Annotated in this window: 48 protein-coding genes, 1 other RNA gene and 1 pseudogene (2 of these 50 cut by a window edge); 30 read left to right on the top strand and 20 right to left on the bottom strand. The window is 45.1% G+C overall.

The genetic code is table 11. The features are described from left to right. The 7 genes from MASE_RS14075 to MASE_RS14045 form a co-directional block, all read left to right on the top strand. Window positions 1-211: the end of a CheR family methyltransferase gene (locus MASE_RS14075; protein WP_014950415.1), read on the top strand. Its footprint begins 644 nt before the window's first position; 211 of the gene's 855 nt are visible here — the last part of the coding sequence; its start codon lies beyond the left edge, outside the window; it ends in the stop codon at window positions 209-211. A gap of 1 nt (window position 212) precedes the next feature. After that, window positions 213-590, top strand: a complete 378-nt coding sequence (locus tag MASE_RS14070) for a response regulator (protein WP_014950414.1) — start codon at window positions 213-215, stop codon at window positions 588-590. Continuing rightward, a complete protein-coding gene (locus MASE_RS14065) occupies window positions 583-3,213 on the top strand; it encodes a chemotaxis protein CheA (RefSeq protein WP_014950413.1) in 2,631 nt (876 codons plus the stop codon). Before MASE_RS14070 ends, MASE_RS14065 begins: the two co-directional genes overlap by 8 nt. After that, window positions 3,204-3,461, top strand: a complete 258-nt coding sequence (locus MASE_RS14060) for a hypothetical protein (RefSeq protein WP_014950412.1) — start codon at window positions 3,204-3,206, stop codon at window positions 3,459-3,461. Before MASE_RS14065 ends, MASE_RS14060 begins: the two co-directional genes overlap by 10 nt. Then, window positions 3,458-3,994, top strand: coding sequence for a ParA family protein (locus MASE_RS14055; protein ID WP_014950411.1), 537 nt, complete (start codon window positions 3,458-3,460; stop codon window positions 3,992-3,994). The genes MASE_RS14060 and MASE_RS14055 overlap by 4 nt, the downstream gene beginning before the upstream one ends. Before the next feature lie 213 nt (window positions 3,995-4,207). Continuing rightward, window positions 4,208-4,576 carry a response regulator gene (locus MASE_RS14050; RefSeq protein ID WP_014950410.1) on the top strand — a complete coding sequence of 123 codons (369 nt, stop codon included), beginning with the start codon at window positions 4,208-4,210 and terminating at the stop codon, window positions 4,574-4,576. Between the two features lie 9 nt (window positions 4,577-4,585). Beyond that, a complete protein-coding gene (locus MASE_RS14045) occupies window positions 4,586-5,875 on the top strand; it encodes a methyl-accepting chemotaxis protein (protein WP_014950409.1) in 1,290 nt (429 codons plus the stop codon). A gap of 87 nt (window positions 5,876-5,962) precedes the next feature. Here MASE_RS14045 and MASE_RS14040 read toward each other — a convergent pair whose 3' ends face one another. From MASE_RS14040 to MASE_RS14000, 9 genes are all read right to left on the bottom strand, one after another. Beyond that, window positions 5,963-6,835 (bottom strand): aspartoacylase, encoded by an 873-nt coding sequence (locus tag MASE_RS14040; protein ID WP_014950408.1) that lies wholly within the window; start codon window positions 6,833-6,835, stop codon window positions 5,963-5,965. Between the two features lie 220 nt (window positions 6,836-7,055). Next, a complete protein-coding gene (gene yacG, locus MASE_RS14035) occupies window positions 7,056-7,283 on the bottom strand; it encodes a DNA gyrase inhibitor YacG (RefSeq protein ID WP_014950407.1) in 228 nt (75 codons plus the stop codon). Between the two features lie 133 nt (window positions 7,284-7,416). After that, window positions 7,417-8,169 carry a cell division protein ZapD gene (gene zapD, locus MASE_RS14030; protein ID WP_014950406.1) on the bottom strand — a complete coding sequence of 251 codons (753 nt, stop codon included), beginning with the start codon at window positions 8,167-8,169 and terminating at the stop codon, window positions 7,417-7,419. A gap of 243 nt (window positions 8,170-8,412) precedes the next feature. Further along, the gene (gene coaE / locus MASE_RS14025; RefSeq protein ID WP_014950405.1) at window positions 8,413-9,024 is read right to left on the bottom strand and encodes a dephospho-CoA kinase; all 612 of its coding nucleotides are present in this window, start codon (window positions 9,022-9,024) and stop codon (window positions 8,413-8,415) included. Between the two features lie 18 nt (window positions 9,025-9,042). Beyond that, a complete protein-coding gene (locus MASE_RS14020) occupies window positions 9,043-9,936 on the bottom strand; it encodes a prepilin peptidase (protein ID WP_014950404.1) in 894 nt (297 codons plus the stop codon). Between the two features lie 52 nt (window positions 9,937-9,988). Continuing rightward, entirely contained in the window at window positions 9,989-11,197 is a 1,209-nt protein-coding gene (locus MASE_RS14015; RefSeq protein WP_014950403.1) for a type II secretion system F family protein, read from the bottom strand. Window positions 11,198-11,267: 70 nt separating this feature from the next. Beyond that, window positions 11,268-11,705, bottom strand: a complete 438-nt coding sequence (locus MASE_RS14010) for a pilin (RefSeq protein WP_014950402.1) — start codon at window positions 11,703-11,705, stop codon at window positions 11,268-11,270. 569 nt (window positions 11,706-12,274) lie between these two features. After that, the gene (gene nadC, locus MASE_RS14005; RefSeq protein ID WP_014950401.1) at window positions 12,275-13,129 is read right to left on the bottom strand and encodes a carboxylating nicotinate-nucleotide diphosphorylase; all 855 of its coding nucleotides are present in this window, start codon (window positions 13,127-13,129) and stop codon (window positions 12,275-12,277) included. A gap of 32 nt (window positions 13,130-13,161) precedes the next feature. Further along, the gene (locus tag MASE_RS14000) at window positions 13,162-13,680 is read right to left on the bottom strand and encodes a retropepsin-like aspartic protease family protein (protein ID WP_014950400.1); all 519 of its coding nucleotides are present in this window, start codon (window positions 13,678-13,680) and stop codon (window positions 13,162-13,164) included. 183 nt (window positions 13,681-13,863) lie between these two features. On the opposite strand from MASE_RS14000, the gene ampD reads away from it, so the two are divergent. The 6 genes from ampD to lpdA all read left to right on the top strand — a co-directional run bounded on the left by ampD (window position 13,864) and on the right by lpdA (window position 22,974). Next, a complete protein-coding gene (gene ampD / locus MASE_RS13995; RefSeq protein WP_014950399.1) occupies window positions 13,864-14,403 on the top strand; it encodes a 1,6-anhydro-N-acetylmuramyl-L-alanine amidase AmpD in 540 nt (179 codons plus the stop codon). 42 nt (window positions 14,404-14,445) lie between these two features. Then, window positions 14,446-15,348, top strand: coding sequence for a beta-lactamase regulator AmpE (gene ampE, locus MASE_RS13990; protein ID WP_014950398.1), 903 nt, complete (start codon window positions 14,446-14,448; stop codon window positions 15,346-15,348). A 365-nt stretch (window positions 15,349-15,713) separates the two neighbouring features. Then, window positions 15,714-16,460: a pyruvate dehydrogenase complex transcriptional repressor PdhR gene (pdhR, locus tag MASE_RS13985; RefSeq protein ID WP_014950397.1), complete on the top strand. Its 747-nt coding sequence runs from the start codon at window positions 15,714-15,716 to the stop codon at window positions 16,458-16,460. 211 nt (window positions 16,461-16,671) lie between these two features. Continuing rightward, a complete protein-coding gene (gene aceE, locus MASE_RS13980) occupies window positions 16,672-19,347 on the top strand; it encodes a pyruvate dehydrogenase (acetyl-transferring), homodimeric type (protein ID WP_014950396.1) in 2,676 nt (891 codons plus the stop codon). 21 nt (window positions 19,348-19,368) lie between these two features. Further along, the gene (gene aceF / locus MASE_RS13975) at window positions 19,369-21,420 is read left to right on the top strand and encodes a pyruvate dehydrogenase complex dihydrolipoyllysine-residue acetyltransferase (protein ID WP_014950395.1); all 2,052 of its coding nucleotides are present in this window, start codon (window positions 19,369-19,371) and stop codon (window positions 21,418-21,420) included. Window positions 21,421-21,552: 132 nt separating this feature from the next. Further along, window positions 21,553-22,974, top strand: coding sequence for a dihydrolipoyl dehydrogenase (lpdA, locus tag MASE_RS13970; RefSeq protein ID WP_014950394.1), 1,422 nt, complete (start codon window positions 21,553-21,555; stop codon window positions 22,972-22,974). A 156-nt stretch (window positions 22,975-23,130) separates the two neighbouring features. Here the strand turns inward: lpdA and MASE_RS13965 are convergent, their stop codons facing one another. After that, window positions 23,131-24,213, bottom strand: a complete 1,083-nt coding sequence (locus tag MASE_RS13965; protein ID WP_014950393.1) for a LysR family transcriptional regulator — start codon at window positions 24,211-24,213, stop codon at window positions 23,131-23,133. Window positions 24,214-24,617: 404 nt separating this feature from the next. Here MASE_RS13965 and MASE_RS13960 point away from each other — a divergent pair, with 404 nt between their 5' ends. The 7 genes and pseudogenes from MASE_RS13960 (at window position 24,618) to MASE_RS13930 (ending at window position 33,226) form a co-directional block, all read left to right on the top strand. Then, window positions 24,618-25,895 (top strand): efflux RND transporter periplasmic adaptor subunit, encoded by a 1,278-nt coding sequence (locus MASE_RS13960; protein WP_014950392.1) that lies wholly within the window; start codon window positions 24,618-24,620, stop codon window positions 25,893-25,895. Continuing rightward, window positions 25,895-29,016 (top strand): annotated as a pseudogene (locus MASE_RS13955) (efflux RND transporter permease subunit). The gene MASE_RS13960 and the pseudogene MASE_RS13955 overlap by 1 nt, the downstream one beginning before the upstream one ends. 163 nt (window positions 29,017-29,179) lie before the next feature. Further along, window positions 29,180-29,890, top strand: a complete 711-nt coding sequence (locus tag MASE_RS13950; protein WP_014950391.1) for an SIMPL domain-containing protein — start codon at window positions 29,180-29,182, stop codon at window positions 29,888-29,890. A gap of 271 nt (window positions 29,891-30,161) precedes the next feature. Continuing rightward, the gene (locus MASE_RS13945; RefSeq protein ID WP_041693829.1) at window positions 30,162-30,452 is read left to right on the top strand and encodes a DUF1289 domain-containing protein; all 291 of its coding nucleotides are present in this window, start codon (window positions 30,162-30,164) and stop codon (window positions 30,450-30,452) included. A 40-nt stretch (window positions 30,453-30,492) separates the two neighbouring features. Continuing rightward, entirely contained in the window at window positions 30,493-31,317 is an 825-nt protein-coding gene (locus tag MASE_RS13940) for an HDOD domain-containing protein (RefSeq protein WP_014950389.1), read from the top strand. A gap of 133 nt (window positions 31,318-31,450) precedes the next feature. Next, complete coding sequence (locus MASE_RS13935) at window positions 31,451-32,254, top strand: DUF481 domain-containing protein (RefSeq protein ID WP_014950388.1); 804 nt, start codon at window positions 31,451-31,453, stop codon at window positions 32,252-32,254. Window positions 32,255-32,467: 213 nt separating this feature from the next. Further along, on the top strand, window positions 32,468-33,226 hold the full coding sequence (locus MASE_RS13930; RefSeq protein WP_014950387.1) for a DUF481 domain-containing protein: 759 nt from the start codon (window positions 32,468-32,470) through the stop codon (window positions 33,224-33,226). Window positions 33,227-33,352: 126 nt separating this feature from the next. Here the strand turns inward: MASE_RS13930 and serA are convergent, their stop codons facing one another. The 7 genes from serA to ssrS form a co-directional block, all read right to left on the bottom strand. Further along, window positions 33,353-34,582 (bottom strand): phosphoglycerate dehydrogenase, encoded by a 1,230-nt coding sequence (serA, locus tag MASE_RS13925; protein WP_014950386.1) that lies wholly within the window; start codon window positions 34,580-34,582, stop codon window positions 33,353-33,355. A gap of 347 nt (window positions 34,583-34,929) precedes the next feature. After that, window positions 34,930-35,586: a ribose-5-phosphate isomerase RpiA gene (gene rpiA / locus MASE_RS13920; protein WP_014950385.1), complete on the bottom strand. Its 657-nt coding sequence runs from the start codon at window positions 35,584-35,586 to the stop codon at window positions 34,930-34,932. Window positions 35,587-35,676: 90 nt separating this feature from the next. After that, the gene (locus MASE_RS13915; protein WP_232362770.1) at window positions 35,677-36,450 is read right to left on the bottom strand and encodes a 5-formyltetrahydrofolate cyclo-ligase; all 774 of its coding nucleotides are present in this window, start codon (window positions 36,448-36,450) and stop codon (window positions 35,677-35,679) included. A gap of 162 nt (window positions 36,451-36,612) precedes the next feature. Further along, entirely contained in the window at window positions 36,613-38,241 is a 1,629-nt protein-coding gene (locus MASE_RS20440; protein WP_014950382.1) for a hybrid sensor histidine kinase/response regulator, read from the bottom strand. A gap of 66 nt (window positions 38,242-38,307) precedes the next feature. Beyond that, window positions 38,308-39,249, bottom strand: a complete 942-nt coding sequence (locus MASE_RS13900) for a nucleoside hydrolase (protein WP_014950381.1) — start codon at window positions 39,247-39,249, stop codon at window positions 38,308-38,310. 22 nt (window positions 39,250-39,271) lie between these two features. Further along, entirely contained in the window at window positions 39,272-40,168 is an 897-nt protein-coding gene (locus tag MASE_RS13895; RefSeq protein WP_014950380.1) for a ribokinase, read from the bottom strand. Between the two features lie 21 nt (window positions 40,169-40,189). Next, window positions 40,190-40,372, bottom strand: a non-coding RNA gene (gene ssrS, locus MASE_RS19945) — 6S RNA. A gap of 594 nt (window positions 40,373-40,966) precedes the next feature. On the opposite strand from ssrS, the gene MASE_RS13885 reads away from it, so the two are divergent. From MASE_RS13885 to MASE_RS13850, 8 genes are all read left to right on the top strand, one after another. Then, on the top strand, window positions 40,967-41,533 hold the full coding sequence (locus MASE_RS13885) for a UPF0149 family protein (protein ID WP_039228193.1): 567 nt from the start codon (window positions 40,967-40,969) through the stop codon (window positions 41,531-41,533). A 75-nt stretch (window positions 41,534-41,608) separates the two neighbouring features. Further along, window positions 41,609-42,928 (top strand): Xaa-Pro aminopeptidase, encoded by a 1,320-nt coding sequence (pepP, locus tag MASE_RS13880; protein ID WP_014950377.1) that lies wholly within the window; start codon window positions 41,609-41,611, stop codon window positions 42,926-42,928. Between the two features lie 180 nt (window positions 42,929-43,108). Further along, window positions 43,109-44,455: an FAD-dependent monooxygenase gene (locus MASE_RS13875; RefSeq protein ID WP_014950376.1), complete on the top strand. Its 1,347-nt coding sequence runs from the start codon at window positions 43,109-43,111 to the stop codon at window positions 44,453-44,455. Next, complete coding sequence (locus MASE_RS13870; RefSeq protein WP_014950375.1) at window positions 44,442-45,614, top strand: FAD-dependent 2-octaprenylphenol hydroxylase; 1,173 nt, start codon at window positions 44,442-44,444, stop codon at window positions 45,612-45,614. The genes MASE_RS13875 and MASE_RS13870 overlap by 14 nt, the downstream gene beginning before the upstream one ends. Before the next feature lie 485 nt (window positions 45,615-46,099). Next, a complete protein-coding gene (locus tag MASE_RS13865) occupies window positions 46,100-47,644 on the top strand; it encodes a M28 family metallopeptidase (protein WP_014950374.1) in 1,545 nt (514 codons plus the stop codon). Window positions 47,645-47,691: 47 nt separating this feature from the next. Further along, the gene (locus MASE_RS13860; protein WP_014950373.1) at window positions 47,692-48,567 is read left to right on the top strand and encodes a DMT family transporter; all 876 of its coding nucleotides are present in this window, start codon (window positions 47,692-47,694) and stop codon (window positions 48,565-48,567) included. A gap of 111 nt (window positions 48,568-48,678) precedes the next feature. Beyond that, complete coding sequence (locus MASE_RS13855; RefSeq protein WP_014950372.1) at window positions 48,679-49,968, top strand: M24 family metallopeptidase; 1,290 nt, start codon at window positions 48,679-48,681, stop codon at window positions 49,966-49,968. 84 nt (window positions 49,969-50,052) lie between these two features. After that, entirely contained in the window at window positions 50,053-50,985 is a 933-nt protein-coding gene (locus MASE_RS13850) for a DHH family phosphoesterase (protein ID WP_014950371.1), read from the top strand. A 53-nt stretch (window positions 50,986-51,038) separates the two neighbouring features. Here the strand turns inward: MASE_RS13850 and MASE_RS13845 are convergent, their stop codons facing one another. The 3 genes from MASE_RS13845 to MASE_RS13835 all read right to left on the bottom strand — a co-directional run bounded on the left by MASE_RS13845 (window position 51,039) and on the right by MASE_RS13835 (window position 54,533). After that, complete coding sequence (locus tag MASE_RS13845) at window positions 51,039-51,887, bottom strand: LysR family transcriptional regulator (RefSeq protein ID WP_014950370.1); 849 nt, start codon at window positions 51,885-51,887, stop codon at window positions 51,039-51,041. Between the two features lie 100 nt (window positions 51,888-51,987). After that, window positions 51,988-53,508: a tryptophan halogenase family protein gene (locus MASE_RS13840; protein ID WP_014950369.1), complete on the bottom strand. Its 1,521-nt coding sequence runs from the start codon at window positions 53,506-53,508 to the stop codon at window positions 51,988-51,990. Continuing rightward, window positions 53,508-54,533, bottom strand: coding sequence for a LacI family DNA-binding transcriptional regulator (locus MASE_RS13835; protein ID WP_014977199.1), 1,026 nt, complete (start codon window positions 54,531-54,533; stop codon window positions 53,508-53,510). The genes MASE_RS13840 and MASE_RS13835 overlap by 1 nt, the downstream gene beginning before the upstream one ends. Before the next feature lie 219 nt (window positions 54,534-54,752). Between MASE_RS13835 and MASE_RS13830 the strand changes: the two genes are divergently transcribed. Continuing rightward, window positions 54,753-57,479 (top strand): TonB-dependent receptor, encoded by a 2,727-nt coding sequence (locus MASE_RS13830; protein WP_014950367.1) that lies wholly within the window; start codon window positions 54,753-54,755, stop codon window positions 57,477-57,479. 110 nt (window positions 57,480-57,589) lie between these two features. Next, window positions 57,590-57,671: the start of a family 20 glycosylhydrolase gene (locus MASE_RS13825; RefSeq protein ID WP_014950366.1), read on the top strand. 2,471 nt of this gene lie beyond the right edge of the window; the window shows 82 of its 2,553 coding nt (coding positions 1-82); the start codon lies at window positions 57,590-57,592; its stop codon lies off the right edge, out of view.

Below are 57,671 nucleotides of genomic sequence, written 5' to 3'. Positions count from 1 at the left end.
TTTTGACCTTATTTTTTGTCGCAACCTGCTTATTTATTTTGATGATGAATCTCGAAAAAAAGCGGCGCACGTGCTTTACGACGCCATGAAGCCTGGCGGCTATATCTTTTTGGGACACAGCGAATCTATGAGCCGTATTTCGTCTATGTTTAAAGTACGCAAATTCGGTGATGTGATTGCTTACCAGAAGCCACTTGCAGGAGGGGCATAACATGAAAACAGTAATGATTGTTGATGATGCCTCTACGGTAAGAATGTTCCACAAAATGCTGGTGACTTCGCCTGACAGAATTATCGAAGAGGCGGAGAATGGTGTAGAAGCGCTTGAGAAAGCTATAGGTACAAACGTGGACTTGTTCCTTGTTGATGTGAACATGCCAAAGATGGACGGTTATAGGCTATGTAAGGAAATACGGCTCAATGAGGCACTACGTGCTGTCCCCATTATCATGATAAGCACCGAGTCGGCTAATCAAGATGCCGAACGAGCCTATCAATGTGGAGCAAACTATTACATGACGAAGCCTGTGGATGCAGACACGTTGAAGTCAGTAGTAAGTGCAGTGATTGGGGGGGAAGCCAATGAGTGAATTACTTGATGTGTTTATTGGCGAGTCCCGCGAGAATTTAGAGTCGGCGAGCCAAGAGCTTTTAGAAATTCAGTCGTCGGGCCCAGCTTCTGAGCGTGTGGACAAAATTTTTCGCGACCTGCACACCATTAAAGGTTCTTCTGATTTATTTGATATTAAACCTTTAACTCGCTTGGCTCACGCAGCAGAAGATTTGCTTGATAGTGTAAGGTCTAACGAGGTCACCTACAGCGATGATATAGGCGATTTGTTGCTTGAAGCCTTAGACCAAATTTCAATATGGTTCGACGAGCTCGAAGTAGGTTCTCAGAATGTAGAGCAATGGAAACCAATATCGACACAGCTTAGTGCTCAATTAAGACACTTTATCGACCCGACAGCTTCGAGTGAAGTCGATGAAAGCAGCGCCACGGTTAACAACGAAAGCCCAATAGCTGACCCGCAAACGCTAAGCGAAGAGCACATAGCACTGATCGTCAATTTTGGTAGAAACGCTGACTTAGACCTACTTTGTAAAGCGACTGGCCCAGACTGCTATTTCATTCAGTACACGCCCGACGAAGGCTGCTTCTTTCGCGGAGAAGACCCAATAAATGTCACCGTAGCCTTACCTGGAATAAAGGCGTTTAATATTGAAATGCCCGAATTAGGCGAAGATGCAGATATCTATAACTGTTTCACTTCAATCAAAGCGCTTGGCGTTGCCGGCGAAGATGAAATTAAACAGCATATGGCGTATTACGAGGGGCAGTACTCTTGCGTTAGTTTTTCCACTCAAGCCTTAAAAGCTGCATGCACCGGTAAAATTCAAAAGTGCGTCGAGACTATCGACGACGAAACCTTAAACAGTGCCCTGAATGACACAGATATAGAGCAAGTGCATGCTAGCGCTGGACTACTGCTTGCCTCACTGAACTTTGACGACAGCGAAGATGGTAGCGCTAATAGGGCTGTGCTGAGCCTGCTATCTTCAATCGACGATTTGAGTTTTCTTAATAACGAAATCCGAGAGGATGGATGTTCAGGTAAAGACACTAATATGAATACGTCTCCTGAAGTCGGTAATAGTTCGGCAAACGAAGCAGGCGACTCAAAGAGAGAAGCGTCTAAGCCAAAAAACCTAGCATTGCATGAACGAGCAATGCTGACACAACAGCTCGCACTACTTAATTCGGATAACTATAAATCTGAGTTCATGTTTCCTTCTATCGCAGGGCTGGTGGGTAATATTCTGGGCGCTGAGTTTGAAAATGAGGACGCGCTGGCGGTTGCCATTAGTAACGCGTTAGATGAGGAAACAATTCAAGCGCAAGCAAATGACGATCAAGCACAACAGACGTCGAATGACGCGACAGCTGAGACTACACAGCCAGCTAATACACAGCCAGCTAAGGCACTAGAAACGACAGAAGACACAGCTGCTCCTGTAAAAGCTGAACGCCAAGCGGTGAAAATGCTCAAGGTCGATCAGTCAAAAATAGATTACTTAATGGACATTGTTGGCGAGCTAACCGTTGCCAAAAATTCTCTGCCTTATCTTGCAAAGCAGGCAGAAGAAGAGGGAGGCAGTAGAAAGCTCAGTAAGCAAATCAAAGCCCATTTTTCCATTGTTAACCGATTAACAGAATCGCTCCAAAGTGCAGTGCTTCAGATTCGTATGGTGCCTGTTTCCCACGTATTTCAACGCTACCCTCGCTTAGTGCGGGATTTAGCCAGAAAGCTCGATAAAAAAATCGAGTTGTGTATGCAGGGAGAAGATACCGAGTTTGACAAAAATTTAATTGAGTCCTTATCTGAACCGCTTATTCACTTGCTAAGAAATAGCATAGATCACGGCATAGAGTCTCCTGCAGAGCGGCTTGCAGCAGGAAAACCTGAAGTAGGTCGCATCGACCTCATCGCAACGCCGCTTGATGATAGTGTAATCATAGAGATTCGCGATGATGGTAAAGGCATTGACCCTCAAAAAATTAAGCTTTTGGCATTTCAAAAAGGGGTTATCAGCGAAACGCAGCTTGAAAACTTGGATGATAATGAAGCGCTACAGTTAATCTTTGCCGCTGGTTTTTCAACGTCTGAGCAAGTGTCAGATTTATCTGGGCGCGGCGTTGGAATGGATGCGGTAAAAACGATGGTTAGTCAGGCCGGCGGCACAATCGAAATGCAAAGCGAAGTGGGAGTAGGAAGTACTTTCAAACTATTGCTGCCCCAAACTATGTCAGTGAACCGAGTAATGATGTTCGAAGTGAACGACCAAATGTTTGGTGTTGGAATGGATGCCGTCGTTGAGACTGTCAAAGTGCCTACTGCCGATATCCAGCGTATTCGCAACGAACACGTACTGGTTATCCGCGAAAAGCTCATACCTCTTTGTGACTTGCGTGAAGCGTTAGGTTTCGAAGCAGCCGAAGAAAGGGAAGAGCATTCAATTCTTGTGGTATCAACGCCTCAGGGAGAGTTTGGATTAATCATTGATAAATTTCACGAAGGGATTGACGTTATTCAAAAACCGCTTGAAGGCGTGTTGGCCGGATACGCTCACTTCTCGGGAACGGCGCTGCTTGGCGACGGGCGTGTGTTATTGATTATCAACGTTCAAGAGGTATTAGCAAAATGCCTATAACTTACAAAAAGAAAGTCGCGGTCATGACCGGGCACTGTGAAATAGAAGAAGCTGAAGCGCTCTTTGCTTGGTTGAATGAAGAGACTTCCCGACAAGTTAATTTAAAAGCCTTAGGTAGCGCACATACCGCTGTGTATCAGGTATTGCTAGCGAAAAAGCCAAAAGTGAGCGTGTGGCCTGAAGCTGATGCACTATATTGGCTGACTGAAATGATGCAAAACAAGCAGAGTAAAGTGTGGTTCGAATGAGAGTGATCACGGTAGCTAATCGCAAAGGCGGTACGGCGAAAACCACTACGGTGGTAAATCTTGCTTATGGCTTCGCACAAGCGAATAAACGGGTCATTGTGTTGGATCTTGATAATCAAGGCCATGTTATGCATGGCTTAAAAGCACTAGGGTGCGTTCAACAAAGCGATATAACTGAACTGCCTCTCAACACCTTCTTTACCTCTATTGTGAAGTGCGCTGACAACATATATGCCACCGATGTTGATACTTGTAATGCGAATACAAATGAAGAAATCACGCTAGATGTATTGCGTAACTGGTGCGACTCGGAAGCGGTAACGAAACATTTCGATATTGTTCTTATTGATACGCCGCCAACATTGAGCCCGCAGCTTATGGCTGCGCTATCGGCAGCGACCGACATTATTATTCCAGCAACACCCCTTCCACTGGCAAGTGACGGTGTTCAGAAACTGCTCAATGCCTGCAGAAATGCAATGGCAGAGCGAAAGTTTAGAGCAACCAAACCACTATTTTACCTGTCATGGTAGAACAAAATCTAAAGCTGCACAGACAGGAGTTAAGTAACTGGTACGGGCGCTATGGACGAAGCAAAGTGCTTAATCCCATTAGAAAGAGCATCAAACTCGCCGAGGCATTTGCAGAGAATAAGCCTGTATTTGCCTATGCTCCTAACAGTCGTGGCGCACATGACTATACTGAATTATGTAAACAATTAATTGGCTAACACGAGAGGTAATGCAATGAGCGCAATACACTTAGTAGATGACTCGGCCACCATGTTAATGAGCATGGAAATGTTATTAAAACGAGCGGGCTATACGGTCACAAAATCAGAGAGTGCGGAAGCGGCTATGACAGCCCTTGAATCAATCAGTCCTAAACTAATTATCACAGACTTAAACATGCCAGGTATGAACGGCATAGAGCTTATTAAAACGTTGAAACAGCAGTCTAAGTTCAGGTTCACCCCTATGTTGATGTTAACCACTGAATCTCAACAGAGTCGTCGCGAAGAAGCGAAAGCGGCGGGCGCGACAGGTTGGCTTGTTAAGCCTGTTGAGCCAGAGCAGTTATTAGGTGTAGTAAAGCAGTTGGTGCCAACTGCATAAGGTTAGATTATGAAAGTACTTGAAAAAACAAAGCAGTATTATGAGTTGGTACTCGCTGAGAAGTTTAAAGTGCTTAAGGATAAGACGAACAAAGTTCAGGACTCACTTTTACTTTGGAGCGGTTTGGTTGGTGTGTCTATATTGAGCATGGCAATTTCGTTGAATATATCGCCACAGCTATTAAATGGGCAAGCAGGTACCGTTGCCACAATACTGGGTTTCTTGAGTTTTATTACATGGTATTCGCATAGGCAAACAAGCGTATTCAAAGCCAGTCTTAATAAACAGGAGAGTTACTTACAAGAAACTTCTGATCAACTCAACGAAACACATGCTCAAGTCAGTGAATATGTAGCCATCCTCAAAGGCCAAATGGACGGCATAAGCGCCATCACAGAAGATGCATCGATGGAATTGATGAAGGCGCTGTACGAAATTGAAAGTAGCATTCAAGACAGTATAGATAACGTTGAGTTAGGGCAAAAGAACGCGCTTAGCTGCAAAGAAAAAAGCGCCGATGAGTTTGAGCTAGCTGCAAAGCGCTTATCGAGTATTAAAGCCATGATAAGCACCCAGCGGGAACAGCAAATCGCAGATACAGAAGCGATTCAAGGGGTAATGCGTGAAGTTGAGAACCTCAAAGAACTCACCGAACTGGTTAAAAATATTGCTTCACAAACCAACTTATTAGCGCTAAATGCGGCTATCGAAGCAGCTAGAGCCGGAGAATACGGAAGGGGCTTTGCGGTAGTGGCAGAGCAAGTACGTATATTGTCTTCCCAGTCTTCAGAAGCGGCTGAAAAAATAGAATCAGGTATAAAGTCCGCTCTTGATGCCGCGCATCATCAGGGAGAGAAAATGCTTAATTCAACGCGTGCTAACGACACGCGTGAACTATTAACGGGGTTTTCTGAATCGTTAGAAAACATTACGAGCCACTATCGGGTGTTAGAAGAACTTAATCCCAAAATGCTGGCATGTTTTTCACAAAGCGCGACGGAAGTGGCGTCTAAAGTGAGTGGTGCAATAGCCAAGATTCAATTCCAAGATATTATTCGCCAGCGCACCGAACACGTGAAGTTAGAGCAAGATGCCATTGTTAGCTTGTTCGGACAATTCTCGTCTTACATCAATAATCGCGAACATTTTGACGAGTCTTTTAATTTAAGCACGAAAGAAATGTTTGAAAAATACGTTATGGAAGATCAGCGTAAAATCCATTTTGACATCAATGAATCTTCACCAGAAGAGAAAAATGAGTTTGAAGAGGCGCGAGAGCCAAAAATAGAACTCTTTTAGCTGAGGGCCCATCAGGGCCCAATAGCCTTTCTGACTGTGCTTTTGTTATTCTCTTGCTGGTAAGTCAAATAACAAGATAACTTACGCTTAAAGCATTATTCGTTCAGCGGTGGCAAATGCCACATCCAGTTTGAAATAAGCGGCTTCATTAATAAAGTGCGGGTAGGTTTCAGTTTCGTTTTCCCACACGATATCTTTGCCGTCAAACGTCCGAAATACCGGTGCCCCAGGTATGAGAGGTTTGAAATCGTTATCTTGCAGTGAATGATGGATCATGGCGGTACGTTTTCCATTAGCATCTAACGGAAAAGACACATTATCGCCTAAACGAAAAGCTTCACAGGCAGGCAAAGCGTCAGTATTAATTTGCCCTTTATTATACGCGGCACAAAAATCCAATATTGCTTCAGCCATGGTTTGTGTTAGAAGGTAAACATCTTCTCTTAACACGCCCTGTGGCTGCCCACCCACTTCTATCATTACACCTTTCTTACCAGTGGTGCACAGGTAACCATGTTCAAGGTAGGGCTTTTCGTCTTCTACCAAAATGTTGGCTTCTGGCATTTGTTGCTTTACGTATCGCGCCAGCTGAATATGAAATTCATCCGCTTCCAAAATGATAAGCGTAGCACCCATTTCGCTGGTGGTGTTGTGAATATCAATCACAAAATCTGTGTTCGAATCACCCTTAGGCCCTAACTGTTGGTTAAGAGCCTTAGCAAGCTCAGCTTCTTTCGCAGAATTGTTATTCGATAAACGTTCAAAGGTAAACTGACGGTTTAAGTCTTCGTCTACGAAACGAACGTTTGCCGCAATGGCCGCTTCATTGGCGATGCTTAACGAAACATCTAGCTCATTAAATCGCGAAGGTAGCCCAAACTGTTGCCAGTTTCGAATAAGCTGAATACCACTGGTTTCATTTCCATGAGTACCACCAACAAGCGCGATAGAATTAAACATTCATGTTCCTTTTTGTATAGGTTGAGGATGAGGAAAGCTGCGCAGCGAGCTATTGATTAATATTGTGACGAATTAATACGTTCGATTGCTGAGCATCTACCTACGGCTTGGAGACCAAGTAAACCGATACTACACCACTGCGCTTTGTACGAGAATACGTCTTAGTGGAATTTACCTAAATACTGATGTTTGCCAAATTGTGTGGGAATGACATCGCGTATTAGTGCTTAAAGAAGTCATCTGATTGCTGTGCTAGCATCGCCTCTATCTCTTCAACATCGATATGCTTGGGCGTTGCGTCTTCTGCAGGCTTGCCGGCTATTTTTCTGTCTTCAGCGGCCCATTCACCTAAATCGATAAGTTGGCATTTTTTACTGCAAAAAGGGCGATATTCGCTTGTTGGTGCCCAAACAACCTGCTTGGCACAAATAGGACATTTCACTTCCATTATTTACTCCAGTGAAATACGTCTAAACGGCGAAGTTTGCGATTTGCTATCACTACCGCAGACGGGAAATAATAAATTAAAGACTCGGGCCTGCTGATCTTTGCGGTACATCAAACATCAACAGGTCTTAAGTTTAACAGGCAGCTAAACGAAACTGAATACTGCTTTCCACTGCGCCAGATTGGCCCTCTTGAGGAGAAAATAGCATGAAGCGGAGTGCGTAACGGTATTTATTGCCGCTAAGCGTAGGGTAATACCCTTCATCAACGCTACATTTAACGCGAATTAACTCGTTTTTATCTTCTGCAGCACCTTGGTAAAAACCGTTGTCAGCAACCACATTGACAAATTGACCTCGTTCGCGAATGAACGACAGGCTAACAGCAATAGCATCATCGAGTAAGGCTAACGTTTCAAGCCATTGCGCTATTTCAGCGAGGCGTTGTTCAAGGGGTTGTTGTAACCAAAAATGAAGATTGGGCAAATCGAAGCTACACGCGCCACCTGGAATGGCAAAGCGCTGCCTGATTGCGCTTAGCAGTTTATCTTCTTTCAAAGCACTACTAAAACGGCGGTCTGTTTTTAGCTTTTGTTTTAGGGTAAGCACGGTTTTTAGCGCTTGTTCTAAGGCGGTGCTGTCAATTTTCGGGTGCTTAGACCAATAAACCAAGTTCTTTTCATGGGCTTCGAGGTCTTTGGTAAGATCGGAGCGAAGATCCAGTCTTTCAATAAGATCAAGTAATTCGAAAAGCTGTTCAAAGAACACCAGCTGCAGATGAGTATGTTCTGATTTAGCCATAATTTTAAGTTGCCCAAGCAGCTGCTCAACACGTAAATAGTTACGTACTTTTTCCTTTAGTGGAAATTCGAAAACAGCGTGACCCATGGAACCCCTTAAAACACATAGACTTAGAGAAATGTCGCTAAAAATTTAGCTGAACAGTGAAAGGCAACAAGCCTAAAGCATCAAAGCGTTTAAGCCAAGTATACTTGTTCGCCAAATCTTTACTTTGACGTTAATTGGTCAAAAAAGTTTCAAAAATCAATCCGTAAGGCTATAACGCCCTGCTTTTAGGTGGTGAATTTAGTTATAAGGGATGTGTTTTTGCGTTAACTTCGTCTATCAACTTCACGCTTTAGATAGCAAAAGTAAGTGTTCATGCAAGGCCGAAACTTGCGAAAAGAGGGCGTTTAGGCTGGTGCTATTGTCTAGTACATGGTCTGCAGCGCTCAGCCGTTCTTTACGGCTAGCTTGTGACGCCATAATACTTTTTATCGTTGCTTCAGAGCTACCATCTCGCTTTAAGGCGCGTTCAAGCTGAAGCGCTTCAGGACAGTCAACCACTACTACGTAGTTACACATTTCAGTAAGCTTGTTTTCAACCAATAGTGGAACAGATAAGATGCAATAGGGAGAAGTCGATTCTATGATTAGCTGTTGCATGCGAGAACGAATAAGCGGGTGGAGAAGGCCGTTCAGCCAGATTTTTTCATCTGGGTTAGCAAAAACCTTCTCTCGAAGTGCGGCGCGATCAAGGCTACCGTCTTCAAGCAAAATATGCTCGCCAAAATGCTCAGCTATTTGAAGTAACCCTTGTGAGCCCACGGCAACCACATCCCTTGCGACCTCATCGGCATCCACGATGTCTATGCCTAACGACGCAAAAATATCAGTGGCAGCAGATTTACCGCTACCTATGCCGCCAGTAAGGCCTACTACAAAGGGAGTCTGCTTATTCATAATGCCGGCACCTTCTAACTAAAGTACGTAATCAAGATAGGTGGTAATAATGGCATCTTTAAAAAGCAGTGTCAGCCAACCCGCCACTGCGAGATAGGGACCAAAAGGAATTGCCAACGACTTACCTTTGTTTTGAATCACCATTATGAGTATGCCTGCAATTGCACCAACAAACGAAGAGAGCAAAATAATAATGGGCAAACCTTGCCAGCCCGTATAAGCGCCAAGTGCGGCGAGCAGCTTGAAATCGCCATAGCCCATGCCTTCTTTGCCAGTGGCAAGTTTAAATAGCCAATAAACAGACCATAAACTTAAATAACCCGCCGCTGCGCCAACAATAGCGTCGGTGGTGCCTACAAAAATGTGTTGCGTGCTCAACAATAACCCTAACCACAGTAGAGGCAGTGTTAACTGGTCAGGTAATAGCATCTTATCTAAGTCAATAAACAGCAGAGCAACGAGTATGTATGTAAACAATACGGCCCATAGGGCTTGCGATGTGACACCAAATTGATAGGCCGCAAACGTACAGGCTAAAGCAGTAAACAATTCAACCAGCGGGTAACGAACTGATATTCCAACTTTGCATTTAGCGCATTTACCTTTAAGGAACAGGTAGCTAATAACAGGAATATTTTCCCATGCGCGAATTTTGTGGCCGCAGCTAGGGCATGTGCTGTCTGGTTTTACAAGGTTGAATACTTCCTCTGACGCTGTTGAGTTTTTATCGTTAGGTGTCGGCTCACCCGCGCTAAAATAGCTTTGGTACTCTTGCTGCCAGCTGCGTTCCATCATAATAGGCAAGCGGTAAATCACCACGTTCAAGAAACTGCCAACCATTAAACTTACAAAAAAGACTAGGGAATAGAATACAGCAGGGTAAAGCTGACTAAGCGTAATTATCGCGTCCATGGTATGTGGTTCTTATGATTGTTGATTTTCGTTCTTTTAATGCTGAGCCACGTTATACCACGTTACCCATCTGGAATATAGGGAGGTACATAGCCACAATCAAGCCGCCGATTACCACGCCAAGTACGGCCATGATCATAGGTTCAAGTAGGCTGGTTAAACCGTCTACCATATCATCGACTTCAGCTTCATATATGGTGGCAATTTTGCTGAGCATTTCATCAACCGCGCCCGACTCCTCACCAATGGCAATCATCTGCGTCACCATGTCAGGGAATACTTGTGTAGCGCGCATTGCAACATGCATTGGCATACCGCCCGCCACTTCTTTACGCATGTATAAAATGGCCTCGCGGTATACTGCGTTGCCCGAAGCTCCGGCAGCGGATTCTAGTGCGCCAATAAGCGGCACACCTGCTGCGAAGGTCGTGGCTAGGGTTCGGGTAAAGCGCGCAATGCTGGCTTTTTTTAATATTTCGCCAATGACGGGAATTTTTAAAATGTTGCGGTCCACCGTGTCACGTAGCTTCTGGCTTCGCTTGTAGGTGCGCATAAACATAAACCCAGCACCGCCAATACCTATGGCGATAAAAATACCGTAGTCTTGGACGAACCGTGAAATAGCCAATACGAACTGGGTGAAGGCAGGGAGTTCTGCGCCAAAGCTGCTGAAAATCTCTTCAAACTGCGGCACAACAAATATAAGAAGGATAGTCGTAACAATAAAAGCAACAACCAAAACTGCAATGGGGTAAAACATTGCTTTTTTGATTTTTGATTTTAGTGCTTCGGCCTTTTCTTTATAGGTCGCAATGCGGTCATAAATGGTTTCAAGTGCGCCCGACTGCTCACCGGTATAAACCAAGTCGCAATATAAATCGTCAAAATAAAGAGGGTGTTTTCTGAGCGCCGATGACAATGGATTACCCGCTTTTACCTCATCGGTTATTTCGCCAAGAAGTTTGCGCATTGAAGAATTGGCGTGACCTTGGGAAATCATTTCTAACGATTGGATAAGGGTAACACCGGCGGCGAGCATGGTGGCGATTTGACGTGATATGACAGAGATGTCTGCAGCAGTAATTTTCGGGCTTCCGCCAAAAAGGGGTTTAGCTAACTTTTTAACTTTGTTTGCTGAGATTCCTTGGCGCCGAAGTAGATTTTTCGCTTCTGACAAAGAGGCTGCGGAGATCTCACCTTTGCGAGATTGACCATGTCGATCTTTCCCTTGCCAAATGAAAGTTACGGGAGCTCGTGCCAAGATTGAACCTCGCTAGTATAAATAAAGAAAAAGGCTCACAACGTGAACCTTTTTTGTAAGTTGACTATGATTAGCAAAGAGTTGCAGGGTCGCAAACTGTTGTCCATGTAACGCGTCGTGTAGCGACATCTACAGCTGGAGTCATTTCATAAGTACCCGCACCAGTGATAGAAGAATCAGTTGGCTTAGTCGCCGTGATAACGCCGTCTACAACCGCTAATCCAACTACGCCAGTATCAGCGGTTACTACATCCGCAATACCTTTTGCGTTGCTGTCACAGGCATCTAAAATTTCTGTAGCGGTTGTTCCTGACTCAGTTTGCGCACAAACTTCAACTGCAGATTTAGCTGCCGCTGTAGCGTTTACAACCTCTGTAAAGCGAGCTTTCTCTGTGTAGTTTTGGTAAGCAGGAAGTGCGATTGCTGCAAGGATACCGATGATTGCAACAACAATCATTAGTTCGATTAGGGTGAAACCTTTTTGGTTTTTAGTATTCATGTTCATCATGGTTTTTCTCCGGGACGTGTATAACACGTAAAGTTTAAATCTAATTCAAATTGACGTTTATACCCGAGTCGTCCATTTAACGCCCCTGGTACTTGATACTCAGTATAGAATTTTATTTGTTACTGACAAGTATAGGCAAATATACCTATGTCTAGCTTTTTCAGTATGACACGGTTCGCCGCGCCTTGGCAGGCTTTATCACTTGAACTTTCGTATAAAAGTTAATGACTTAAGTGCGTATGCCTATCTATACACAAAAAGCATTATCGAGAAATGACTGAACAGAATGACGAGTAATCGTATTGTAAATTATACATCTACTCGGTGATTTAAAATCACTGTGCAACCTCAATCATTAAGGTCTCAGTAATTAAAGCCACAGTATAGGGAAGTGATAATTGCGATAACGTAAATTTCACTGAAACACTGTAGCTTTATAATAAAACACGTGCAACAAAGAAGCCGCGTTATAAAGGTGGAAGTACAAGGGGATAAGCAACACATTCGCTTACCTAATGTTAAATCCACCTTTACAGCTTTTAATTTGGCTCTTTATCTTTCTTGCTCTGCTATGACAAATTAATGCGCAGCGACAAATCAATGGCCTGAACGTGTTTGGTTAAAGCTCCAGATGAAATGTAATCTACGCCTAGCTTAGCGAGAGAAGCCAGTCGTTCATCAGTAATGTTTCCTGATACTTCCAGTTTACATTGACCTTTATTGAGCGCTACTGCCTGTTGGATCTGTTCGTTAGAAAAATTATCCAGCATGACAATGTCGGCACCTGCACCAAGGGCTTGTTCAAGCTCGGTTAAGTTCTCTACCTCTACTTCAACGGGCTTGCCCGGCATCATTGTTTTCGCTCGGCTTACGGCTTTTTCGATGTTTCCGCAAGAAAATATGTGGTTTTCCTTAATTAAGAATGCATCGAACAAACCCACACGATGGTTTTGACCCCCACCACAACGCACCGCGTATTTCTGTGCGTGCCGCAAACCTGGCAACGTTTTGCGGGTATCGAGAATTTTAGTGTTGGAGCCATCTAAATACTTAGCGTAAAAGGCAGTAACAGTGGCGGTTGCCGACAGGGTTTGTAGGAAGTTAAGCGCCGTACGTTCTGCCGTCAATATCGCGCGAGCAGAGCCTTCCAAACTAACCAGTACGGTGTTGGCATCAACTTTGTCACCATCTTTTACATGCCACGTTAGCGACACCGACTCGTCGATTAGTGCAAATGCTTGGTTTGCCCATGCGATTCCACAAACCACGCAAGGCTCTCGCGTAATAATAGTGGCTTTTGCATTAACGCTTTCATCTATCAGGTTCGCCGTAATGTCGTTTGCAGCATTTAATTCGCCGCCAAGATCTTCAATAAGCGCGTTCGATACTTGCTCTCGAATCGCTTGCATGTCTGGTGATGTCATCTTCATCGCTATGATCTATGCTATCTGTGTATTTAAAGGGTACGCAATATTAACCATTCTCCGCGCTGAGTAAACTCTAATTGGCGAAGAACACTCATTCCCAGCAATATATGGTCATCTTGCATACCGGGGTTTAAGTTTGCTTTTACATCGCGCACCACAATTTCACCAATGCGCAAAGTTTCAATGGTCGATTCGGCAACTCTTACAACGCCGTTAGCTGTGCTGGCCAACCCTTCTCGACCCGCTTTGAGTTGAAGCTTGTTAGCCAAATGAGCGGGAACGGCCACGTCAGTGGCACCCGTATCAACAAGAAATACGACTTCCTCACCATTAATATAACCTGTTGTCACATAGTGACCTTGGCGATTTTGCTTAAGTCGGACTTCGGTTTGTGAACCAATACGCTCTGATGTTGGTTCGCTATTTGGGTTAATTTGTTTTTCTAAAAGATCTGAGAAAACAAAAACCAGTAGACCAAAACCGCAAATCCAAGCAAGCGCAACCATCCATTTACCCGTTGACGCTGTCGGGTCTTGTTGTTCATTCATGCTTCTACCTTTCTTATAATAGTGGTGCACCGCTTTTCGTATTGCTAAATACTCGGCGTAATCTCTTAAGCAAAGGACTAACGTGCTGATTAGCTTATTAGAATGCAATGTATAGCCCTATACACTTATATCCATATACAATGTAGGCTATTACCCAGAAAATCAATTATCGAAGCAAATACTATGGTGCTTTACAACGAAGCAAAGTACACAGCAAGTCCGCATTATGATGCCCGTCCTGACAGCACAGACGTTAGTCTGTTAGTGATACACAATATTTCACTACCTCCTTCACAGTTTGGTACGCCGGGCATTCGCCAATTGTTTACCGGAACCATCAATCCTGATGAACATCCTTTCTATAGAGAAATTGCTGGGTTACGGGTCTCTGCTCATTGTGTAATTTATCGAACGGGTGAAATAGAGCAATTTGTGCCCTTTGAACAGCGGGCATGGCACGCGGGCCTGTCTTCATTTCAAGGCCGCAGCCGCTGTAACGACTATGCTATAGGTATTGAACTTGAAGGTACTGATACGTTGTTTTACACCGATGCACAGTACCAAGCCCTTGGCGAACTCACTGATTTTATTACGAGATACTATCCTCGGATCACTTTAGGGCGTATCGTAGGCCATAATGATATAGCACCAGGGCGAAAAACTGACCCTGGTGCAGCTTTCGATTGGGCAAGATATAGAATGCGCGTTGCTGGGTTTAAATAATTTAACTAATCCGCACTGCAGAAAAAAGGAAACTCAATACCTATGATGTTAATGAGCTTGCTATTAGTTCTCAGCCTCGAGCGGTTGATAACAAAAACACCTAATTGGCATATTGAAAAGTATGCCGCTCAATATCGTGCTTTTCTTCAAGATAAAGGGTTGATTAAGTTTCAAGAAGGAAATGAAGATGAGGAGGGAAGTAAAAAGGTCTCATCCACAGCACTTTATTTCTATCTTTTACTTCCCGCAGTAGTGCTGGGAGCAATTGAATACTGGGTACTTGGTGCATTTCTTACGTTTATTGAGCAAAGCATAATTTTGTTCATCTGTATTGGCTGCCCTGCATTGCGAGCCGTCTACAAGAGTTTTTTGAATGCTGCTGATCGAGGTGACCTTCAGGCGTGCAGTATGTACACCGACCAATTAGGGCATTGTGCAAGTCAATCAGACAGTGACGGAAGTGCGGGTACAGAAGGCAAAACTTTTGGCCAACACCTTACCTGGCTTAACTATCAACACTATGCCGCTGTGATGCTGTGGTTTATTGCTTTTGGTGCACCTGGTGCGCTGTTTTATAGCTTGAGTCGAAGCACAACCGAGGCATTGTGTGATGCAAATCACCCTTTAAAAGCCGCTGCGGGAAGATTGATGTTTGCGCTCGATTATATTCCTGTTCGCGTTACCGCTTTTGGCATGTTGATGATGGGACATTTCTCACGAGCGTTGCCTGAGTGGATTAAGTATGCACTTCAGTTCGATGTACCTGCATACGATGTGCTTACACAAATTTCTTCGAAAGCTGAGATTCTAACGCCTGATGAACAGCAGTTGCAGGCTGAAAATGCAGCAATAGAACCGAAGGTGCTTGTAAAGTTAGCAAAACGTAATGTTATTTTTCTTCTTGTAATAACATCAGCGCTCACGCTTGTAGGCAGTCTTGCATAGTCATTATTTTTAACATTTACTAGCCTACTTGGCTTAGAAGGGCGTTTGGTCTATTTATTAATTGTATGTAGATCAGGCGCTTTGCCCCTATTACTGCATTCTCCCTTCCTCATCAGACCAGTTTGCGGTTACTGATTTTTCTTAACAAATTCAACAATAAAGCTTAACACCCAGCAAAAGGTAAATGCTTTGCTATGCTTGTGAGTATTTACCTCGAAATCGATCTGCCTTAAACTAGATAGGTAAAATGGTATTACCAATTGTGTTTGTGATTAAATATTCCACGATTATTTTTTACATTCACCGCTCTTATAACGTCGCTATTGTTATAGAGCAGGGTTTAAATAAAAGGATACGTAGCGCGCATGCGGCAGCAGCGAAAAAAACTCTCTGATGTGATTACCGAGCAACTCGAGTCAATGATACTCGACGGTACGTTATTGGCTGGTCAGAAATTACCGCCAGAGAGAGAGCTTGCGCTTGAATTTGATGTATCGCGACCTTCGCTTAGGGAAGCCATTGGTAATTTACAGGCACGTGGGTTGGTAGAACGTAAGCAAGGCGGCGGTACGTTTGTTAACCGCAACCTTAACTCAGCCATGACAGACCCCCTAATGGACTTAGTTAGCCAGCGTCCTGAAACTCAATTTGATTTGCTTGAATTTCGTCATGCGCTTGAAGGGATGGCGGCGTACTATGCAGCACTTCGTGGTCAACCTGAAGATTACAACGCATTGAAGCAAGCATTGAACGACGTACCTACGCCTAAAGCTCACGAAAGCAAGCGTGCCCAAGCTGAGGCGCTAGGACAGTTTTATATCATTATGGCAAGAGCATCACACAATATGGTGTTGTTGCACGTAATGAGCACCATGCAAAGCATGCTGGTGGACAATATTGAACGAAACTTTGACATGCTGGCAGCGCACCCTGAAGCGGTGGAAGACATTGCTAAGCAGCGTCGTGAAATTGTAGAAGCCATTGCTTCTCGCGACCCTGAAGCTGCGCGTCAGGCATGTAATACGCATTTGGCGTTTATTGAAAAAACGCTATTAACCATTAATCAACGCGATACCCGCGTACAGCGCGCATTGCGACGATTAGAGATTTAGTTACTAGTCTGACCTTTTATAAGATAAGAGCTAGATAGCTATTCATTCGCAGAGGCCGGTCAGGTTTTTCCTGTGCCACTGCAAAAGCAGGTGAGCCAGATTGGGTCACTGTGAGTACAACGTAATTTAGTTTTCCTTCTTTTAGCGCCTTTAAGAGTAGAGGCAATGCTAAGGGAGGATTTTCTATATAAGCAAAAAATAGGATGGCACCATGTCTGATATGATGCACCAAGATGTAGATCCTCAAGAAACTAAAGAGTGGATTGATGCGCTTGAGTCGGTTTTAGAAGAGGAAGGCGTAGAACGCGCCCACTATTTACTCGAAAAACTTATTGATAAAGCACGTCGCAGCGGAGCGCATCTACCGTATGACGCAACTACTGCCTACATCAATACTATCCCAGCAGCGCAAGAGCCAAAAATGCCTGGCGACTTGACCATCGAAGCGCGCATCCGTGCGGCGATTCGTTGGAACGCATTGATGATTGTATTGCGTGCATCTAAAAAAGACCTAGAGCTTGGTGGCCACATTGGTAGCTTCGCATCATCGGCTATGCTTTACGATGTTGGCTTTAACCACTTCTTCAAAGCGCCTAACGAAAATCAAGGCGGCGACTTTATTTTCGCTCAGGGCCATATTTCTCCAGGTATTTATGCGCGCTCATATATGGAAGGCAACTTAACTGAAGAGCAGTTAAACAACTTCCGTCAAGAGTGTGCTGGCGATGGTCTGTCGTCTTACCCACACCCTCACTTGATGAAAGACTACTGGCAGTTCCCAACCGTATCTATGGGTCTTGGTCCACTTCAAGCTATCTACACAGCGCGCTTCCTTAAGTACCTAACTAACCGTGGTATCAAAGACTGTTCAGGTCAGCGCGTTTACTGCTACATGGGTGACGGTGAGTGTGATGAGCCAGAAAGCTTGGGTGCAATTGGTCTTGCTTCTCGTGAAGGCCTAGACAACCTAACGTTTGTTATCAACTGTAACCTTCAACGTCTAGACGGCCCGGTACGTGGTAACGGCAAAATTATCCAAGAACTTGAAGGCACATTCCGCGGCGCTGGCTGGGAAGTTGTGAAAGTTATTTGGGGTAGCTACTGGGATGAGCTACTGGCTCGTGATAAATCTGGCAAGCTTATCCAGCTTATGGGCGAAACGGTAGACGGTGAATACCAAAACTGTAAAGCCAAAGGCGGCAAGTACACCCGTGAAAACTTCTTCAACAAGTATCCTGAAACAGCGGCACTTGTAGCGAACATGTCTGACGACGATATCTGGCGCTTGAACCGAGGTGGTCACGATCCAGTTAAGGTATTCGCAGCTTACCAGAAAGCCATTGATACGAAAGGACGTCCAACGGTAATCCTTGCTAAAACGGTTAAAGGTTTCGGTCTAGGTGCATCAGGCGAAGCACAAAACGTAGCGCACAACGTTAAGAAAATGGACGTTGATTCAATCAAAGCGTTCCGCGATCGTTTCAATATTCCAGTAGCAGACGAGAAAATTGCTGACCTACCTTACTTCAAGTTCGACGAAGACAGCGAAGAAATGAAGTACCTTCGCGAGCGTCGTGAAGCTCTAGGCGGTTACTTGCCTTCTCGCCGTGAACAGGCTGAAGAACAGCTTGAAATTCCTGAGCTAAGTGCATTCGACGCTATCTTAAAAGGGTCAGGCGATCGTCAAGTATCATCAACCATGACGTTTGTACGTGTACTTAACGCGCTATTAAAAGATAAGAAAATTGGTAAGCGTATTGTGCCAATTATTCCTGATGAAGCCCGTACATTCGGTATGGAAGGCTTATTCCGTCAGGTAGGTATCTACGCCAATGAAGGCCAGAAATACGTACCTCAAGATGCCGACCAAGTCGCTTACTATCGCGAAGATAAGAAAGGTCAGGTATTACAAGAAGGTATTAACGAGCTAGGTGCAATGGCATCGTGGGTTGCGTCGGGTACGTCTTACTCAACGTGTAACGCTACCACTATTCCGTTCTACATCTACTACTCGATGTTTGGTTTCCAACGTGTTGGTGACTTGGCATGGGCAGCAGGCGATAGCCAAGCACGTGGTTTCCTTTTAGGCGCAACTGCGGGTAGAACCACACTTAACGGTGAAGGTCTACAGCACCAAGACGGCCACTCGCATGTTCAAGCGAACCTAATTCCTAACTGTATTACTTACGACCCAACGTATGGTTACGAAGTAGCAGTTATCGTTCAAGACGGTCTACGTCGCATGTACGGTAATAACGAGAATATCTTCTATTACCTAACATTGATGAACGAGAACTATCAGCACCCTGCAATGCCAGAAGGTGATGATGTTGCTGAACAGATCATTAAAGGCATTTACAAGCTAGAGCGCGTTGAAAATGACAAGTCTAAGCTGAATGTTCAGTTGATGGGCTCAGGCACTATCTTGAACGAAGTGCGTAAAGCGGCGCAGATTCTTTGTAACGACTACAACGTATCTTCTGACGTTTACTCAGTAACCTCGTTCAACGAGCTAGCGCGTGAAGGTCAAGACGTAGCACGCTGGAACATGCTAAACCCAGAAGCTGAGCAAAAAGTACCTTACATTGGTCAGGTAATTACGAAAGACGCAGGTCCTGCGATTTCTGCCACTGACTATGTGAAGAACTACTCAGACCAAGTACGTGCGTTCATCGAAACTGAATACCGCTGCCTAGGTACAGACGGTTTCGGTCGAAGCGATAGCCGTGAAAACTTGCGTACTCACTTTGAAGTTAATGCGTCATACATTGTGGTGGCATCACTTTACGAATTGGCTCAGCGCGGTGACGTTGAGAAGAAAGTGGTAGCAGAAGCCATTAAGCGTTTTGAAATTAACGCTGAAAAACTTAACCCACTTTACGCGTAAGCCAGATAAGGTATTTTACATATGTCAGATATTCAAAAGATTATCGTACCCGACGTAGGCGGTGACGAAGTTGAAGTTATCGAGCTATGTGTTGCCGTAGGCGACAACATTGAGGCTGATGAAGGCGTTGTTACTGTTGAAAGTGACAAGGCGTCAATGGACATCCCAGCACCGTTTGAAGGTGAGATTGTAAGCCTAACTGTATCAGTAGGCGATAAAATCAAAGAAGGCGATGTGATTGGTGAAATGAAAGTTGCCAATGGTGACAGTGCCGATAAAGGCGCGTCTGAAGAAAACGCTTCAGATGAATCTTCTAAAGAAGATGCACCTAAGCAAGAAGAAGCACCAAAAGACGAAAGCAAGTCAGAAGCAGCGCCAGCTGCGTCTGGCAGCAGCGAAGTGATTGAAGTTGCAGTACCGGATATCGGTTCTGACGACGAAGTAGACGTAATCGACGTATTGGTTTCAGTGGGCGACACCATTGAAAAAGAAGATGGGCTAATTACCCTTGAAACCGATAAAGCAACCATGGACGTTCCTTCAACACACGCAGGTACGGTGAAAGAAGTATTCATCAGTACTGGCGATAAAGTGAAAGAAGGTACGGTAGTGATCAAGCTTGAAGTAGCGGGCTCAGGCTCGTCTTCAAGTGAATCGGCGTCTAGCGATGCTTCTTCTGAAGCATCTGCACCGGCTGCGCAGGAAAGTGCAAAGCAAGAGTCAGCACCAGCCGCGTCTTCAGGTAGCGAGACTATCGAAGTTGCTGTACCAGACATTGGTGAAGACGGTGAAGTTGACGTTATCGATGTACTTGTATCAGCTGGCGATACCGTTGAAAAAGAAGACGGTCTTATCACGCTAGAAACTGATAAAGCGACTATGGATGTGCCTTCAACACATGCAGGTACGATTAAAGAAGTCTTTATCAAAGCGGGTGACAAAGTTAAGCAAGGCACCTTGGTTGTTAAGCTTGAGACCAGCGGTGGTTCGTCTTCAAGTGCAGCTGAAAAGCCTGCTGAAGCGCCTAAGCAAGAAGAGACTAAACAAGACTCACAGCAAGAAGAGACTCAACAAGCGTCACAGCAGGAAGCCTCGCAAGGTCGCTCTCCTGTGCCCCCAGCGCCAGAAGCCAAGAATACAGGTAAAGCACATGCTTCTCCTTCGGTTCGCCGTATTGCTCGTGAGTTTGGTGTAGACCTTACTCAAGTTAACGGCTCTGGTCCTAAAAACCGTATCTTGAAAGAAGACGTTCAAGCCTATGTGAAAGCTGAGCTTGCGAAACCTCGCACAGCAGCAGCTTCAGGTAGTGCGCCTGTGGGCGACAACGTACTTCAAATCGTTCCGGTTAAGCCTGTTGATCACAGCAAGTTTGGTGAGATTGAAGAACAAAAGCTTTCTCGAATTCAAAAGATCTCTGGACCGTTCTTACACCGTAACTGGGCGACTATCCCGCACGTTACGCAGTTCGACGAAGCAGATATCACTGAAGTTGAAGAATTCCGTAAAGAGCAAAATGCTTACCACGCGAAAATTAAGTCTGGTCTTAAGATCACACCACTAGTATTCGTTATGAAAGCGGTAGCGAAAGCGCTTGAGAAATACGAAGTATTCAACTCATCACTGTCTGACGATGGTGAGAGCTTAATCATTAAGAAGTTTATCAACATTGGTATTGCGGTTGAAACACCGGGAGGCCTTGTTGTACCTGTTATTCGTGACGTGAATAAGAAAGGTATTGAGCAGCTGTCTCAAGAGCTTATTGACACCTCTAAGAAAGCCCGTGAAGGCAAGCTTAAAGCGGCTGACATGCAGGGTGGAACGTTCACCATCTCTAGTCTAGGTGGTATTGGTGGCACGGCGTTTACGCCTATTGTAAATGCACCAGAAGTCGCCATATTAGGTGTGTCTAAGTCTGAGATGAAGCCTAAGTGGAATGGTAAAGAGTTTGAGCCGCGCTTAATGGTGCCGCTAAGCCTGTCATACGACCACCGAGTCATCGATGGTGCGGTAGGTGCAAGATTCTCTACTGAGGTTGCTGCAAACCTAACTGACTTACGCAGAATCATACTTTAAATAAAAGGTCGAAAAAGTTTACAATATCAGTAACATTTTCGACGATTTTATAAGCCCATTTGGTGGCATTTAGGTTATGCTATTACACAAAAGTAATAGCATGACCCTACAAGAACAGGATTGAGGTTCACAATGAGCGAAATTAAAACGCAATTGGTGGTACTGGGCGGCGGCCCTGGCGGTTATTCAGCAGCATTCCGTGCGGCTGACTTAGGTATTGAAACAGTTATCGTAGACTCTCGCGACACGCTTGGTGGTGTTTGTCTTAACGTTGGCTGTATCCCTTCAAAAGCCCTTCTTCACGTTGCTAAAGTGATGAAAGAAGCGAAGCACCTTGCTAGCCACGGTGTATCGTTTGGCGAGCCTACCATCGATTTAGATAAAATCCGCGAATACAAAGACGGCGTTGTTAAGCAATTGACAAATGGCCTTAGCGGTATGTCTAAAATGCGTAAAACCAAGCATGTACAAGGCTTCGGTAAATTTACAGGCGCAAACACCCTAGAAGTAAAAAATGGTGACGACGTTACTACTATTACTTTCGAGAAAGCGATTATCGCTGCGGGTTCTGAGCCAGTAAGCCTACCGTTCATCCCAGAAGATGATCGTGTAATCGACTCAACTGGCGCACTGGAAATGAAAGACATTCCAGAGAAAATGCTAGTACTAGGCGGTGGTATCATCGGTCTAGAAATGGGTACTGTGTACGAAGCACTTGGCTCGAACATTGATGTAGTTGAATTCTTAGATCAGCTAATTCCAGCAGCTGACAAAGACATCATGAAAGTGTTCATGAAAGACTACAAAGACAAGTTTAACATCATGCTTGAAACCAAAGTGACTGCGGTTGAAGCAAAAGACGATGGCTTGTACGTAACATTTGAAGGTAAGAACGCACCTGCTGAGCCAGTGCGCTACGACAAAGTACTTGTTGCTGTTGGTCGTAAGCCAAACGGTAAGCTAGTTGGCGCAGATGCAGCTGGCGTAAACGTTGACGAGCGTGGCTTCATCAACGTTGATAAGCAAATGCGTACTAACGTTGACCACATCTTCGCAATCGGTGACCTTGTAGGTCAGCCAATGCTTGCGCACAAAGCGGTTCACGAAGGTCACGTTGCTGCAGAAGTTATTGCTGGACAGAAGCATTACTTCGACCCACGTGCTATTCCTTCAGTAGCGTACACTGAGCCAGAAGTTGCTTGGGTTGGTCTAACTGAAAAAGAAGCGAAAGAGCAGGGCGTAAGCTATGAAACAGCAACGTTCCCATGGGCTGCTTCAGGCCGTGCAATTGCATCTGATGCAACTAACGGTATGACTAAGATGATTTTCGAAAAAGAAACGGGCCGCGTAATCGGTGGTGCTATGGTAGGTACCAACGCGGGCGAAATGCTTGGCGAAATCGGCCTAGCTATTGAGATGGGTGCTGACGCTGAAGACGTAGCATTGACTATCCACGCTCACCCAACGCTTAACGAATCAATTGGTCTTGCGTCTGAAATCTTCGAAGGAAGTATTACTGACCTACCAAACCCGAAAGCAAAGAAAAAGAAGTAAATTAGCTTCTTTGTTCGAACTACGAAAAAACCGCTCATTGAGCGGTTTTTTTATTAGGGCTTTGAATGTTTTAGAACCACTTTACCTGCGATAGCACAGCGCGATGACGAACATGTTAAGTCTCGCTGAGTGGTTAGTTATCTAGGCAGACTGGTATTAAGCCGTTTCTTTTCCAACCGCTACAGTGTCGCGTTCTTCGTCCATTTCATCATTGCTGGGCGTTTTCAAATGCGCTGGCGTAAATTCTTCACAGTCCATATTGCGCTGGTCCATAAAGCGCTTAACCGTTTCGGCGCAATAGGCTTTTCTACAGCATTGAGAGAGCAGCATTTCATGACGTTGTACGCGCTCGCGAATAAATCTAACTACGAGACCTCTAAGCCACTGTAAGCCCGCGTCTTGATCCTGACGTTTGTGCCACATTACAGACAGCGGAGAGCTGACAATTTCTATTGGCGTTTCAAATACCGCCAATTCCCCTGAGAAAATTTCTTTTTCCATTACCAAAGATGGTGCTACACAAATAAGGTTGCTCTCTTTTAATAACGGTGTAGCGTTATAAAACTGGTTTACTGACATTGCCACGCGGCGCTTAAGGCCTAAATTCGCCAGCACCTGATCTGTAGGGCCAGTCACATCACCTGTAACAGAAACTAGAAGGTGGTCTGCCGCAACAAAGTCTTCTAAGGTCAATTGAGATTTTGCTAATGGATGATCGGGGCGCATTACCACAACCCAGCTTGGATCGAGAACATGTTCGGCACGAATAACAGAGCCAGGCTCCTGATATTTAGAGAAAGTGAGCTCTGCTTCAGCATCTTTGAGTATTTTATCGGTTTCCATGTCGTAATTAGGAATGGCATGGATGTTAATACCAGGCGCTTCATTCTCAATAACTTTGCGGAGCGGCCCCCACACCATAGAAACGATGCTGTCAGTTGCAGCTATACGAAAGGTACGCTTAGCCGTTGCAGGGTTAAAGTCAGTTGGGTTAACGGCGACTTCGAGCTCGCCTAAAGGGCCCTGAATCTGACTCCATAAATTTTTAGCAAATGAGGTAGGTTGAATACCGCGGCCGTCTTTAACGAACAGTTCATCTTTCCAAGCTGTGCGCATACGAGAAAGTGCGTTAGATACCGCAGGTTGCGTCATCGACAGCCTGTCAGCTGCGCGGGTAATTGCACCCTCGGTCATGATGGCATCAAAAATCATCAATAAATTTAAATCATGTGGACGCATGGTTGTCTCCGGTGTCTTTTGCGGACAGTCTACTTTCATCTATCGAACAATGAAAAAAGCTGCCGTTTACTTCGTTTTTGGCTATGTAATTTAACTGACATAGTTTAGTTATAGGTTATAGCTAAAAGCATTTATTTTCCAAATGAATGCGACGAGCGACACTGGTACACTATATCGCTGTAACCGTTGATTTCTCTAAGCTCTCGCTTTTTATACGGTTATTCTCATTTTCTCTGCGAAACCATCCTTCTAAATTTTTAAAAGCAGTTGTCTCTGTCAGCCCGTTCTTTAATATATAACATCATGTGATGTGTTGCATATAAAAAGATAATTATTTTTATTGTTGGTGGCGATGCATAATGCACAGCATCAAACTTTAGTTTAATTTTTAAGAGAATCTTGCAATGAAAACTTTTACCCGTTTATTGGCAATAGTAAGCCTAACTGCGCTTGTCGCTGCATGCGGTGGTGACGAGCAGGATCCAAGCCAATCAATGAGCGCTGGCGCAAATGCTGGTGTTCCTGTTGATGTGGCAACGGTAGTGTCTCAGCGTTTAACCGAGTGGGATAATTTTACAGGTCGTTTAGAGTCTCCGCAAATTGTTGCGCTTCGCCCTCGCGTGTCGGGCTATATTGACTTTGTTGCATTTGACGAAGGCGAATATGTCGAACAAGGACAAACCCTATTCTTAATTGATAACCGCACGTTTAAAGCAGAAGTTGATCGATTGACTGCACAGCTTGAAGAAGCCAAAAGTCGCGTTCAGTTGGCTGAGCAAAACTATAGCCGTGCTTTTAAACTTCGTAAAACCCAGGCGGTTTCTGAAGAAGTTCTTGATGCCCGTTTAGCTGAGAAAAACCAAGCGCTTGCGAGCTTAAACCAAACGCAAGCCGCACTTGAAGTAGCGCGCCTAAATCGAGGCTTTGCTCGTGTTGAAGCACCTATTTCTGGACGTATTTCTCGAGCAAACATCACTGAAGGTAACTTTGTTACCGCAGGACAAACAGAGTTGACTCGCATCGTATCGACCGACCGTTTATATGCGTATTTCGATATTGATGAGCAGACCTACCTAAACTATCTAACCGATAAATCAGCGGCTTCAACAGCAGTGAGCGAGCAGCCAGTAGCGATGCGCCTTGCTAACGAGTCTGATTATAACCACTGGGGTCAAATTGATTTCATCGACAACCAGGTTAACGGTAGCACCGGCACACTTCGCGTTCGCGCCGTATTTAATAACGAAGAAGGTCGTTTAATTCCGGGATTATTTGCACACTTAAAATTGGCAGGTGACACCGATGAACAGGGCATTCTTATTAAAGAAAAAGCTATCGGCACAGATCTTAATAATAAGTTTGTACTGGTTGTAAACGACGAAAGTAAAGTGGAATACCGTGCGGTTAAGCTAGGCGACAAAGTGGGCAGCATGCGCATCATCACAAGCGGCTTGAATGTAAACGACACCATTGTGGTTGATGGCTTACAGCGCGTTCGCCCTGGTGCCCAAGTTGCCGCTAACGAAGTGCCTATGGGTGATGAAGATGCTTTGGCAAACTTATCTAGCTGGCAGTCACGTGTTGATAATGCAACACAAGTAACCCAAAACATGGCGCAGTATGAGGATGTTTTATCTGGTGGTTCATTTGCCACAGGTACAGCAACAGCAGGTCTTAAGTAATGAACATTTCGCAGTTTTTCATTAGCCGCCCGATTTTTGCGGGCGTGCTTTCCCTACTTATTTTTATAGGTGGTGCAATTGCTGTCTGGCAACTACCTATCACTGAATACCCAGAAGTAGTGCCGCCTACCGTGGTGGTAACTGCGAATTATCCCGGTGCAAACCCAGAAGTTATCGCCGAAACAGTTGCAACGCCGCTAGAGCAAGAAATTAACGGTGTTGAAAACATGCTGTATATGTCATCACAGGCAACCAGTGATGGCCGTATGACACTAACAATTACGTTTGCCATTGGTACGGATCCAGATGAAGCCACAACGCTGGTACAAAACCGTGTAAATCGCGCGACACCGCGTTTACCTCAAGAAGTACAGCGTTTAGGTGTGGTAACTGAAAAATCGTCACCAGATTTAACCATGGTAGTGCACCTGACGTCGCCTGATAATCGTTATGACATGCTTTATCTTTCAAACTATGCTGATCAGTTTGTTAAAGACGAGCTAGCGCGAATCAATGGCGTTGGGCAAGTGCGCCTGTTCGGTGCTGGTGAATTCAGCATGCGAGTATGGTTAGACCCTAACAAACTGGCTGCGCTCCAGTTAAACCCTGGCGATGTGGCAGCAGCTATTGCCGACCAAAACCAGCAAGCGGCGGCAGGTAGCCTTGGTGCACAGCCTACGGGTACCAGCGAATTTCAGCTGCTTATCAATGTGCGCGGCCGTTTAAAAGATGAAGCCGAATTTGAAAATATTATTGTTAAGTCGGGTGAGAATGGTGAAATAACCCGTCTTAAAGACGTTGCGCGTATCGAACTAGGTTCAGAGTTTTATGCACTGCGTTCACTTATTAACAATAACCCTGCGGCAGCGGTGCCGGTTTTCCAAGCACCAGGCTCTAATGCAATCCAAATTTCAGATGACGTTCGCGCTCGTATGGCGGAACTGTCTAAGGCGTTCCCTGAAGGCCTTGAATACGAAATTGCCTACGACCCTACCGTATTTGTTCGCGGTTCGATTGAAGCGGTAATTAGTACACTTCTTGAAGCTGTATTGTTAGTTGTACTTGTTGTTGTACTGTTCTTACAAACATGGCGTGCGTCTATTATCCCACTCGTTGCAGTACCTATTTCACTTGTGGGAACGTTCGCCTTTATGCAGCTAATGGGCTTCTCGCTGAATGCACTGTCGCTGTTTGGTCTTGTGTTGGCAATCGGTATTGTAGTAGACGACGCTATCGTTGTTGTCGAAAACGTAGAGCGTAATATTTCTGAAGGCAAAGCGCCGTTTGAAGCCACCGTACAAGCAATGAAAGAAGTAACCGGTCCTATCATTGCCACAACACTGGTACTTGCTGCGGTATTCGTACCTACTGCTTTCATGAGCGGTCTTACTGGGCAGTTCTATAAGCAGTTTGCGCTAACAATTACTATCTCTACGGTAATTTCTGCAATTAACTCGTTAACGCTTAGCCCTGCATTATCTGCATTGCTGTTAAAACCTCACGGTAAAGCGAATGACTGGTTAACCCGTTTAATGGATAAAGTGTTTGGCCGCTTTGTATTTTCACCGTTTAACCGTTTCTTTGACCGTAACTCAAAGCGCTACACTGGTGCTGTGGGTGGGCTTATCCGCAAGAGCAGTATCATCATGGTGCTTTACGCGGGTCTGTTAGGGCTCACTTACTTCCAGTTTGCCAATACACCAACAGGCTATGTTCCGCCGCAAGATAAGCAGTATTTGGTCGCCTTTGCTCAACTGCCTAATGCAGCAAGCTTAGACAGAACTGAAGAAGTGATCCGTGAAATGTCTCGTATTGCTATGGAACACCCTGGTGTTGAAGATGCAATTGCATTCCCTGGCTTGAATATTAACGGGTTTACCAATAGTCCAAGCTCAGGCGTGTTGTTTGCAACGCTGACTGACTTTGATAAAAGAACGACGCCTGATCTATCTGGTGGCGCCATTGCTGCCCAGCTTAACCAGAACTTTGGGTCTATTAAAGGTGCCTTTGTGGCAATATTCCCGCCGCCACCAGTAATGGGGTTAGGCACGATTGGTGGTTTCCGTTTACAGGTTGAAGACAGAGGAAACCTAGGCTTTGAAGAACTTGAGCGCGTAACGCAAGAAGTGATTGGCAAAGCGTGGGCACACCCAGCGCTTACCGATGCATTTACCAGCTTCACTGTTGCTGTACCTCAGCTCGATGTAGATGTAGACCGTGAAAAAGCGGTGAGCCAAGGTGTAAACATCGATACCTTGTTTACCACCATGCAGGGCTACTTAGGTTCGTTATACGTGAACGACTTCAACTTGTTCGGTAGAACTTACCAAGTAAATGTACAAGCTGATGCCCAATACCGTCAGGACATTGAGAACATTACGCAGTTTAAAGTGCGTAATGCACAAGGTGAGATGATCCCGCTTGGCTCATTCTTGAACATTGAGCACAGTGCAGGCCCTGACCGTGTTATGCACTATAACGGATACGTCACCGCTGAAATAAACGGTGCAGCAGCGCCAGGCTATTCTTCTGACCAAGCGAAGGCAGCTATTGAAGAAATTCTGGCTGAAACGTTACCACTTGGCATGACTTACGAGTGGACTGAGATCACCTATCAGCAAATATTAGCGGGCAATGCATCGGCGTTTGTATTCCCATTAGTTGTGCTTTTAGTGTTCTTAGTACTGGCTGCGCAATACGAAAGCCTGCGTTTGCCACTGGCAATCATATTGATTGTTCCCATGACCTTGCTGAGCGCGCTTATTGGTGTGCAAGTTTATGGCGGCGACAACAATATTTTACCCAAATAGGTTTGATTGTACTGGTTGGCCTTGCAACGAAGAACGCCATTCTTATTGTCGAGTTTGCAAAAGAGCTACAAGACAAGGGGATGGACGCGCTTTCAGCCATTAAAGAAGCAAGTCGCTTACGTCTTCGTCCAATACTAATGACATCCATTGCTTTCATCATGGGTGTGCTGCCAATGGCGGTATCAACCGGTGCCGGCTCTGAAATGCGTCAGGCCATGGGTGTGGCAGTATTCTCAGGCATGATTGGTGTTACCGTATTTGGACTTATCTTAACTCCGGTATTTTATTACCTGATACAGCGTAAAGGTTAACTCTCCCGTCTACCCAAGCGTTGCCCTCTTAAGGGGCTCTTTAGGCCACTCATTTGAGTGGCCTTTTTTTTGCCACCATTGGTCAGCATTTATCTCGTTTTGTGAAACCGAAAAGCTTATATTCGCTTGTATCCTGTTGAAAACAGAAAGAATGGAGATTCGAATGAAAATAGGTGCGGCGATAGTAATGGCGATGGGCATGGTGGTTGCTGTGTCTTTGCTTGGTGTTCAGGTGTCTTCTGCCATGAACGATATGCAAACGTGGGATAGAGTAGTAACCGTAAAAGGATTGTCAGAGCGAGAATACATTGCTGATCAGGTTATTTGGCCTATTCAATTTGTCGACGCGGGCAATGACTTACCTCAACTGTATGAACATATTGAAAAGAATAGCCTTCAGGTAGCTAACTTTTTAGAAGAGAAGGGCATTTCAGCAGAAAGCATTACTATTGGAAAGCCAGAAATAAATGACAAATTGGCACAACAATATGGAAGTAGTGAAAAAGCGCCATTTCGCTACAGTGCCATTCAAACCGTTACTGTCTTTTCAAATGATGTTGAAAAGGTGCGAGCGCTTATGCAGCAAATTGGGGAGTTAATTAAAACTGGTATTGTATTATCAGACCAAAGCTACCGCGCTCAGCCCGACTATGTATTTACCCGCTTAAACGAAGTAAAGCCGGAAATGATTGAAGAAGCTACGCTCAATGCGAGAGAGGTTGCGGAAAAATTTGCCAAAGATTCAAAAAGTACTTTGGGCAAAATTAAGCGCGCTAACCAAGGGCAGTTCAGTATTTCTAGTCGCGACAGTCATCATCCACATATAAAGAAAGTGCGCGTGGTTTCTACAATCGAATACACACTTATCGACTAGCGCATCAGGCTTTCGAACATGGTATAGCAGTCAACAGGCCGTATTTCGTGCTATGCTTTGTCATATCGAAAAGGCCTGCGAGTCGAATTGCTTAGTTTTAAAGCAGCGTGGCTTAGAAGATTGGAATGCCTTACTGCTAATGTCTAGTGGCTAGATGTTGGAGTATGCGTTTTAATTTATATTGATAAAGCTAAAGCGTGGCCACTGTTGCTTGCTTGAAAATGCAGCCCAAGTGGTATTCGTTTCACCTTTTGAAGGTTATGCCACTGACATGACGGAACAAAAATCACAATCCCAACAGCTGGAGTTTTTTGAAATTCCAAGCCCATGCATTGGTGTGTGTGAGTCAGGTCCAAGGGGGTTCTGTAAAGGGTGCTATCGAAGTCGCGACGAGCGCCTGTACTGGCTTAAGGTTGATGATGCAACTAAACGTAAAATAATCAGCGCCTGTGCTCGGCGCAAAAAAGCGGTGCTAATGCGCGCTCGCAAGCAACAGCAAAAAGAGCTGGGGGAATCAATTGGGCAGTTCACGCTGTTTGATGATCCGCCAAGTTCAGAATAAGCGGCCTTGAGTTTGTAAAAAGTAGACTGAGAGTTTCTAGATGTCGTTAGATAAGTATGTTTCGTATGCCGCGAAATCATTTACGTTACCGGATATTTGCGTGCGCCTGCGTTCAACATTAGACGATCCCCGTTCCAGCGCCGAGGATATTGGCGAGCTTATAAGTGCTGATCCCTCTCTTACCGCGAAGGTACTAAGGCTGGCGAATAGCTCGCTGTTTCGGTTTCCTTCTCAAGTAGAATCTGTTGCCAAAGCAATCAGTGTGATTGGAGGCGAAGCCCTGTATAACTTGGTAATTGCAGAAACTGCCAGCACAGCATTTAAACGCTTTGATGCTAAGCTAATAAATTTAGACAAACATTGGTATGCATCAGTGTATTGCGGCATGGTGGCCAAAAGTCTTGCGATGAGACTTAACGTGCGCGGAGCAGAACGCTTCTTTGTAATGGGTATATTGCAAAACTTAAGTGAGCTGGTCGTGGCCAAGAAAGAAACTAAACGCTATCAGTCATACCTGAATGCTGAGACGAACGCGTTACCGCACGTTAATCAGTTGGAGCATTTCGGTTTTACGTTTGCTCAATGCAGCGGTATCATACTAGAAAATTGGCACTTACCTATTGGGTTGTACTATCCGGTAACGTTCATGAATGATGAAGCTAAACATAAATCCGATGTAGATATCTGCGTCCTGTGTTTAGCAAATCGAATTACGGTAAGTCAGTTAAATAAAGAAAGTTACGCTGACATTGAACTTTTTACCCCTGAGATAGCCAATACAGTAAGTCTCAACATGGAAGTGATAAGTAATTCAATTGAATACGCCGAACAAGAAACGGCAAAAATTGTGTCGCTTATTCACTGAGCTTTCGGTGCAACAACTCCGTTACTTTACTGATAATTAGCAAAATGTAGTAAAGCTCATCCAGAGGATTGGTATAACAAGCGTCGTACTAAGACGTAATCTAAAAACTATAAAGCTCAACGTAAATCAGATTATGTTCAAAAAAATCTTCCGGCCAAGCATTGTTGTTGGCATTGTTTGTTGCTGCGTGTGTGTGCACGCAAGTGCGAGGGATCTTATACAAACCCTCTATCACGCAGACTTCACGCCCGACACCGATGATGAAATTCCTCGTTTTACGCTAGACGGTGAACTAGGTGTACTTGTAAACACCGGAAACACCTCAGCTGCCAGCGTGAAAGCCGCGGTCAATGCGGACCATGAAACAGAAAATTGGAGCAGTATCTACTTCGCAGAGTTGCTCTATAAAGAAAGCGGTACGCCAACAACAGAGCGGGACATCAGCGCCCAGCGCTTTTTCACTAGCGCGCAGTTCGACTATAAACTAATGACGCCTGGTCGCCGTCTTTTTATGTACGGTGATTACGAAGACGATCAATTTACCGGTTACGATCACCGTGCTTCGCTGGCCGCAGGCTGGTCTCAGCGCCTCTGGCGCAGTGAAGACAGTGAGTTTCGCTATAGCATTGGTCCTGGCTACAGTTTTATTGAAGCTGAAGAAGATAATGAAAGCGTAGTCAACGATGGCATCATTGTAAGAGCGTCCGCCGAATACAAATACCACTGGAGCTCAGGCGCCAAGTTAAGGCAGTTTGTTAGCACTGAGGCGGGTGAAGAAAATATGAAATCGCGCTCAGAAACTTCGCTTTCAGCCAACGTATTCGGTTCACTGGCGATGAAGTTATCCTTCATACTAAACCATGAAACAGACACCGCCGAAGATGTCGCAGCCTTAAGCACAGAGACCTCCGTGGCGCTGGTCTATCAGTTTTTTTAGTCAATTAGTGTAAATTAACGGGTTATCTTTGGCTTTTTACCGTGTTCGCATTGACTGAGAGCTTTGAAAATGTACACTGCGCACCATTGTTTGCAGTGCTTGCTGTCTCGCGGCACTGTCTAGCAGATCTCTTTTAAAACTCGTGTTGTACCGCCTTGCAGTTCAAAAGGTATCGAGTACAACGAATGGACCGATAATCAATAGGATTGTTCAATGAAAAAGCAAGTGCTTGCATCTTTAGTTGCAATTTCTCTTTCTCCAGCCGCTTTCGCTCAAGACGATGAAGTTAAGCCTTTTACAATGGAAGGCGAACTAGGTTTTATTTCGACTTCAGGTAACACTGAAACCACGTCAATCAGTGCGGGTATACAGGCTCACCAAGAGCTTGAAAAATGGAGTAACGACTACGTTTTAAAAGGTCTGTACAAACAGGAAACTGTTCAACAAGAAAATGATGCAGGCGAGCAAGAAGATATCGAGTTTACTTCTGCACAGAAGTTCTTTGGTTCAGCCCAGGGTAACTACAAACTAGAAAATCCTGATAACCGTTTATTCGGCTTCGCTTCATATGAAGACGACCGCTTTAGTAACTTTAATTACCAATCAACTATTGCGGCGGGTTGGAACCAAAAAGTACTTGAGAACAAGCGCCACACCCTTGAATATTCAATCGGTCCTGGTTACTCATTCATCGAAACTCAGGATGGCGAAGATCTTGACAGCGTAATCGTTCGTGCGTCATCAGCTTATTCTTGGAAAATTTCAGATACCGCTAAATTTACGCAAACAGTGAGTACCGAAGTGGGTTCTGACAACACGAAATCTCGTGCTGAGTCTGCACTTACAGCTACAATCAGCGGTAACCTTTCAATGCGTCTTTCTTTCAAACTTGATCACAACACCAATGTTGACGACGACGTTGAAAAACTAGACACAGAAACTGCAGTTAGCTTAGTTTACAACTTCTTCTAAGCCTACCTTATATGCTCAGCGCACTGAAGTAGGGCTGGGCACTTCAACGCATTGAAGTAAAATCACAGGCATAAAAAAACGCTGCACATTGTGCAGCGTTTTTATTTAGTCTTAAAACAACTCTTCTTAGTGAAGAATACGTGTCTTAATTGTGCCATCAATTTGCTGAAGCTCTGCAAGTGCTTCATAACCACGGTCTTCTTTAACATCAACTACTACATAACCAATTTCTGCGTTAGTTTGTAGGTACTGGGCTTCGATGTTGATGCCTTTTTCTGCAAACGCTTGGTTAATTTGAGTAAGAATACCTGGCTGGTTTTTGTGTACGTGAAGTAGGCGTGAACGACCAGTATGTTCTGGCAGTGACACTTCAGGGAAGTTAACGGCTGACAGCGTTGAACCGTTGTCGCTGTACTTCGCGAGTTTACCCGCCACTTCAATACCAATATTTTCTTGCGCTTCTTGCGTGCTGCCGCCCACATGCGGGGTCAGAATGACATTATCGAACGCGCGAAGCGGCGACTCGAATTCTTCAGTATTAGATTTAGGCTCAACCGGGAATACATCAATAGCAGCGCCGTTTAGTTGGCCGCTTCCCAATGCCTTCGCAAGCGCATCGATATCTACCACAGTACCGCGAGACGCGTTAATCAAAATGCTGCCTTTCTTCATTTGAGACAGTTCTTTTTCACCAATCATATCTTGAGTTTGTGGTGTTTCAGGAACGTGAAGTGAAACAACGTCAGAGGTATTAAGCAGCTTTTCAAGCGATTTTACTTGGGCAGAATTACCTAGCACAAGCTTGTCTTCGATATCGAAAAATTGAACGCGCATACCTAGGTGTTCAGCAAGAATACTCAGCTGTGTGCCTATATGACCATAACCAATGATACCAAGTGTCTTACCACGGGCTTCATATGAGCCGACTGCCGTTTTTTCCCACTCTCCGCGGTGAGCCTTGGCATTTTTACTCGGCACCTGGCGAAGTAAAAGGATAATTTGGCCAAGTACAAGTTCTGCAACCGAACGTGTGTTGGAAAATGGCGCGTTAAACACGGGAATGCCGCGGCGTTGGGTGGCTTCAAGATCAACTTGGTTGGTGCCAATACAGAAACAACCGATAGCCACAAGCTTTTGTGCTGCTTCAACTACCTTCTCTGTAATTTGAGTACGCGAGCGAATACCAACAAAGTGGGCGTCTTTAATTTTCTCAATTAACTCGTCTTCAGGAAGAGAGGTCTTGAGAAATTCAATATTGCTATACCCATTGCTTTTTAGTGTCTCCAAAGCACTTTGGTGAACACCTTCCAACAACAAAATTCGGATCTTATCCTTCTCTAATGAAACTTTGCTCATGAACTCGCTATCTCTCACTGATGTAATTTGGTTTGCTTGCACCGCCAATCCAAGACTCTCAGAAACCTGCCAGTATGAAACACAAAGCTGTGTATAACCTGCGCTGCAACGACATCGCTTTGCAGCTCTGAAAGCCTTGCTTGGGCGTTATTGCTACCAAGCTTTTATAATCACGTTGATTGCTTTCGTTATTAAGGAATTGGCCTTAACTAACGTAAAAGTTGAGACGCTTAGTGAACTTCTTTTAAGGACATCTAGACGTCTAAACGGAAACTAACAGAAAACGCGTTAAGTTGAAAGTAGTATTTTGTATAGCTTTTCACCGCACTATACGTCTTACTCAGTTATCACTTAAAGGTTTCAACACCACTATCTGTAGCACTTAGCACTATGTCCGCGCCTCGTAGTGCGAAAATGCCGTTCGTGACCACGCCAGGAATATTATTTATTTTTTGTTCTAGCTCACGAGGATTCAGAATCTCAAGGTTGTGAACATCTAAAATAACGTTGCCGTTATCGGTGACAACACCTTGTCTATATTCAGGATCGCCACCAAGCTTTACTAGCTCTCGTGCTACGAAAGAGCGAGCCATGGGAATAACTTCAACGGGAAGGGGAAACGAGCCCAATACAGGAACGCGCTTACTTTCATCAACAATACACACAAACGTGGTCGCCGCACCGGCTACAATTTTCTCGCGAGTGAGTGCTGCGCCTCCGCCTTTAATCATATGCTTGTGTTCGGTCACTTCATCGGCACCGTCGATATAAACCGATAGATTGCTGACTTCGTTTAACTCGAATACCTCAATGCCTAAGGCTTTTAAACGCTCGGTAGAGGCTTCTGAACTTGATACTGCACCTTCAATTTTGTGTTTAATTTTACCGAGTTCTTCAATAAAGAAATTTACGGTAGAACCTGTACCCACACCGACAATGCTGTCTGCTTCAACATATTCGATGGCTGCTTTGGCTACGGCTTGTTTTTTTGCGTTCTGATCCATGGTCATTCTCCGACTTATTGTGTTCGCAAGTGTAACTTATAAGCGAACGTGAACCCACAAGTACGTATGTTCAATTTGTTATAATGACTATCACGGTTTAGTGAGTTGCAGTGTGCGCGAGGGCGTCACGATGGCATCAAGGGGGACATCCCATGGTGCAACGGGCAGAGCATCTACTTCTTGAATGTCGTGGGCAATACCCACTAACTTGGGCGCTTTACTACCCGAAAATGAATGTGAATCTGGCGCGCGTTGGGTAAAACTCAAAGTTCGGTCGTAGTAGCCGCCCCCCATACCCAGGCGATTGCCGTTTACATCAAACCCTACAAGCGGCATAAGAATAACGTCACATTGCCTAACAGGAACGACGTTTTTACACGACAATACTGGCTCTTCAATGTTGTACTTATTCTTCACCAATTGAGAGTGCTGGGTATAAGACAAAAATAACAAATGTCCTTTACATACGGGGTGTAATACAGGTAGAGCGAATTTTTTATCATGTAAAGACTGCCAAATAGACTCGATAAAATAGGTTAAATTGACCTCGCCATCGTTAACCAAATATCCGGCTATGGTCGTGCTGTTATCAAGAAAGGGCAGTGTACGTAGTCGTGAAGCAATGCGCTTAGCGGCGTCCGTATGTTGCTGGTTAGTTAACCCTCGGCGTGCCTCGCGAAGCTTTTTTCTAAGCTGAGCGCGGGCCTGCATGTCTTCATTAGAAACGCCTGTTTGTATGGTTTGCGACAGCGCAATCTGCGTTGGTTTTATTGCTAAAGCTGGTGCTGAAGCCGTTTCCGTTGAATTAACCTTGTTAGACGTCAACGATCTAGAAGTACCGCTTCCTGAAGATGAGGGGGACATGGTAGAGGAGTTCTCCTGTCTTACAATTGAGTTAGCTTATACTACCACGGCTGTTAAAAAAGGTTTGTTGGGCTAGGTAAAGATGACTCAGGTAAAATCACTTTGGTAAAACTACTTAGACAAAACTATTTAGATAAAGCTACTTAAATAAAACAAATAGAATCATTGGTCTGGATGCCCTAAATATTGATTGAGCACACGCACCAATTCACTACTATCTATCGGTTTAGTGAGTACGTCATCAAGACCTTGTTCTCGCAAATATTCAGGCTGGGTAATGACATCGGCCGTCAATGCAACAATAGGCAAGTTTGGCTTAAACCCCTTTATTTTTACTGTTGCTTCATCGCCTTGAATACCTGGCAAATTAAGATCCATAAGAACTAAGTCGACGGGATTAGATTTGGCGTATTCAACGCCTTCCTCGCCAGTGCTTACCACAGAAAGTGACACGCCCAGTTTTTCAAACAAAGTTTGAATAACCACTTGGTTTATATAGTGGTCTTCAACTACCAATACATTTACTGAGTTATCTATGTTTACTTGGGCAACAAAGCTACGCGGTTGTGCCTCAACGAACTGGTTGGCGCTTAGGGCGTCGGCAGGTAAGGTCACACTTATTCGGGTACCGTGATTCAACTTACTACTAACTTTAATAGACCCGTCCATGAGCTCGACAAGGCGCTTCGATATGTTCAAGCCTAAGCCGGTTCCACTTATCTGACGGGCGTTTTCCATTCGCTCGAAAGGTGTAAAAAGCCGCTTTTGATCGTCATCGCTCATACCAATGCCTTGATCAATGACATTAAATATTACCTTGCCGTTTTTATATTTTACCTGCGCTTTTACTGACTTACCGTGATTAGTGAACTTAATCGCATTCGACAGCAAGTTAAGCGCAACTTGACCAAATTTGGTGTCATCGAAAAACAACGAGTCGGGCACAGCGTCATCAATACTGGTGCTAAATACGATACCGCTGTCTTCAGCGCGGATCTTAGTAAGCGAAAATAAGTGGGTGAAAAAGTCTTTGGTATTCACCGCGCGTGGCATCACACGCATTTTCCCCGCTTCTATCTGCTTTATATCTAAAACAGAATTTACTATTTCTAAAAGCCTTTCACCGCTTTGGCTTACATGAGAAAGCGGGGTGGTAAATGACGAGGGTAAATTTAACTTTTGGGCTTCGCCTTCAAGCAACTGACTAAACGTATTTATGGCATTAAGCGGTGTTCTAATTTCGTGGCTTACGTAAGAAAGAAAGTCAGACTTGAATTGACTGGTGCGCTCAAGCTCTCGGTTTTTCCGCTTTAACTCTAAATGTGCTACTACCGATTTACTTAAGGTTTGGAGCGAGGATTTTTGTGTTTCGGTTAGCTTGCGTGGTTTGCTATCAATGGCGCACAGCGTGCCAATTGCATGGCCAGACGGGGTAATCAGTGGTGCGCCGGCGTAAAACCGAATATCAGGCGCGCCAGTCACCAGCGGGTTATCGTGAAACCGGGGGTCTAACGTAGCGTTAGGTATTTCAAACACATCGCTTTGCAAAATAGCATGTGAGCAAAACGCGATGTCTCGTGATGTTTCTTCTGCGTCTAAACCTACTCTTGATTTAAACCATTGGCGGTTTGGATCAATGAGGCTGATAAGCGCAATAGGGGTTTCACAAATTTGAGAGGCCAGGGCTGTAAGGTCATCAAAGAGTTGTTCAGCTTCAGTATCGAGTACGTCGTAGCTGAGCAGTTCGGCAAGACGTTCATCTTCATTTTGAGGTAGGGGCGCCGCTTTCATAACCGTTGAGTTTAAACCTAGCTGTAAATAAAAAAGGGATTGTGTATTAACAATCCCTTAAACATATCATAGAGCGTAGGTGTCTATGAATAGTTGTTCCAGCTTTTTGTGGTCAACTTTGGTCGCTACCTTTATGGTATTTGCTTCATTCCATAGTGGACTCGGTGTTGTACCTTTAGGCGCAACTACAGTTTGCCCTCTATCTAGTGTCCCTGTTCCAACGCGAACGTGACCTTCAGTCAGTTCAAATAGCTCAGGGTGGCGAAGGTGGGCAATCGGGAATGCATCGTGGAAGAAACACACGCGATCTTCACGGTTTTGCGAGTAGAAATCCATGTAGAACTGGGCACTTTCTTTCACAAAACCACCAAGGGTATTGTTTTTCTCTTCAAGCTTTTCAACAAAGGCTGGCGAGAACGGCGTGAAGTTTGTTACGTCCAAACCAAACATGGTGAGTTCCCAGTCTGCTGCGAAAACGATTTCTGCTGCATGTGCATCGTTCCAAATGTTCGCTTCAGCTACCGGCGTAACATTACCTGGTACAAACGCTGCACCACCCATAATGCTAACGCCTTTTACCAACTTAGGAAGTTCTGGCTCAAGACGAAGCGCAAGGGCCAAGTTACCTAGTGGGCCAATAGCAACAATGGTAACTTCGCCAGGGTACTTACGTGCCATATCAACGATAAACTGCGCAGAGCTGCGTGGGTCAAGCTCGGTTTTAGGCGCTTCAGGTTTAATATGACCAAAGCCGTACTCACCGTGTACGAAGTGTGCGTACGTTGACTCTGGGCCAACCCATGGCATGCCAACACCTTTAGTTACAGGGATATCTTTACCTGCAATTTCACAAAGTGTCAGTGCGTTTTGCGCTGCCATTGTTACTGGAACGTTACCGTAAACGGTCGTTAAGCCAAGTACTTCAATGTCTGGGGACTGAAAGGCGAAAAAGATCGCCATTGCATCATCAATCCCCGGATCCGTATCTAATATGATCTTATGTGCCATCAATTTATCTCAGTGCGTCTTGCTAGTTGGCGTGTTTCGCTAAGAAACGATCCACTTCTTTTTGTGTTGGAATACTCTGCGCTGCGCCCTCGCGTGTTACCGCAATGGCTGAAGCTGCACACCCGCGACGCAATGCTTGTTTAGCATCGGTGTGGTTGCTGTATGCAGACAGGAAATAACCGATAAAGGTGTCACCGGCTGCGGTGGTATCTACCGCGTCTACAGAGAATGCTTTTACTTCTACAACATCGTTTTTGCGCAGCATCATTACACCCGCTTTACCCAGTGTAATAATAACTTCGCTGTGTGACCACTGCTCTTTGAACACTGTCACAATATCTTCAAGTTCTTCTTTACCGGTGATCGCAGCAGCTTCGGTTTCATTTACAATAAGTAAATCTACACAGTCTAACGGAAGCTGTTTAACCGACTCGCTCATAGGCGCTGGGTTAAAGGCTACTTTAAGCTGCTTTTCTTTCGCTTGGCGAAGTACTTCTTCAATGCTGCTTGTTTCATTTTGGGTTAGTACCCAATCTGAAGGACGCGTATCGTCTAACGCTTGCATTACGGTTTTTGCGGTAATGGTTTGGTTAGCACCACCAAATAATACAATGGCGTTTTCACCGCTAGGCGTGACTTGGATAATCGCGTGACCTGAAGGAACTTCTGAGCACTTTACGCCACGACAATCAACACCCTTCTTAATAAGAGCTTGTTTAAATGAGGCGTCGTTTTCGTGAATGCTGCCGACGTGTCTTACGTCTGCACCTGCTTGCGCTAAAGCAATAGACTGGTTTGCACCCTTACCACCTAATAAGGTTTGATAATGGGTAGAGGCCAACGTCTCACCAGGTTGTACAAAGTGATCTACCTGATAAACGTGGTCAATATTTATAGAGCCAAAATTTATTATTGCCATTTCTTCTTCCGTCGAAAGAGGGCGCTTCCCAGAATGCCGCTGTCCATGTTTCGCCCGTGAACCGAAAAGTTCAGGGCGGAAGTATCACAATTGCCGTAGGCTTCTCGATACGCGTCGAGCTTGCACAATAGCAGCTGTTTCAACTTCCTTGGTTTAAAGCATCGGCCAGGGACATGAATGAACTAGCAAACATCCCAGGAAACATTGTTGTTGTATTAACGCAACAGGGTATAACAAACGCGAGATCCAGTGAAGAGGATCACCTAAAGCGCTTTATAACTATTTTGCGTGGTGATTATAAAAGCGGTAAAAAAATATTACTTTTCTTGACCAATTGGTCAGCAATTATACACGCATATAAGAGAAGCTCAATAATAACCAATCAGCTATTCAGGCATTAAAGGCTAATGAACGTTGTCACGCTGTTGCTAAAGGAATTCCGTATCCAACACCAGCGATCTTAGATGAATTCTGACGATGTTGCTAGCCGTCCGGCAACGAATTTAGCTAAATAGCCGCAAATTAAATATCGTTTGAACAGTGAGTAAACAACGTTTAAGTACCGTTGTGTAAAGTGTGTACGACACAGTGTTATTAGACCCTGAAGGTACTTTTGCTGTTTGTTCAAAGTTAGAGCAGTGGCAGGGCAAAAGGAGGCGTTACACATTGATTTTTGCTAGTATTAACTCCATCAAGAGATGACATTGACGTAAGTCGCCGCCAAAATAGACGGTAATTAATCGCTAAATAAAAGTGGCGCCTGTATCTCAAACTATTCAAAACAAAAGAGAACAATTCGTGGAAAAACAGCTCGATTACGATAGCGTAAGTAATAAATTGTCTCAGCAAGGCGTAATTGTTGATGCTGCAGAAGTGCATGGCATCCTGTGCGGTATGCTTTGCGGAGGCATGTCGCTTACCGACCAAAAATGGCTAGAAGCGTTAAGTGAAACCATTAATCAGGGCGATGCGTTTAGCGACCCTACCCAGCACCTTTTAAATAGCCTTTTCAATCAAACCTGTCAGCAGCTTCTTGAGCCTGAGTTCGCGCTCAATTTGTTACTTCCTGATGATCAAGCGCCTATCAACGATCGCGGGGCTGCGCTAATAAACTGGGTGCAAGGTTTCATGCTTGGGTTTGGTCTACACCAGCAAGACCTTATGCAATGTTCTGACGATGTAAAAGAAGCACTTGAAGACTTTTCAGATATTTCACGTATGGAAGAGCCAATGGACGCGGACGAAGAGTCTGAAAAGGCGCTGTTAGAGGTTGAAGAATACGTGAAAATTTCAGCAATTTTGTGCTTCAGCGAACTGGGCCAATCACTTCTAGATGATCAACAAGACACGCCATCCGTACACTAGTAATTAACTGAAGATATTAAAAGTGGCCGTAAGTCGCCATCCGTTTTAACGAGATTTTTTAGGGTTTTCTCTTTTATGATTAGTGCGCAAGAGTTTATCGCCAGGCAGGACCGACTGCTTGCACAGTGCGAGCCGAATAGTGTGTGTATTGTGCCTGCAGCAGGTATGGTAACCCGAAGTCGCGATACCGAATATACATTCAGGCAAGATAGCGACTTTTGGTATCTGACAGGATTTGAAGAGCCTAATGCTTGGTTGATATTGTCTAACCACCCTCGTTACGGTGAAAGTTATCGTGCAATGGTGGTACAAGAGAAAGACAAAAGTGCAGAAATTTGGCACGGCAAACGTTTAGGGGCTGAAGCTGCACTTGCTCGATTTAGTCTAGATGAAGCGTTTGAGTTGCAAGAACTTGAAGAAGCGCTGTTAGCGTCAATTCAAGGTCAAGACAATGTGTACTTTTCGTTGGGTCACAAGAAAGACAATGACCTATTATTTTCTGAAGCGCTAAACACCTTGCGCGATGCGCCTAAAGAATCACTGGCGCCAAGGGCGATTCACGACTTACAGCCTATTTTACACGAAATGCGTTTATTCAAGTCAGCATGTGAAGTGGCCATGATGAAAGCGGCGGGTGAGATAAGCGCACGTGCGCACAAGCGAGCTATGCAGTTCGCCGCGCCTGGTTGTTACGAGTACCAGCTAGAAGCTGAAATTCACCATGAATTTGCGATGGCGGGAGCCCGTTCACCTGCTTATAGCACTATTGTTGGAAGCGGCGACAATGCGTGTATTTTGCATTACACGCAAAATAACGCGCAGGTAAATGACGGTGACTTGATCTTGATCGATGCAGGTGCTGAATATCAAGGTTATGCTGCGGATATCACGCGAACGTTTCCTGCAAATGGAAAGTTCACGCATGCTCAGCGCGAAATTTACACCGTTGTATTAAAAGCGCAAAAAAGCGTGCTAGACATGTTAGCGCCCGGCGTTACGCTTTCTGAAGCCATGTTACATAGCGTAGAAATTATTACTCAAGGTTTAGTTGACCTTGGCGTTCTTGAAGGTAGTGTGGCAGAAAACCTGGAAAATGAAACGTGGCGTCAGTTTTACATGCATGGTTTAGGGCACTATTTAGGTCTAGATGTGCATGATGTAGGCAACTACAAAATTGACGGTGAAGACCGTCCGTTAAAGCCTGGCATGGTGATCACTGTTGAGCCCGGCATTTACATTAGCCAAGACAGCAACGTGCAGGAAAAATACAAAGGCATTGGTGTAAGAATTGAAGATGATGTGGTGATTACTGCGACGGGTGTCGATATTCTTACCGCAGACGTGCCAAAAGGCATTGATGAGATTGAAGCACTTATGGCTGAAAGCAGAGACTAGTTGTCAAAATTTGCTAGGTTTACCAAGGTTTGAAAAACTGCGATAAGTGTGAAATACGGAATTTTGGTTTAAGTTACCGGTTTAAATTACGCTAAAAACTAGCCTTTAATATAAAGAAAAAAATCTCAGAATTAACGCTTTTAATAATTAGAGCCTCTGGACGACAGGAATATAAAAACAGTGGAATCGGCAGCAGCGGTTGATGTAGTAATTATTGGTGGTGGTATTGTCGGTACTGTATTAGCCAAAGCACTCGCAGAGAAAGTATTTCCTGCAAACAGCTCTGGCTTATCTGTCACCCTAATTGATGCGGCTGACCCAGAGCAAACCAGTAAAAGTTTAGTCGACTTCAACCCTTTTACCGACACCCGAGTGATTGCCTTGGCAAGACGTACTGTTGAAGAACTGTCTCACATGGGGCTAAACCTTGACGATGTAGCTAAGCAGCATAACGGTGAGTTACCTCCTCAAATTAAGTACATTGAGGTTAGCGACAAAGGGCACTTGGGGCTTTTAAACCTTCAAAGCAGTGACTACCACATTGACGCGTTCGGCCAGGTGGTGAGCTTAAGCGCACTAACGCGATTGGCGGCAGGTGCAGCCTCAAGCTACCAATATATCGCACCTGCCAAGGTAACAAACGTAAAACAGCAGTGCAATTTTGTAGAGGTGCAGCTAGATAATGGGCAATCGCTTACCACAAAGTTGCTGGTACTGGCCGATGGCGGTCGCTCAGGATTAGCTGACCAGGTTGGCATTTCAAAAACAGTCAATGATTATCATCAAACGGCCATTGTCTTTAACGTTCACACTCAGCTCCCTCATGAAAACAGAGCTTACGAGCGTTTCACCCAAAATGGCCCGTTAGCGTTCCTGCCTTTCGACAGTGAAATCGATGATATCAAGGCTAGTGGAAACGGCTTTTCAGTTGTATGGACTGTAGATACTGACGCCGCAAAGTCGTTAATGGCATTAAATCAACGCGCATTTATCAAGGCCCTACAGGAAGCATTTGGCTATCGACAGGGCAAAGTACTGAGAGTCAGTGAGTTGGCAAGTTACCCGTTAGCGCTTACTAAGGCGCAGCAAGTTGCTAGTCATCGCACCGTGGTGGTAGGCAATGCGGCACAGGCGCTACATCCTATTGCAGGGCAAGGCTTCAATCTAGGCTTACGCGACTTAAGTACTTTAGTGTCTGTGCTGCAAGCGTCAGCGGAAAAGCACGGCGAGCATAATTCATGCGAAGAGAAAAACAATACAATCGCATCCGCTAATTTCGATGCAGGTGCTTTTAGTATTACTCAGCATTACGCCAATTCGCGTAAGAATGACAGGGACAACACGATAGCCCTGACCGATACGCTAGTTCGCACCTTTTCAAACCAGTATTATCCAACGGTAATTGGGCGTAATGTGTCGTTATTGGCATTAAGCATGATGCCCCAAGCGAAAAAAGCGTTTGTTAAACACACGACGGGCTATGGCGAAACACCACTAAGAAAAAGAGATAACAATGCAGCATGTTGATATAGCGATAGTGGGCGGCGGAATTGTAGGGCTAACCCTTGCAGCGGCGCTTAAACACAGTGAATTGAGCATAGCAATAGTCGATAAAGCGGCGTGTTATCAGACTCTGGACGAGAAGCCAACGGCGAGAGTGAGTGCCATAAACCAGGCTAATATTAAAGCGCTTCAACAGTTTGATGTGTGGTCGCATTTGCAGCAAGACCGCGCCAACCCTTACACCGACATGCATGTATGGGACAAAGACAGTTTTGGCGACATTCACTTTTCATGCGATGAAATGGGCAGTGATGCGCTTGGCGTGATTGTAGAGAATCAGGCTTTAGTCAATGCACTGTCTAAATCTGTGGAAGCGCAGCCTAATGTGGAGTTGATCACTGCGGGTATTGATAGAGTATTAGCTGGCCCAAACCAAACCATGCTGATGCTTGATAATGATGACGTGCTAAGCTGCAGGTTGTTAGTAGGCGCCGATGGCGCAAATTCGTTTGTGAGAAAGCAGGCTGGCTTGCCAATTACATTTAAAGACTACGAGCATACGGCGATTGTCGCTAATATCAAAACGGTAGAGCCGCATAATAATGTGGCGAGACAAGCGTTCACACCCACGGGACCGCTCGCGCTACTGCCTATGTCTGAGCCAAATGTATGTTCTATTGTATGGTCGCAAACGCCAGAGCAAGCGAACTTATTAATGGCATTGGATGACGCTGCGTTCTGCAATGCGTTAACTGCGGCTAGTAATAGCGTTCTAGGCACTATTTCGCTTGAAACCAAGCGCGCCGCTTTCCCGTTGACCATGCGTTATGCACGCCAGTGGGCGAAAGACGGTGTGGTGCTGGTAGGCGATGCAGCGCATACCATTCACCCGCTTGCAGGGCAGGGCGCTAACTTGGGAATGCAAGATGCGCTCGCATTGGCTGAAACCCTAAACAGCTTAAAGGCGTCGGGTAAAGACATAGGTTTGTACAAGCACTTACGCAGCTACGAACGAAGCCGTAAAACAGAAGCCACGAAAATGATTGCCGCAATGGACGGCTTTAAATTCTTATTCGACGGCGACGACCCACTCAAAAAGTTGGTCAGAGGAATTGGTCTTTCAGCCACAGACAAACTCAGCACCATTAAAACCGCCTTCGTCAGCCACGCCATGGGCCTATAAATCCAAAAAAAATGGGGTCAGAGTACATTTAAATAATGGGGTCAGAGTACTTTTTTCGCCACCACTCGAATAGTGGGGTCAGAGTACATTATTGGCTTTCCCTATTACAAAACCGAATAAATGTACTCTGACCCCATTATTGAAGCTTGGAAGTGTACTTTTTCACACATCATAGAAAACAGGCGGCAAAGCTCTCTAATTATCTATCTCGCTCTAAAAGCAAAGAAATGTACTCTGACCCCATTCTTGTGGTTTAGTCGTTTCGGCGTTGAGATAGTCAGCGGTACAGGATACTCTTCGGTATCCTTTTTTATTTGTACCAATGGCTTATGTTTACTTATCTTTGCAAACCTTATCGCGCCTTTTCCTTTGTCTGCGCTGCTTCCGTACTTACTTCTACTTTAATGACTGGTTCGGCGAATGCCGAAGTACCTGCTTCTAATTTAGCCTCGGTTGAATCGTCGGCGACAACAAACAGCAAAATGATGACGCTGAGTAATGCCTCCATCGATTTGGACGTTTATCGTCAGCACGTTAAAACACTGGCAAGCGATGAGTTTGAAGGGCGAGGGCCTTTATCGAAAGGGGAAGAGAAAACAGTCGATTACTTGGTAACCCAATACAAAAAGCTAGGGTTGAAGCCAGCCTTTGGCGATAGCTACACCCAAGCTGTGCCTTTAGCTAAAATAACGCCTAAGAACATTTCATCGTTAAAAATAGGCGGGCTTGATTTTAGCGCAGGCAGCGAGTTTACCGCCCGTACTCAGCGCATTGTTAATGACTACTCACTTACCAATAGTGATGTAATTTTTGTGGGTTATGGCATTAATGCCCCAGAGTACAATTGGAATGATTACGCAGACCTTGATGTAAAAGGAAAAACCGTTGTAATGCTGGTAAACGACCCGGGTTTCGCTTCTAAAGATCCAGAGCTTTTTCAGGGCAACGCAATGACCTATTACGGTCGTTGGACATATAAGTACGAAGAAGCAGCCAGGCAGGGGGCAGAAGCGGTTTTCATTATTCATGAAACCATGCCTGCGGGTTACGGGTGGGGCGTAGTCGAAAACTCAAATTCCAATACCAAATTCAGTTTAGTCGACGACGACAACAATGCTTCACAAGTCGGCGTAATGGGTTGGCTTCATTTAAATGCCGCAAGACAGCTATTTGAAAAAGTGGGTATGGACTATGGCGAGCTTAAAGACAAAGCTTCAAAGCCAGGGTTTATGCCCATCGCGCTAAACACAAAAGCATCATTGGGTTTCACCAATACTATTGAGCGTGCCGAGTCGCAAAATGTTGCAGGCATTTTAGAAGGTACAGATAAGCCAGAAGAATGGGTAATGCTTCACGCTCACTGGGACCACCTAGGCAAAGTTGAGAAGAACGGCCAAACCACTATTTACAATGGTGCGGTAGACAATGCGTCAGGCGTAGCAGGTGTAATTACATTGGCAGATGCGCTTTCAAAACGCGAAGAGGGCTTTGCACGTACACTAATGTTTAGTGCTTTTACCGCCGAGGAAACAGGGCTACTCGGTGCCGATTATTTTGCAAATAACCCGCCGGTACCAACATCGAACATGGTGGCTTTTTTAAATATCGACGGCATGAATGTAAACGATGATGTTGATTACATTTTGCAGTACGGCGAAAGTTATTTATCTATTGAAGACGATTTAGCGACAGCTGCCGCATTACAAGGACGAACGGTTAAAATGGATCCGAGACCTCAAAATGGACTGTTCTTCCGCTCAGATCACTTCGCGCTTGCTAAGCAGGGCGTACCTTCAATTTTGTTCATGAGCTTAGGCGATACCGACCCTAGCTTTATCGCCAAACGCTACCATAAAGCAGATGATGACTACCTTCCAAGCTGGACATTAGGTGGCGTGCAACAAGACCTCTCACTTATCGGCTCTATGCTGAACTATTACGCCCAAGGCGACGTGTGGCCATACTGGAAACGCGACTCTGATTTTAAAGACAAGCGCACACAGGCAATGGAAGTGAAAAAGGCAAAGTAATTCGCGCTTAACTATAGGTAGCGATATAACAAGGTAGAGCGACGCTAATGAGTTGGATTTTATTCACATTGGGCGCGGTTATTTTGCAAACCGTGCGCAATGCGCTGCAGAGCAAATTGAGCGGCGCAGTTAACACCTCTGGGGTAACGCTCTCTCGCTTTATCTTGGCTCCCCCAATAGCGCTTGTTTATTTACTCATTCTCTACAGCGGAAGCGCCAGTCAAGTGCCTGAGTTCTCAGGCTCTTTTATTGCAGTGGTACTGTGTGCTTCGCTACTTCAAATAGCGGCCACTTCTTTAATGGTGATTTTGTTCAAGCAGAAGAATTTTGCCATTGGCGCAGGCCTTGCTAAGAGTGAGGCCTTGGTGGCCGGCGTTGTAGGCATGCTCTTTTTCGGAAGTTATTTAACGCCCCTTGGGTGGGCGGGCATAGTAATAGGCGCAATAGCAGTATTTGTGTTAAGCAGCGGCAATCGGCTCCATGGCATTAGTGTGAAAACCATGGTTATAGGTCTTGCCTGCGGTACCTGTTTTGCGCTTACATCACTGTTGGTGCGCGAGGCTAGCCATATGCTAAATGTTCAGCATACAGTGGCTGCTGCTTGGGTGTTGTTATGGGTGCTATGTGTACAAACGATAAGTTTAAGTGGTTATATTGCGCTAACTAAACCCTTCGTGTTCAGACAGCTAACCAACGCTAAAAAGCAGGTGCTAGCGATTAGCACGGTAAGCTGTTTGGGCTCAATTTGTTGGTTCACGGCCATGGCATTACAACATGTGGCGCTGGTAAAAACGCTTGGGCAGTTAGAGGTGTTGCTTACCTTGGTACTTTCACATTACTGGCTAAAAAATGCAGTCACAAAACGCGAAATTGCTGGCTTACTTCTTATTGGGCTTGCCGCAATCTTTGTTATGTGGGCATAAAGTACTGACAATATTAAACACTGAAATTTTTAGTACAAAATCAATTCAATGTTATTTTCATAAAACAAAAAAAGTGTCAAATGACCTTAATTAAAACGACAGGAAGGGAACATGGATAAGCGACATTTCTTGAAATTAGCGGGCGCTAGCTTTGCGCTTGCTCCTGTGGCTTCTATGGCTGCAATTAATCAAACCAATGCAACAGACACTAACGGTTTTAGCGGGCTAAGTGATATCACCGCAAATGCGAAGCCGATTACCGTAGAAGAGCGCAAAGCGCGTATTGAAAAAGCGCAGTCGCTTATGAAAGCCCAAGACATTGCGGCGATTCTGGTCGAGCCTGGCGCTGCAATGGATTATTTTTCAGGGATTAAATGGTGGCGTAGCGAGCGCTTGACCGCGCTGGTTATCCCTCAAAAAGGTGACATGGCGGTGGTAACGCCATTTTTCGAAAAGCCAAGTGTGCTTGAGTCGTTAGCTATAGGCGATGATGTAAGAGTGTGGCAAGAGCATGAAAGCCCGTTTGATGTCGTAGCCAATATTTTAAAATCGCGCGGTATAACAAGCGGCAATATCGGCTTTGAAAGCAGCGTACGCTACTTTGTAGTTACTGGAGTCAGCCGAGCGCTGCCAAACATTAATATCGTTCCCGCCGAGCCAATTACACTGGGTTGTCGCATGTATAAAACTGCGAGTGAACTGGCACTTATGCATAAGGCCAATGAAGTTACTCTACGTGCTTACGAGTTTGTTTTTAGTAACCTAAAGCTTGGCATGAGTCAGCAGGATGTAAAAAGTTTGATGAACACCGCACAGCAGCACTTAGGCGGCAGCGGTACATGGTGTTTGGCGCTGTTTAACGATGCAAGTGCTTATCCTCATGGCACAAATGCAGCACAAACTATCAAAGAAGGTTCGGTGATCTTGCTAGACAGCGGTTGCAGTGTGCACGGTTACCAAAGCGACATAAGTCGTACTTTGGTATTTGGCAAGGCGTCTCAGAAAGTTCAGGACGTGTGGCACACAGTAAGGGAAGGGCAGAACGTAGCATTTGCCGCAGCTAAAATTGGTGAACCAGCAGGAACAGTGGATGATGCAGTGCGCCAATTCTACGCCAGCAAAGGGTACAGCAAAGACTATGCATTGCCTGGGCTAAGTCACAGAACAGGTCACGGTATCGGCATGGAAGGACACGAGAGTGTTAACTTTGTGCGTGGTGAAAATACGCCACTTAGAAAAGGCATGTGCTTTTCTAATGAGCCAGGTATCTATATTCCGGGTGAATTTGGTGTGCGCTTAGAAGACTGTTTGTATATGACTGAAACGGGCCCCGCTTACTTTACCGAACCGCCTGAAAGTTTGGCTAAGCCGCTGGGTAAATTACTGAATTTAAAAAGCTAAATAAGAAGTTAATAAACCTGTCTCTCAAAATTTTTATTAGCTGTTACACTTAAAATTATTACCAAAGTGAATGATGGATAAACTATGCCTGAAAGAAAATTTAGATTGGTTACGCGAAGTGATTTCGATGGACTGGTATGTGCGGTTTTATTGAAAGATTTAGACTTAATTGACGATATTTTGTTTGTTCATCCAAAAGACATGCAAGACGGTAAAATTGATATTACCGAGAATGATATCACCACTAACCTGCCTTACGTTGCGGGTTGCCATATTGCCTTCGACCATCACTTAAGCGAAACAGTGCGTAACTCAGGCGATATTGATAATCACATCATAGACCCGAAAGCGCCGTCGGCGGCGCGCGTTGTTTACGACTATTACGGTGGTGCAGATAAATTTCCTAATATCTCAGTAAATATGATGGATGCAGTAGATAAAGGAGACTCTGCACAGTTTAGCGAAGAAGAAATCCTTGAGCCCACAGATTGGGTGCTCATGAATTTCATTATGGATGCGCGAACTGGGCTTGGTCGTTTCAGAGATTTCAAAATCTCTAACTATCAGCTAATGATGAAGCTAATAGATGCGTGCAAAGACCACAGCATTGAAGAAATACTGCAAATGGAAGACGTGGCCGAGCGCGTGAGTTTGTACCACGAGCACAATGAAATGGCGAAGGCGCAAATTGCCAAGTGTTCTACCGTATACGACAACTTAGTTGTGCTTGATTTAACCGACCAAGAAACCATTTACGCGACAAACCGGTTTGTTATTTATGCCATGTACCCCGACTGCAATATCTCTATTCACAAGATGTGGGGGCTGAAAAAGCAAAACGTGGTATTTGCTATTGGTAAATCCATTACTAATCGTAGTTCAAAAACCAATGTGGGAGAGTTGTGCTTGAAGTATGGCGGCGGTGGTCACATGAACGCAGGTACATGTCAGGTTGAAACCAGCAAAGCCGAAACTGTACTCGGCGAGCTTATCGAAACCATCACGAGTGATGGCTAAAGCTAATTGAATAAGAGCGGTGGGGCAGAAAAAGTACTCTGACCCCATTTTTTTTATTGGGTTAGCCTCACTTTAAAGAATTCGGCCAGGGTTTTACTGATCACTGGGTGCTGTGTATCTTGATTGAACAGGCAAATATTCACCTTGCCTAATTTGGGCAGGTGCGGGTGGTTTAGCGCTACTAGGTTTGCCGGTAAGCTAGATTTTGCTAGAGCTGTCACGCCTAGCCCCTGTTGAATGGCGGCAACCAGCCCGCCTAAATCTGCATTGGTATAGCTGATTTTCCATGCAAAGGTTTGTTGCTTTAATTGCTCAATAACGCGGCTTCGATACATACAACCGTCGGGAGCAAGCACCAAAGGAATATTGTTGCCAACTAATGGATGAGCCGTGTCGCCAACCCAAACCACGTCATCTTCTAACACTACTTCGCCTTCTGTCTGTTCGCCCGGGTTAACCAACGCCAAAATCAAATCGAAATGATCGCGCTGCGACGGGTGCAGCAAATCACGACTTAAAGCAGAGGTCACTTCAAGTGATACATCGGGATAGCGCTTTGAAAATTCGCCAATTAGACCCGGCAATAATGTAGAAGCAAATTCATTGGGAATGCCAAGACGCAAGCGACCGCTTAGCGGGGCAGGGGTTAAGCTGCGAAAGATGTTATCGTTAAGCTCTAGCAGTTCTTTCGCCTTTGGGTACAGCCAATTGCCGTCGGCGCTAGGTACATGCCGTTGCCCAACTTTAGTAAATAGCTTGCGGTCTAACTGCGACTCTAGCTTTTTAATTTGTAGGCTTATTGCCGGTTGAGAACGGCCCAAAAAATCGCCCGCTTTAGCGTAGCCACCAAGCTCAATAACGCTAACGAAGGTGCGTAAGGTATCAAGGGAAAGCTGCTTCATAGTTAATTACACTTTCTAATGAATTTGCCTGCTTTTATTATATTTTTAAATGTAAGCGGGCGAAAGGCGTAATTTTGTATGTTTGTGCGTTCTAGCCAAGTTAGGGTTGCCTTACTCGATGCGCTCCCTCTACCGATTGCCGCATAGTGCGAAGTGCAAGGGTGTTGGGTTGCGCAAGTGGCGTTGTGTTATTAGAAAAGCGCTTCATTCCCGCAAAAATGCAGTACCACGAAGGTCGCAAATAAACCAATTTGTTATCTACTTCATTGAGCGCATGTTCAAAGCTGGCGCCTTTGTCCCATGCATTCAGCAAATAAGAAAGGGTATCCGGCACCTTTAAGTCTTCGCGACAGGCAACCCAGTAGGCGGAATCGTCGCGAGTATTTAAATAGTAATGAGCAGCAATGTAGTCCCGAATACCATCGAACATTCGGTTTATCTCAGAATTATAGCGTACCTCTCTTCGCGGATTGTTACTTTGCCAGCAATCGATAAAGTGATGCAGTGCGTACTGCACCAGCATAAGTGCGGTGGCTTCCAATGGTTCAATAAAGCCCTGAGACAACCCTATGCATAAACAATTACCTTTCCAGTGTTCTTCTAGTCTGCCTACGGTCATTTTCAAATGTCGGGCTTGCTGATGGGATTGGTCTGGTTCTAATGCAAGTCTAAGTTCTTCTTCTGCTTGGGCTTCAGTGCAAAACTGTGAACTGTACACATAGCCGTTGCCTGTGCGACTAGTTAGGGGAATGTGCCACTGCCAGCCGTGACTAAGCGCAATAGAGCGAGTTTGTAGTGCAGTTTCTGGTGATGCTGTTGCGTCGCTGGCAATGGCTACGGCAGCATCGTTAAACAAGGTGTCGGCATAGCTTGTAAACCTTCGCGACAGGGCTTGTTTGCCAAGAAGCCCTCGAAACCCCGAGCAATCAATAAAAAAGTCTGCGCTTAATGTATTTCCGTCATCCAGTTTAAGCGCAGTAATAGTGTGCTCATGACATTCTACATTTGCCACAGTACCTATTTGATGAGACACCCCTTTATTTAGCGCGTATTCTTTTAAGAAGTCACCTAACAGCCCTGCATCAAAATGATAGGCATAATCAATATTCGCAGAACTACAAATGGCGTCGGGCGTAATGCCTTTTTCTACCATGTGCGCAGCAGTAAAGTAGTGCGACGGGTTAATGTCGTGCGAAGCGCCTTTTCTGTATTCATTTACCGCATTGAAGTACATATCCGCGGTGGGAATATCTAAAGAAGAGAAGAACGGGTGAAAATAGCTGTCTGAATCGGTGAAAGCGGGGCGCGTTGTTTTTGATTCAGCCGTTGTTGTCCAACGCTCAAAGCTAATGCCCATCTTATACGTGGCGCTGCACTTCAGCATCCAATCACTTTCATTTATTTCGAGAAACTCAAAAAAGTGGCGCAGATAAGGCGTTGAACCTTCGCCTACGCCAACGGTGCTGATAACCGCAGATTCAAGAAGCGTTATTTTAGGGGCGGGGGCAGGTACACTACTGTTATTGGCCATCAACTCAGCGGTTCTTGCCAAGTAGCACGCCGTCATCCAGCCTGCTGTTCCGCCACCCACAATCACGATTTCTTGAGGTAATTTGTTCATTACTGTTTCTCGGTTGACGCGCGCACTACCAGTTCAGGGATGAAAGTATGGTTAAGGTTGTCATGGGCGGCTTTGGCTTTTTTAGCTCGTAAATACTGAATTAACGACGCCGCAGCATGCTGCGCTATCTCATTAGTTGGCTGAGATGCCGTAGTTAACGGCGGAAAGGTCTGACGAGAAAAGGGACTGTTCTCGAACCCGGCAATTGCGAGTTCTTGAGGAACATCTACCCCCTTCATTCGTGCACCAAACAACGTACCCGCTGCAATCTCATCGTTACACGCAAATACAGCGGTAGGATGCGGCGACATGGCAAGCAGTGTTTCAGAGCTTTTTACCCCAGTTTCAAATGAGTAGGTGCCTTTAATAATTAACGACTCATCAATTGCAATACCCGCTTTTTCTAACGCCGCTTTGTAGCCGTTCAAACGCTCAATGGTGGATTTGTGAATTTCTTCACCTGCAATAAAAGCAATGTTTTTGTGACCCTGGCCAATAAGGTGCTCAGTAATATCGTATGCCGCTTTGAAGTCGTTCACCAACACGTAGGGGAGGGGCGATGGAAAGAGGCCGTCTCCAGATAAAATACGCACATAACTTATTTGGTTTTGATCAAGTTCCGATAATACCTCAGGCATTTCTGATAGCGGAGGCGAAAGGATAAGGCCAGCCAATTGAGCAGTGTCTACCATGTCCACCAGTTCTTTCGCTATGTTTTTAGAGCTTGCATCGCACGGGTGAATTAACAATTCGAAATTGTTTTTGCGACACACATCCAATATGCCTTTTTGCATATCGATTATGTAGTAGGCGTTGGGGTTGTCGTATACGTAACCCAGTACCGATGCTCCTTTGCTCGCTAAGTCTCGTGCTGCCTTATTCGGCGTGTATTTTAAGGCCTTTATCGCCTCTTCAACACGTTGCAAGGTGTCGGGTTTTACCGTGCCTTCTTTGTTTATTACGCGCGAAACGGTCTTTATCGAAACACCCGCCATTTCGGCAACACTTTTGATGGTAGCAGCCAAATTCGATCTCACTCTAAAAATTGGTTTAATTTTCAACAATTAAGAAGCTTGTATTACTTTTTTGTTAAAAAATTAATTGCAGCCTTACATTGTGTCATGTAAGTTAACATTCAATGACAGCGTTGTCATCAAAAAGCTGTACCCCACAGCAACGCCTGTCATTTTATTATTTCAATAAATGACAGCGTTGTCATTTTTGGCTGAGAGAAGGTAAATACAATGTTCAAAAACCAACAACATAAACTAACAAGAAGTGTTCGCCTCGCCATAGCTATGGGCGCATTAACAAGTATTTCAGCACCTATTGCGGTAGCACAGGAAGCAGGTGAAACTGAAATCATCGAAGTCACAGGGATCCGCGGAAGCCAAAAGGCCAACATCAATGCCAAGCGTTTTTCTAACGCTATTGTTGACGCTATCACTGCTGAAGACATTGGTAAGTTCCCCGATAAAAACGTGGCAGAAACACTTGCCCGTGTTCCGGGTATTACCATCGACCGCGATTTTGGTGAAGGGCAAGGCGTAACTATACGCGGCGTTCAGCCAGACCAAAACTTGACCCTAGTGAACGGTCAAGCCGTGGGAACCGGTCAGTGGTTTGTGTTATCAGACGCAACCCGTAACTTTAACTTCGAAATTTTAGCGTCGGAAATGATTGCGGGTTTAGAAGTGTACAAGTCGTCTCAGGCAGATATTGATGAAGGCGCATTGGGCGGAACGGTAATCCTGAAAACACGTAAACCGTTCGACCTTGACGCTAATTCTGGACAAATCTCGGTAGAAGGCCAGTATGGTGATATCGCCGATTCACTCGACCCAACGCTATCTGGTTTGTACAGCTGGAAAAACGATGACGAAACCTTTGGTATTCTTTTCTCAGGCTCTTATCAGGAAAGAACGGTAGAGCGTGAAACTAACGAAGACTTCGGCTGGTTCGGCCCTAGCATTCCTCGTATCGACCCACTTATTGAAGCACCTGTTGGCGCTTCACAAAAAGGCGCTATTCCATGGGGAATGGGCTCAGCGTTGTTTAAGCAAGACCGCGAGCGCGTTGGTTTTGATGTTACTGCCCAATGGGCACCTACCGACGACTTCGATGTGTCTGTCCACTATCTATCGTCAACGCTTAAAGCTGACAACGTAAACTCTAACTTAATTGGTATTCCGTTTCGCGGTGTGGCGTACACAGGTACAGACACCAGTCCGGGTACGGTGAGCAGCGACAACGTAGTAGAGTCGCTTAGCATGATGGGCGTAGATAACCGCCCTGAGTGGGCGCGCTTTATGGCGTATGACAACATCTTCCGCGATGGTTCTGAAATGTCTACCGAGATTGTAGATATTGAGGGGCACTACCTTATGGGTGATGGCAAGTTGCACTTCCAGTTAGGTACAACCACGGGTGAAGGCGAAAACCGAGATTTCTTTACTGAATTTTGGGCTAGCGCAAACGACCCGCGTGCAGCCATCGATTTTTACAACCCAGGTGGCGACAACCCGTATATCGATTTTACAACGGCAAGCCCATGGCTAGCTAATCCAACGGATGAAATGTGGTTGGGAGGAATATTCGACCAGCTAAATGCAACGGAAGATAAAGAAAACTATATCCAGTTTGATTACGAGCATTCAGTAGACTGGGGTGCAGTAACCGAAATCAAAACGGGTATTAAGCGTCGCGATCGTAGCTTTGCGCAATCTCGCTACAGAACTGACTTGGCCAACTTAGCGCCGGTAGGTGAAGGTAGCCTTGGCCCAGCGTCATCGTTTTGGAATGGCGACATGATTAACGTGTCTCACGACAACACCAACGGTGTGGCTGCCAGCTATTTCTTCCCTGACAAAGACAGCATGTACAACGCGCTATATAGCGTAGCCGAATGTGCAGATGACACTACTATACTTTGCCGCCGTACCGATGAATTCTTAGATGAATCTTCATTTGAGATAGAAGAAGATATTACTGCACTTTACGCCATGGCGAAATTTAGTGGCGATGGTTTCAGAGGTAATGTGGGTATGCGTTACGTTGAAACCGATTCAACTTCGAACGGTTACGACCTAACAACAGGCGAAGCGGTAGCGTTTGACGGTGGTTACAACGAATGGCTGCCAAGCATCAACTTGTCGTACGACTTATCTGAAGATGTGTTACTACGTATGGCGGCAGCACGCGTGCTTACACGTCCAGCACCGTTTCAGTTAGCACCTGCGGTAAACTTAACGCCTGAAACTAGCTCTGGCTCTGCTGGTAACCCGCAGCTAAACCCGCTAACTGCTAACCAATTTGAAGTGGGTGCAGAATGGTACTTTAGCGAATCGTCGGTAGCCGCGGTAACGGTGTTTAAGAAAGATATTAACGACTTTATCTTTACCAAAACCGTATCTCGTGAAATTGATGGTCAGCAAATCAATCAGCTAAGAACGCCGGAGAATGGTGGTTCAACCACAATCGACGGTATCGAAATGCAAATTCAGCATGTGTTCGACAACGGTTTCGGTGGCTACGCTAACTACACCTACACGGATGTGGCCGACGCACAAGTAGATGAAGCGGTTGCCGTTACAGACGATGACGGCAACATCATTGGTGCTACTATCGCAACGCGCTCAGTAAGCTTTCCGAACACGTCAAAAGACTCGTTTAACGTAGGTGTGTTCTACGAAACTGATCTTTACAGCGCGCGCTTAAACTACAACTACCGCTCTGAGTACTTTATTGCCCAAGCTGAAATTGGCGATCAGTACCGCGACGAACAGTCGCAGCTTGATGCGCAGGTAAGCTGGAACGTGACAGAAACTATTACACTTAAAGCTGAAGCCCTTAACCTTACCGACGAAATCTGGGAGAACTACTATGTTCGAAGCAGTGACGGTAAGCGACTTGGTGGAACGCAAAGTGCCAATGGACGCCGTTTCTTCATTGGCGCTAGCATGAAGTTCTAGTTGCTAGTATGTGAAGATAGTTCGTGTGTTCACTATCTTCACTTAGCATAGGGTAGGGCGTTTGCTTTGCCCTTGTTTTACTCTGAAATTGTGATTTAAGGATGTGCGACGTGATCCGCAATTCGACGAATTTTGTCAAAGCGTGCTTGAGCTTATCGTTACTACTAGTGGGTAGCGCTTCGGCAATGGCTG

The sequence above is a fragment of the Alteromonas macleodii ATCC 27126 genome, assembly GCF_000172635.2.
Lineage (GTDB): Bacteria > Pseudomonadota > Gammaproteobacteria > Enterobacterales > Alteromonadaceae > Alteromonas > Alteromonas macleodii.
This window is presented reverse-complemented; position numbering and strand designations above follow the sequence as displayed.

Coding starts and splice junctions, on each gene's coding strand:
- serA (WP_014950386.1), bottom strand. CDS start 34,582: ATGAGCAAAGTTTCATTAGAGAAGGATAAGATCCGAATTTTGTTGTTG.
- MASE_RS14055 (WP_014950411.1), top strand. CDS start 3,458: ATGAGAGTGATCACGGTAGCTAATCGCAAAGGCGGTACGGCGAAAACC.
- MASE_RS13915 (WP_232362770.1), bottom strand. CDS start 36,450: ATGTCCCCCTCATCTTCAGGAAGCGGTACTTCTAGATCGTTGACGTCT.
- MASE_RS13935 (WP_014950388.1), top strand. CDS start 31,451: ATGTTCAAAAAAATCTTCCGGCCAAGCATTGTTGTTGGCATTGTTTGT.
- MASE_RS13870 (WP_014950375.1), top strand. CDS start 44,442: ATGCAGCATGTTGATATAGCGATAGTGGGCGGCGGAATTGTAGGGCTA.
- MASE_RS13850 (WP_014950371.1), top strand. CDS start 50,053: ATGCCTGAAAGAAAATTTAGATTGGTTACGCGAAGTGATTTCGATGGA.
- yacG (WP_014950407.1), bottom strand. CDS start 7,283: ATGGAAGTGAAATGTCCTATTTGTGCCAAGCAGGTTGTTTGGGCACCA.
- MASE_RS13950 (WP_014950391.1), top strand. CDS start 29,180: ATGAAAATAGGTGCGGCGATAGTAATGGCGATGGGCATGGTGGTTGCT.
- rpiA (WP_014950385.1), bottom strand. CDS start 35,586: ATGGATCAGAACGCAAAAAAACAAGCCGTAGCCAAAGCAGCCATCGAA.
- ampE (WP_014950398.1), top strand. CDS start 14,446: ATGATGTTAATGAGCTTGCTATTAGTTCTCAGCCTCGAGCGGTTGATA.
- coaE (WP_014950405.1), bottom strand. CDS start 9,024: ATGAATAAGCAGACTCCCTTTGTAGTAGGCCTTACTGGCGGCATAGGT.
- MASE_RS13930 (WP_014950387.1), top strand. CDS start 32,468: ATGAAAAAGCAAGTGCTTGCATCTTTAGTTGCAATTTCTCTTTCTCCA.
- MASE_RS14050 (WP_014950410.1), top strand. CDS start 4,208: ATGAGCGCAATACACTTAGTAGATGACTCGGCCACCATGTTAATGAGC.
- zapD (WP_014950406.1), bottom strand. CDS start 8,169: ATGGGTCACGCTGTTTTCGAATTTCCACTAAAGGAAAAAGTACGTAAC.
- MASE_RS14000 (WP_014950400.1), bottom strand. CDS start 13,680: ATGAATGAACAACAAGACCCGACAGCGTCAACGGGTAAATGGATGGTT.
- pdhR (WP_014950397.1), top strand. CDS start 15,714: ATGCGGCAGCAGCGAAAAAAACTCTCTGATGTGATTACCGAGCAACTC.
- MASE_RS13960 (WP_014950392.1), top strand. CDS start 24,618: ATGAAAACTTTTACCCGTTTATTGGCAATAGTAAGCCTAACTGCGCTT.
- MASE_RS13845 (WP_014950370.1), bottom strand. CDS start 51,887: ATGAAGCAGCTTTCCCTTGATACCTTACGCACCTTCGTTAGCGTTATT.
- MASE_RS20440 (WP_014950382.1), bottom strand. CDS start 38,241: ATGAAAGCGGCGCCCCTACCTCAAAATGAAGATGAACGTCTTGCCGAA.
- MASE_RS13855 (WP_014950372.1), top strand. CDS start 48,679: ATGGATAAGCGACATTTCTTGAAATTAGCGGGCGCTAGCTTTGCGCTT.
- MASE_RS13860 (WP_014950373.1), top strand. CDS start 47,692: ATGAGTTGGATTTTATTCACATTGGGCGCGGTTATTTTGCAAACCGTG.
- pepP (WP_014950377.1), top strand. CDS start 41,609: ATGATTAGTGCGCAAGAGTTTATCGCCAGGCAGGACCGACTGCTTGCA.
- MASE_RS14060 (WP_014950412.1), top strand. CDS start 3,204: ATGCCTATAACTTACAAAAAGAAAGTCGCGGTCATGACCGGGCACTGT.
- nadC (WP_014950401.1), bottom strand. CDS start 13,129: ATGACATCACCAGACATGCAAGCGATTCGAGAGCAAGTATCGAACGCG.
- MASE_RS14040 (WP_014950408.1), bottom strand. CDS start 6,835: ATGTTTAATTCTATCGCGCTTGTTGGTGGTACTCATGGAAATGAAACC.
- MASE_RS13840 (WP_014950369.1), bottom strand. CDS start 53,508: ATGAACAAATTACCTCAAGAAATCGTGATTGTGGGTGGCGGAACAGCA.
- MASE_RS13965 (WP_014950393.1), bottom strand. CDS start 24,213: ATGCGTCCACATGATTTAAATTTATTGATGATTTTTGATGCCATCATG.
- lpdA (WP_014950394.1), top strand. CDS start 21,553: ATGAGCGAAATTAAAACGCAATTGGTGGTACTGGGCGGCGGCCCTGGC.
- MASE_RS13940 (WP_014950389.1), top strand. CDS start 30,493: ATGTCGTTAGATAAGTATGTTTCGTATGCCGCGAAATCATTTACGTTA.
- aceF (WP_014950395.1), top strand. CDS start 19,369: ATGTCAGATATTCAAAAGATTATCGTACCCGACGTAGGCGGTGACGAA.
- MASE_RS13900 (WP_014950381.1), bottom strand. CDS start 39,249: ATGGCACATAAGATCATATTAGATACGGATCCGGGGATTGATGATGCA.
- ampD (WP_014950399.1), top strand. CDS start 13,864: ATGGTGCTTTACAACGAAGCAAAGTACACAGCAAGTCCGCATTATGAT.
- MASE_RS14010 (WP_014950402.1), bottom strand. CDS start 11,705: ATGATGAACATGAATACTAAAAACCAAAAAGGTTTCACCCTAATCGAA.
- MASE_RS13865 (WP_014950374.1), top strand. CDS start 46,100: ATGACGCTGAGTAATGCCTCCATCGATTTGGACGTTTATCGTCAGCAC.
- MASE_RS13830 (WP_014950367.1), top strand. CDS start 54,753: ATGTTCAAAAACCAACAACATAAACTAACAAGAAGTGTTCGCCTCGCC.
- MASE_RS14065 (WP_014950413.1), top strand. CDS start 583: ATGAGTGAATTACTTGATGTGTTTATTGGCGAGTCCCGCGAGAATTTA.
- MASE_RS14070 (WP_014950414.1), top strand. CDS start 213: ATGAAAACAGTAATGATTGTTGATGATGCCTCTACGGTAAGAATGTTC.
- MASE_RS14020 (WP_014950404.1), bottom strand. CDS start 9,936: ATGGACGCGATAATTACGCTTAGTCAGCTTTACCCTGCTGTATTCTAT.
- MASE_RS14045 (WP_014950409.1), top strand. CDS start 4,586: ATGAAAGTACTTGAAAAAACAAAGCAGTATTATGAGTTGGTACTCGCT.
- aceE (WP_014950396.1), top strand. CDS start 16,672: ATGTCTGATATGATGCACCAAGATGTAGATCCTCAAGAAACTAAAGAG.
- MASE_RS13895 (WP_014950380.1), bottom strand. CDS start 40,168: ATGGCAATAATAAATTTTGGCTCTATAAATATTGACCACGTTTATCAG.
- MASE_RS13945 (WP_041693829.1), top strand. CDS start 30,162: ATGACGGAACAAAAATCACAATCCCAACAGCTGGAGTTTTTTGAAATT.